Below are 57,671 nucleotides of genomic sequence, written 5' to 3'. Positions count from 1 at the left end.
ATTGGGCAATATTCGCTGCTTTAATTGCCCTTCTTCGTTCACAAATACGGTTCGTAGGCTTTCATGCCGCTGTATTAAGCATGACATGGCACGGCGAAGCTTGGCGACGTCAAAATGTTCTTTGGAAGAAGAATGTTCAACGGAATACATACAGGGGATGTTGCTGGTAGAAGTGGCATTATGCAGGCTTTCAAGTACCCACATATCTTGCTGTAATTCAGAAACCGGAAATGTGTTATCACTACCTTGTCGGTTTAATGCTTCTATGCCATTTCCTGTGCGGCGCTTACGCTGCGCGAGCAACTTTTCCCGTTGCTTTTGGGAAAGCGAAAGCCTTCCCTTTCTTTCACCGTTCATATTCTGCCTACTGTGTTTGCTTCGTTGTATTTATTCTCTAGATGCTTGGGTATAGCGTTACTCTTCCGATGCCATTAATGCTTCGATTTCCTCTTCACTCATCTCTGAGATGATCAAATCTTCAATCAAGCGCGATAGCGACTGAACGGTATTCCCCCGTGTAATGAAGTCTGAAAAGGTCACTTCGATGCCCAGTTCAGCCTCAATCCCACTCAATAGCTGAATGGCAAGCACCGATGTTCCGCCCAAGTCCATAAAGCGCTGGGTGCAGCAAAGTTGGGGACGAGCCAATACTTCGCACCAAATACGATGGATTTCTTCTTCAATGTCGGTTTCTGGTAAGGCGGGCTCTTGCGAAATAGAGGGTTGAGAAATAGAGGATTGCGAAATGACTGCTTGCGAAACACCAGCCGAAACTGCACTTGGTGCCAATTGCGCTAATGCTTGGCGGTCGACTTTGCCATTTTCTGTCATGGGCAATGACTCTACATGCTCAATATGCGCAGGGATCATGTAGCTGGGTAACGAGCAGGAAAGCCGATGCCGAAGGGAATTAGCGTCAAAAGCAGAGCTGACGACAAACGCAGCCAACTGCCCTTGGTAAGACTGTGACGACAACACCACAACACCTACCTGCTGCACATTTGATTGGGCAAGTATGTGACTTTCGATATCACCAAGTTCGACTCGATGACCACTAATTTTCACCTGATGGTCGATTCTGCCAAGACACTGATATGACCCGTCTGGGTTGGCTCTCCCTAAATCTCCTGTTTTGTATACCTTGCCTTGTGCTGACGGATGATCGATAAAGCGTTGCACCGTCAATTCAGTACGGTTCCAATACCCTGCGGTGACCCCCTCCCCTGAGATGCAGATTTCACCCACATTGCCTTGAGGCAATTCTGTGTTGTTGTCATCCAGAATGAGGATCTGAGTATTTAGGATGGGATGACCAATATCGATTTGGTCTTTGTGCGTCACATCTTGTACGGTCGACCAAACCGTGGTTTCGGTTGGTCCGTACATATTGAAAATACGCGCTTGGGTGACCGACTGGAGTTTTCTAAGCAGAGTAACAGGGAATGCTTCACCGCCAACCAATAAGGTACTAAGCCCCGCTAAAGCCGCTTGAATACGAGGTTCATCCATCATGACACTGAGATGAGAAGGGGTGATTTGAAGGACATCTACGTCAGAAAGCGCTTCGGAAAGCCGAGAAATGGATTTGCGCTCATCGTCCGAAATCAAATGAACGGTCAGCCCCTGCAACAGTGCAACCAGAGATTCCAAAACAAAGATGTCGAAACACACCGTTGTTAGAGACGCCATACTACGCAGTTCACTTAAACCAAGGCATTCTTGCATCCCTGCATTAAAATTTGCCACATTACCGTGAGTGACACACACGCCTTTGGGTTTTCCCGTCGAGCCTGACGTGTAAATGAGGTACGCCAAATCGGTTGCTGCGCCTTGGTGACATTCAAACCTTGGATGGAGTGCCAAAGAATTCGCCATCAATGCAACGTCCACTGACAATTTACTTTGTATGGTTCCGAGCATTTTGGTTCCGCTGTCATCGGCGATAACCAAGCGACACATGCTGTCGTTTAGCATGTGTTCTACCCTTGATGATGGGTAATTCAAATCTACAGGTAAATAAGCCGCACCCACCTTAAGCACTGCTAATATGGACACGAGAATGTCTTCTGAGCGCTCCAAAAGAATGGCTACTATGTCGCCTTCTTTTACCTGCTTATCTACCAAAAGGTTGGCAAGTCTATTGGCTCTTGAATTTAGTTCATTAAAGCTGACTTCTTTATTTTTAAAAACGATTGCGCACTTATCACCAGATAAACGAAATCGTTCTTCAAATAAATATTGAAGGCTTACGCCTTGATCAATATCATTTTTCATACTCATTCCATGTAACCTTATTAATTACAGAGCGTATATTTTTATGTGCGACAGAAATACAATATTAAAAATGAATCACTCGTGACTCTTTTGTTTTAACCGACGCATGAGTAGCGCTTTTTTATTAATGCTGGTCTTTGGCTTTGTCTCGTTGGATTTATCTGAGATTTCTGCAACCATGCTGCTAGGGTGAGGTATAAATCCACCACCGGATTCCAGCAATTTCTGTACTCGCTGATGAATCGCTTCGAAAGGCTGATCTTGAGACGTTAACTCCGTTAATGATTGGCAATGCTCTAACACGCTTTTTGAGCCTAACTCCTCCATTGCTTTCATAAGATGGACCGTCGTCCATTCAGCTTGGGGCAAAAAACGGGCGACTTGCTGGGCTTCTAACCTCCTTGCATTATCAGGACCGTCCGTCATATGAGCCATCACCAGTTGTGGCACGCCAGCTCTCACACATTGCGCACTAGAGCCAATTCCACCGTGATGTATCACTAGCGAACAACGTGAAAAAACACGCTCAAATGGAAGCTTTCTCGCTCGAATAACGTGCTTAGGCAACTCGCTAGGCAGCATATGGTCATGTTCCGTCACGACAATGGCGGGACGATTGGCTTGCGCACAAGCGTCGATGGCGGTTTTGTATAAATCTTTTGAAACGAGTTGGCTTGTGCCACCAGTGATCAGCACGGGATTAGGGTTCGCGAGAAAAAAGCGCTCGATCGCTTCAGGCAAAAGGTCGTGAGATTTCTCTATACCCGTCGATTTCTCAGTAGTTAAAGGAAAGCCCACATGCGATATTTCCAACTTAGAATCAAAGACTTCGTTTGAGAACCAACTAGGCCAAAAGCCTAAATTGTGTACGCTGGAAAATTGGTAATCCTGCCAAGTTGTTCGCCCTTCAAGCTGGAGAAGTGCTCTAAAATCATTCACTTCTTTGTCTAGTGTTGCTTTAAACGCCTGATTGATCAGCGCCATATAGCTCAAGTTGCTAGGCGCGAGATAAACGCTAATAAAGGGCAATTGGCGCACTTCGGAAAGGTGCATGGCAGCAATGCTGGATCGGCAACGTCCAATGAGTATGGTCTCGGGTTCGTTTGCGTATTGGGCGAGGATATTGAATTCTTTTAATCGCTTTTCTGGGCTGAGGTATTGCTGCCTGAAATGCTGGAACTGGTCTGGTTGAGAAAAAGGCTGGAGGAAATTAGGCAAGTATTCTTGGAGCTCATGATACGAATCTTCATCTTCCCAAGATGTAAAATTCACCCCAGCATCTTCTGCCCATTGTTGGTATCCATAATGGCTAAAAATACGGACTGAGTGCCCCTGTTCTTTCAAATATTCAGCTAACCGGATAAAAGGAATGACATCCCCACCTACCCAATGAGTCGATATTAATATATTCGCCATATGATGATACCAGCCAGTATTAAATATTATTGAAACTAATAGCTAAGTATTAATTTGATTTATTTTTTACTGCGAAAAATATCATCAATAGAATTTTTGTTACATTAATATTGGATAAATTTTAGACTCAGTTAACAATTATAAATCGCGCTAAAATATATTTATCTAATTTGAGATTTATCTACTGACTTATATTGAATAAAAAGGTAATTAAATAAATAACAGAGATTGAGATCAATATTTAAAAATAAATATTAATGTAATTATAGTTTAATTGACTTAGGTTATTTTATTGTGATTTTTTACTAACAAATAAAACAATAAAACACCTTCTTTCGATGATTTTTAATCTAGGCGTTTGAATATAGCTCTCTATCACCCAGCCAGCGGTCGATGATTGCTTGAGCGTTGTTTGGATATTGCTCATGCAGATGCCTTGCAATACGTTGAACCTCCGGAATCAGCTTTTGATCTCGCACCAAATCAGCAATTTTAAAATCCGCTAAACCGGTTTGTTTGGTGCCAAGCAGTTCACCTGGTCCTCTAATTTCTAAATCTTTCTGTGCAATCACAAACCCATCATTACTTTCACGCAATACACCTAAACGCTTCTGGGCTGTTTTAGAAAGAGGAGAATGGTAAAGCAGGACACAATGACTTGCGACCGATCCTCGCCCTACTCGACCGCGAAGTTGGTGAAGCTGAGCCAAACCCAATCGCTCTGGGTTTTCTATGATCATCAAACTGGAGTTAGGAACATCCACCCCCACTTCAATAACCGTGGTCGCCACCAGCAAATGCAGTTCGTTGTTCTTAAACTGAGCCATGATTTGCTGTTTTTCAGCAGGCTTCATGCGCCCGTGTACCAAACCAATGTTCAACTCAGGTAGTTGAAGTTTAAGCTCCTCTGCCGTATCAGCGGCAGCTTGGGCTTCTAGCACTTCTGATTCATCTATCAGAGTACACACCCAATACGCTTGTTTCCCTTCTAGGCACGCATTTCGAACTCTGTCGACAATGTCCTTTCGACGCGTATCCGGAATCGCGACCGTTTGAATCGGCGTTCTTCCTGGCGGCAGCTCATCAATCACCGAGGTTTCTAAATCGGCATATGCCGTCATTGCGAGTGTACGGGGAATGGGGGTGGCAGTCATGATCAACTGATGCGGGTAATAGCCTTGCTTGGTTCCCTTTTCACGTAGCTCTAACCTTTGATGAACACCAAAACGGTGCTGCTCATCAATGATGACCAAAGAGAGATCTTTAAATTCTACGTGCTCTTGAAATAGTGCATGGGTTCCGACCACCATTTGCGCATCGCCACTGGCAATATCCGCTAATTCCTTTTCTTTGGCTTTGCCTTTCAGCTTGCCGGCCAGCCAGCCAACTTTGATGGGCTTACCATTGAATTCGATTTTCTCGAACCACTCGGTAAAGTTGATTGCATGCTGCTCTGCCAACAGCTCAGTGGGCGCCATTAATGCCACTTGATGACCGTGTTCCAGCGCTCGTACTGCCGCCAAGGCTGCCACCAGCGTTTTTCCGGATCCTACATCGCCTTGTACCAATCGCATCATTGGATGCGGCTTTTCCAAGTCTTGCTCAATCTCGTTAACCACCCTTTGCTGTGCGCCGGTTGGGGTGAATGGCAACAAATCCAGCAATTGCTGTTTCAGCTGATTCACTGCGGGTAAAGGCAGTGCTGCGTCTATTTGTGTTTTACTGCGCACAGCAAGCATGGATAGATTCTGCGCCAGTAATTCTTCTAAAATCAATCGTCTTTGTGCTGGGTGCTCGCCGGCATCAAACGCTTCTAAATCAATTGAAGGAGAAGGTCGATGGATAATGTGAAGTGCTTGCCCCATGGTCATCTGATTGTTATAGAGCCCACTTGGCAGCAATTCAGTAACCGACGCTTTATCTAATAGTTCTAACGCTTGATCGGTCAAGTTACGCAGGGTGATTTGCCTGAGCCCTTCCGTCGTTGGGTAAACTGGGGTTAATGTCGGTTCGGTTTCCGCTTTTTGGTCTGGAGCATAAAAAGTGTAATCAGGATGGATGATCTCCAACCCATGACCGCCACGCTTTATCTCTCCATAAGCATGAACCAATTTTCCGTTGGAGAAGTTATTCTTCATGGCCGCGGTAAAATTAAAAAACCTTAAGGTAACCGTACCATTACCGTCGCTGATCTTTACCGTCAGCATTTTGCGACGTCCAAAAATGGTGTCTACGCCCATCACTTTTCCTTGCACCGCCGCCCATAACCCCGGGTGAACCTTCGCCATAGGATAAACACGGGTGCGGTCTTCATAACGGTAAGGCAGATGAAACAAGAGATCCTGAACGGTGTTCAGCCCGACTTTGGCTAACTTTTCTGCCACTTTTGCGCCGACACCAGATAGCTCTGTAAGTGGAATGGCAGACAGGAGTTGCGACATAAAAAGGTCTCTCTTGATTCTAGAAAAGTGAATGTGGATTCAGAGAGTTAGTTTGACGCCCATTTGAAAGATCTTCAAGAGCAAGGCAAGGAATCAGAAGCATAAACGAAAAACCCCGCAATCGCGGGGCTAATGTACGTATAGAGAATGCTCTTTTTGGAAACAACAGCTCGTATCGTATTTACTGCTTTTTCGCTACAGGGAAGCTGATTTGAACTTTCAGCCCCCCTTCGTTGCGGTTATTCACCACAACGGAGCCGAGATGCTGGCTCATGATACGTTTAACGATCGCCAATCCCAATCCTGTGCCTTCGCTGCCGCGCGCAGTATCGCCCCGAGTAAAAGGTTCAAACAGCTTCGCTACCTGGTCTTTTTCGATTCCGGGTCCGTTATCTTCTACGCATACCCACGTCAGCTTGTTGTCGGCAGTCATACCCGAACTCACTTTGACCCACCCATTGCCATAACGAACGGCATTCACTACCAAGTTACTAACGGCACGTTTGATCGCGATTGGGCTACCTAATACAGGTTTATTGGGTTCTTGTAGGTCCGTTTCGATAGGAATTTCGTAGCCTCCTTCCGATCCGGCCACGTCTTTTGCAATATCGTTAAGATGCACAGGAGTGAATGAATCAGTATTTACGGGTTTCAAATAATCCATAAACTGGCTGATGATTTCATTGCACTCTTCAGTATCACTGATGATCCCTTCCGCTAAATACGCATCTTCAGGAGACATCATTTCCGTCGCCAGTCGAATTCGAGTAAGAGGAGTACGTAAATCGTGACTGATCCCAGCCATGAGAAGTGCTCTGTCCCCTTCTAGCTCTTGAATACCTCGAGACATTTGGTTGAATGCTTTTGTCACCGCTTTGATTTCGGTTGCGCCACGCTCTGGCAGCGGCGGTGGAATTTCACCTCGCCCAACGTTTGCGGCCGCTTTTTCTAATGCCATTAGTGGGCGGTTTTGCAAACGGATAAACAACCAACCACCCGCGATAATCAATAGTGCCCCAATCAGGCTGTTGCGGAAAAAGGGCGCGAAGTCTTCTTCTTGCAGTTCCGACAATGGAATCCGAATCAAATACCCAGATAAAGACTCGATTTTCACCCATAACACGTAGCTTTCTTCCGACAAGATAAGGCGGACGTGCGTTTCTCTGTCGAGGGCGGCGCTCATTTCTTCACTCATCAAATCGATTTCTGTGGCTTTGTCATACTCCTCAACGATGGCTTCATCAAGCGTATGCATGGTTACCCCAAGCTGCTCCAGCAGTTTACGACGCTGAGGCGCTTCGAGCACCACGCCGGATTCTAACTCAACACTTTCATCAAGCATGAGGTTCATCTCGTAGGCAAGAATACGGTTGAACTGCTGCAAGCTGGGTAAGAGCGCGTAATTGAAAACAGCAAAGTAGGAAAAAACCTGACTGGCAATAAGTAAGGTAAGGAATAGAACTATGCTTTGAGTACGGGAGCTGCGTAATCGCATCGAGGGCTCCTTTCGGAAATAGGTGAGAAGTGTTATCGGTTAAAAAAGATAGGGAGTAAAGTGATTATCTTTACTCCCTACTCATGTCAGTTTTGAGCGTTACATTTCTTTGCCGTCTGGGACAAAGACATAACCTAATCCCCAAACCGTTTGAATATAACGTGGGCGGCTAGGATCTTCTTCCAGCATACGGCGTAAACGGGAAATTTGAACGTCAATAGAACGTTCCATGGCCGAGTATTCACGACCACGTGCCATATTCATGAGTTTGTCACGCGACATTGGCTCACGCGCATTGGTCACGAGCGCTTTCAGAACCGCAAACTCACCGGATGTCAGTGGCATAGGTTCTTCACCGCGGAACATTTCACGTGTCCCAAGGTTCAGTATGAATTCACCGAACTCGATAACCTTATCTTCAGCACTTGGGGCGCCCGGTGCTTCAATCGTCTGACGACGTAAAACAGCTCGGATACGAGCAAGCAGCTCACGCGGGTTAAATGGCTTAGGTAGGTAATCGTCAGCGCCGACTTCCAAACCAACAATACGGTCTATCTCATCGCCTTTTGCTGTCAGCATTAAGATAGGCAGCATGTTGTTGGCATTACGCAAACGGCGACAAATGGACAAGCCATCTTCACCAGGTAACATCAAGTCCAATACCATTAGGTGGAAGTTTTCGCGTGTTAGCAGACGATCCATCTGTTCACTGTTGGCGACACTACGCACCTGAAAACCTTGCTCAGATAAATAGCGCTCTAACAAAGAACGTAATCGAGCATCATCATCTACCACTAGTATTTTGTAGTTCTCTTGCATAGATCTTACTTCCGCTAACAACTTAATCGGACTAAAGGTAGCATTGACTGAGCGTTTTTCACTCAATCAATTGTTACACTTTATTTCTTCGCTTCATATATGAAACACAAGTATATACCCTACCTCATTCTGACCGCGAGCGATTATTGACAGAGAAAACTGCTTTGTCGTTGATTTACGCAGCTAAATCACAGTAGATGATTCTATTTTTTCAATTGTCACAGGAATGGATTTCGATATTGGTGTAAAACTGTACTCCCCATGACTGTCGAGAGCCACTAACGGATTAGTTTCTGGAAAATACGCCGCCAAGTTACCCGCAGGTATCTCATAAGCAACCAGTTTAAATGAGGTAACCTGACGCTTAACATCGTCTCCCCAACAGGCCGTAATGGTCACCCGATCCCCTTCTTGGCACCCCAAAAGTTCTATATCGGTTGGATTAATGAACAATACTTTTCGCTCGCCAGATATCCCACGGTATCGGTCATTAAAGCCATAAATGGTGGTGTTGTATTGATCATGAGATCTCATGGTTTGTAACACAAAAACGGGATCGGTACTTTTACGTGGTTTTGCCCATTTGATTATCGATTCAGGTAAAGCATGAGAATGAAACTCTGCTTTTTCACTTTGAGTGGCCCAAACACGCTCTGCTGCTCGGTTTCCCAAGTAAAAGCCACCGGGCTGTTTCAAACGATGATTAAAATCGGTAAATCCAGGGATGGTTTTCTCGATGAGGTCGCGTATTAAACCGTAATCTTTGATGAGTGCCAGCCAATCAACCGGAGTAACACCCAGCGTTGCCTGCGCCATACCTGCCACAATTGCGGGCTCTGAACGCATTTCGCTTGTGTCACTTTTCACGACGCCACCAGACGCGTGCACCATGCTAAAGGAATCCTCGACGGTCACTTTTTGGGGCACACCCTCTTGTAAGTCGATATCGGTTCGACCCAAGCAAGGCAATATCAACGATGCCTTACCAGGCGTGACGTGTGTTCGATTCAACTTAGTGGCAATATTCACCGTGAGATCACAAGAAGAGAGCGCTTGCAGCGTTCTGGCGGAATCCGGTGTGGCTGCTGCAAAATTTCCCCCTAAGGCAATGAAGACTTTGCTGCGCCCCTCTTCCATAGCTTTGATGGTTTGAACGGTGTTGTGCCCTTCATCTTGAGGGGGTTTAAACCCAAATTGTTTTTCTATCGCGTCCAGTAGGGATTGCGGTGGTTTTTCATCAATGCCCATAGTGCGATCACCTTGTACATTACTGTGCCCCCTTACTGGACATAGCCCTGCACCGCGTTTTCCCACTTGCCCACACAACAATTGTAGGTTCGCCATTTCCTGAATGGTTTTCACCGAGTGTAAATGTTGAGTAATGCCCATCGCCCACGTCAGTATTACTTTTTCAGAATGCCGGTAAATTTGTGCGGCGTGCTCGATTTCCGCTTGGCTTAGTCCAGACTGATCTACAATTTGGTGCCACTCCGTGTGTTCCACTTTGTCCAGATACGCCTCAAGCCCAAGTGTGTGATCTTCAATAAAACGCTGGTCAAACACACTCCCTGGTACGGTCTTTTCGCTTTGAAGTAAGGCTTTCACCATCCCACGCACCACCGCCATATCTCCCCCTAATTTGGGGGTAAAATAATGATGCGTAATTTTCGTTCCACCGCCCGTGAGCATTTCGTCCATCGCCTGTGGGTTGGTGAATTTCTGCAGTCCGCGCTCTTTGAGCGTATTGAATGTGACGATATTGGCGCCTCTTAACGATGCAGAGCGTAAGGTGTCCAACATTCTCGGATGGTTTGTTCCGGGGTTCTGCCCGAAGACAAATATAGCGTCGGCATGATCAAAGTCGTCTAAGGTAACGGTACCTTTGCCCACACCAATGGATTGTTTAAGCGCAACACCACTGGCTTCGTGGCACATATTTGAACAATCAGGGAAATTGTTGGTGCCATACGCACGTACAAATAGCTGATACAAGAAGGCGGCTTCATTGCTTGCTCGACCTGATGTATAAAATTCCGCTTGATTAGGATCGGGAAGCGCTTTGAGGTGTTTGGCTATTAGCGCAAAAGCATCGTCCCAACTTATAGGGCGATAATGGTCTGAAGATGGGTCATATTGCATGGGTTCTGCCAGACGACCTTGATCTTCCAGAAAATAATCCGTTTGTTTGGCAAGCCACGACACTGGATAGGTCGCAAAAAAGTCCGCACGAACACGACGGCTCGTTGCTTCCCAGTTCACCGCTTTTGCGCCGTTCTCACAAAACTTAAATCGGCGGTTCTCTTCCAGCTCACCCCAAGCACATCCGGGGCAGTCAAAGCCATCGTGTTGGTTTGTACTCAGCAAGTTGCGAATATTTCGGATAACGCTCTCACTTTTGATCAAGTGCTGAGTGGTGCTCGCTAACGCCCCCCAGCCTCCGGCATTCCCTGTGTATTTTTTTACCGTCATCATTTTTCCTTGATGTTATTTTTTAGGGGCTGAGAACCAAAGGCTAATCTTTGCTCACCGCTATAAATGTTAAACCCCTCTTGCTGACAAAACCCGATCAGCGTGATGCCAAAACGCTGTGCCATTTGCACTGCAAGCTGAGTGGGCGCCCCGACAGATACCGCAACAGGCACACCAGACATCACGACTTTTTGCATCATCTCAATACTTACTCTGCCGCTCAGCCCAATCACTTTGCCCTTTTCCATGTATTCTGGAACGCGTGCTCGCAGGCCAAGTAATTTGTCCAACGCATTGTGCCTGCCTACATCCTCTGCGATAGAAAGAAGGGAGCCGTTAGCATCAAACAACCCGCAACCGTGAGAGGCCCCTGTTTGGACGAATAGATCCTGTTGGGCTTTAAGCGCATCAGGCAACGAAACAACGACTTGTTCAGGAAGCCAACGAGAGGTGTTGTCTAGTTTTGGGACACCTCGAAGTTCAAGTAACCGAATGGCAGACTTGCCACACAACCCGCAACTGGAAAAGGACGCACTGCGCCCTTGCGACGCCCAATCGACCTCTAATTCGGGCACCAGTTCTGCGTAACATTCGTTACTATCCGTGCCTTCACCAAATGTTAAGCTTCTAACTTGAGCTACGCTGTCAATCACCCCTTCCGAAAGCAACATCCCAAGAACGAGTTCGCGATCCCCCCCCGGCGTTCGCATCGTCGAAAACAGGTGCTTTTCTTTCACGCTGGTATCGGGTTGTTGCTGTCGCAGCCAAATCGCTAAAGGTTCCTCAACGATCAATTTATCAGTCTGAGGAATGCACTTACCTTGTTTCACCGCGATTCGATTCAGGCGCTTTGTCGATTTATCCGTCTTATCGAGGTATTGCTCTGGGCTTTGTGCCACCCTATTCTTCACTATAGTCAGACCTGTTAAATGTTTGTTACTTCCAAATGAAACAGTAAATTGTGCACTCCGCCATACCAAAGCATAAAAAATGGGCACTGAATGTCGATTTCGCGACAATCCGTGGCTGAAATTGAAAACTATGTCAAAATTACTCTAATCCCATGAAACACGGCATTCCATTTCTGCTGACTTGTGGTAAAACTGACCCTAATTCCGGATACCGCTCTGAACAGGATGAAAACAAATTTAATTACACGAGAAGGCTTTAATCGCCTTAAAAAAGAGCTCGATTTTCTGTGGAAAGAAGACCGCCCAGAAGTGACGAAAAAAGTCACTTGGGCAGCAAGCCTTGGCGATCGCTCAGAAAATGCGGATTATCAATACAACAAAAAGCGCCTACGTGAAATCGACCGCCGAGTGCGTTACCTAAGAAAGCGCCTAGAGCAAGTGAAAGTGATCGACTACGCTCCTCAACAAGAAGGCAAAGTCTTTTTTGGTGCGTGGGTAGAAGTGGAAAACGAAAGCGGCGAGACCAAATCGTTTCGTATAGTCGGTCCCGATGAAATTTACGGTGGCGTCAAAGACTACATTTCCATCGATTCGCCCATGGCGCGCGCTCTATTGAAAAAAGAAGTGGACGATGAATGCGTCGTTCGCACTCCTGACGGTGAAAAAGAGTGGTTTGTTAACGCCATTCGCTACGATAAATCCTCGTAGACACACCCATTCCCCAAATTTTACTAAGAGTACACACGGATGAGCCAAGCTATCTGTCAAACCATTGCTCAGGAACTGAACGTTCGCACTGAGCAAGTCTTATCAGCCGTTACCCTAATTGATGACGGAAATACCGTCCCATTTATTGCCCGTTACCGTAAAGAGGTAACAGGTGGATTGGATGATACCCAGCTTCGAAACCTGGATTCTCGCCTTTCTTATCTGAGAGAAATGGATGAACGCCGACAAACCATCATCAAGTCTATTCAAGATCAGGGTAAACTGACTCCAGAGCTTGAAGCGGAGATCAACGGCGCAGACAGCAAAACACGCCTTGAGGACTTATACCTACCGTATAAACCGAAGCGCCGAACCAAAGGTCAAATAGCGATTGAAGCTGGTTTAGAGCCTCTTGCCGATACCCTATGGCAACAGCCAGAACATCATCCAGAGTCCGAAGCAGAAAAGTATCTCAATTCAGAAAACGGCATTGGGGATACAAAGGCTGCGTTAGATGGTGCTCGTGCCATCATCATGGAGCGTATTGCTGAAGACGCAAACTTGTTGGAGAAAGTCCGTGTTTACTTGAACAAGCATGCCGAATTGAGTGCTCGCGTTATTGAGGGCAAAGAGCAAGAAGGCGAAAAATTCAAAGATTACTTTGAGCACGATGAAGCCATCAGCAAAGCACCGTCTCACCGTGCATTAGCCATGTTACGTGGGCGAAATGAAGGCTTCCTTCAATTGTCCATGAATGCGGATCCACAGCAGGAAGAGGGGCAGCGAGGTTCGTACTGTGAATCCATCATTGCCGAGCACTATGGTATCCACCTAAGCCAAGCACCCGCCGACAGTTGGCGTAAACAAGTCATCAGCTGGGCATGGCGCATTAAAGTATCGATGCACATGGAAACGGAATTGATGGGTGCATTGAAAGAGCGCGCTGAAATTGAGGCTATTGAAGTATTCGCCACCAACTTGAAAGACCTGCTCATGGCCGCGCCTGCTGGTCCTAGAGCAACATTAGGTCTTGATCCGGGTTTACGTACGGGTTCTAAAATTGCAGTGGTAGATTCAACGGGTAAAGTCCTTGCCACTGACACCATCTACCCTCATCCACCACAAAAGCAATACGACAAATCGGCACACGTGGTCGAGCAGTTGGTTCGTCAGTTCAATGTTGATCTCATCGCTATTGGTAACGGCACGGCTTCACGTGAAACCGATGCCTTTGTTGCCGACGTTATCAAACGCGGTAATCTCAAAGTGCAGAAGATCATCGTCAGTGAAGCAGGTGCATCGGTGTACTCTGCGTCTGAGCTTGCCGCCAATGAATTCCCGAATATGGATGTGTCGCTGCGTGGTGCGGTGTCAATTGCTCGCCGCCTACAAGATCCATTGGCTGAATTGGTGAAAATCGACCCTAAATCGATCGGTGTCGGTCAATATCAGCATGATGTAAGCCAAAGCTTGCTAGCGAAACGTCTTGATGCGGTAGTGGAAGACTGTGTGAACGCCGTGGGTGTAGATGTGAATACGGCATCTTCCGCGCTGCTGACTCGTGTCGCAGGTCTTTCAACGACCATTGCACAAAACATTGTGAACTATCGCGATGAAAATGGGCGCTTTGCGAATAGAACCACATTGAAAAAAGTCGCACGTTTAGGTCCAAAAGCGTTTGAGCAATGTGCTGGTTTCCTACGGATCATGGATGGGAAAAACCCACTGGATGCTTCTTCTGTTCACCCAGAAGCTTACCCCGTGGTGAAATCCATCGCTGAGAAAAACCAGAAAGACATCAAAGTGATGATCGGCGACAGCGGATTCCTGAGCTCACTTAAAGCCGTTGATTACACCAACGATTCATTTGGTCTACCAACCGTTACCGACATCATCAAAGAGCTCGACAAACCCGGTCGCGATCCTCGCCCAGAATTTAAAACCGCCACTTTTGCCGACGGCATTAACAAAGTTTCGGACTTGGAGCCTGGCATGGTACTGGAAGGCGTGGTGTCTAACGTGGCCAACTTCGGGGCTTTCGTGGACATTGGTGTGCATCAAGATGGCTTGGTACACATATCTGCGCTTACCGATCGCTACGTCTCTGACCCACGTGAAGTGGTGAAAGCCGGTGACATCGTGAAAGTGAAAGTCATGGAAGTGGACGTACAACGCAAGCGAATTGGGTTGTCCATGCGATTAAACGATGAACCGGGGCAAGATAGCCGTAGCTCGCGACCTGCAAGCAATCGCCCATCTGGTCAACGTCAAGACAGAGGTAATCAGCGCAACCGCAACCAAGGGCAACGTAACGAGCCTCAAAACGGCGCAATGGGTGGCGCATTCGCAGCTGCCTTTGCTAATGCGAAGAAGAAATAAATCTTCTCACACGCCTCTGCACTTAATAAAAGCTGAATAGCAAAAGGTCGAGCATATGCTCGACCTTCTTTTTCGTTTTTATCATTCCAACCCATAGAGTCAGAAAAACTAGAAATAGTAAATTGCTAACCCAATGGTAATAACCATTCCAACGTAGTTATTGTTGAGGAAGGCTTGGAAGCATGCGTCTCGATCGCGGTGTCGCATTAAGTGTTGCTGATACACAAACAATGCACCTGTCGCCAATACACCCCAATAGTATCCGCTGCCTAATTGAAGCCACATCCCAAGCACAATCAACAGTGCAACGGAAACTAACTGCAGCAATCCAATGATCAGTTTATCGAAGCGACCGAATAAAATGGCCGTCGATTTGATACCAATTTTGAGGTCATCATCGCGGTCAACCATAGCGTACTGGGTGTCGTATGCAATGGTCCACAAAGCGTTGATAGCAAATATTAACCAGACTTGAGGGGGTAACTCTCCTGCTTGCGCAGCCCACGCCATTGGGATAGCCCAACTGAACGCCAAGCCAAGAAACAGTTGAGGTAAATGCGTAAAACGCTTCATAAATGGATAAATGAAGGCGAGCACAATCCCGATAAAGGAGAGCTGGATAGTCAATGTGTTCATGGTAAGAACCAAGACAAATGACGCTAATCCAAGGATTGCAAAAAGCGCTAATGCTTCTTTGCCACTGACTAAGCCAGATGGAAGTGGACGATTTTGGGTTCGCTTAACATGCCCATCAAAATCGCGATCTGCATAATCATTGATCACACAACCAGCAGAGCGCATTAAAAATACACCAGCAATGAAAACGACCAACACATCCCATTGTGGGAAACCTTCTGCAGCTAAGAACAGTGCCCATAACGTCGGCCAAAGAAGCAACAAAGAACCAATTGGACGATCCAGCCGCATAAGTTGGAAGTACGCTTGCGCTTTCGCCTTCAACATTTATACCTTCTCCTTGGTATAGATCGGTGCATCTGGTAGAAACAATTCCGCCACGAGCATGGGTTTGTGATTCATCCAAAGTGTTGAGCGTCTTGCCATTAGATCACCTGTTGGGAGTTTCGCCCACCCAAGCTCTAAACCATCTCGACGTACATCTTCTGCACTAAACACGGTTAACCCTAAAGGAATTGTTCCTTGGCGAGCTAAGTCTGATTGTTGACCTTGCAAAGAGGACACGGGAATCAAAGTTCTGCCTATGACCCAAGGAGAAGCGTCACCGGATAAAACCACTTCACGCAATAAGCATGATTCAGCAGGTAAACGGTTCAGTTCATCTATGGTTAACGCGTCTGACTCAACGGTGCTGTTATTCAATAAATCCACACCTAAGTGACTGCATCTCTGCGCCAATAAGCGTGATAACGAACCGGACTCCAGCAACCAACGTTTTGAATGCTCATCGCGATAAGAAAAGTGCTCAGGTGATTGCCAGGTAACTGATTTCAGTGCGGTTAAGTACAACGATTTCAACTCATCCATACCATTATTCTATTAGACGCATTACAATAAAATGTGATGCCGGAAAAATTTCTTTTAATTTGGTCACTGTTGACCCACTATTGTATCAGACTATCCATACCCAAGTTACCCATAAAAAGAAAAGACACATTATGATTCGAAATCTTATAAAGCCATGTATCTTAGCTTTCGCTCTACTTTTTTCTGCTGCAGGAGCCACAGAGGAAGAAAATACAGGACCTCAGTTCGCTTACTATACGTTGCAACCAGATTTAACGACCAATTTTCACACAAGTGGGAAAAAGCTGGGTTACCTTCAAGTACGTATAGACATTATGGTCGCTGACGCGACATTTGTCCCTTTACTGGAGCAACACACGCCGCTGATTAGAGACGCAGTGATAGATTTGCTTGGTAAACAAGGCGAAGATAAAGTGAAATCCCTGTCGGGAAGAGAAGATTTACGTAAAGAGTTGATGGCGCACTTGAATGAAATTTTGCTGCCAGAAACAGGTAAAACCGTTGTATCCGATCTACTCTTTACCAAATATCTTTATCAGTAATTGATAACTGAAAAGTATCTTGCTCGGAAAAGTATTCCGTTGAAAAAAGAATGTTTAAAAAGAGATACTAAGTATCTCTTTTTTTATGCGCGTCAATTAAGCCAAGAGCGCACCCAGCAATCAACCCCATAACATGAGCGGTATTGGCTATCGCCATAAAAGGTTGTGCGAAGCCGATAACCAACCACACAAGCATAAAGCCCACAATGGGCTTGGCTATCGTAATACCTAGATGCGGTGCTTTCCAACTGAGCATCCAGATGTACCCTAGCAGGGCGTACACCACGCCAGACAATCCACCAAAATTAGGTCCAGCAACCAAGTACTGCCCAAGTCCAGATACCGCCGCTGACACAAAGAACAGCAGTAAGAGTTTCCCACCACCTAATTTACGCTCTATATCACCCCCCAACTGCCACCACCACAACACATTAAATACGATGTGAAGCGCTGAGAAGTGAAGAATGGCATGACTAAACCAACGCCACACTTCAAAGGCTTGCTGTGACGATGCCGGAAAGTGGAAGGTATTTAAAAGTACAGGTTCAAAGCCGATGATTTGCCCAAGGAATACAACAGCACATACGATCATTCCAATGAGCGTGATAGGACCAGCTTTTGCGGTAATCATCGATGCCATGGAAGGAGAGCCATAATGAAATTGGCTCTTGCGACTTTCTGCAACGTTCCAAGAGGCTTCAAGATACTTGGGGTTATCTGGGTGTTGAGTAAAAAGAGTAAATTCGGCTTGTGCTTCATCTACATCCTGATCATTCATCACCCAAAGTGCGAAGCGCCCTTCCCCTTCGGGCATCATTTCAACCAAGATGCCTCTCGTCGCCATATAATCTATGTATGCCTGCCCCAATCTTGGGTTATTCACATCAGCCAGTCTGATCAAAGAGTTAACCTATACCGATTCGATTGAATTTCCACTACGTTGCCATGCCTCGAAGCCACCATCAACGCTGTACACTTCTTCAAAACCTTGATTCACCATATATTGCGCTGCACCTTGGCTGCTCACGCCGTGGTAACACATGACCAAAATGGGTTGTTCAAATTCATGATCGTTCATGAAAGACACAATTGTGTCATTGGTCAGATGAAAAGCACTCGGCGCATGAGCCAAAGCAAATGACTGCGGATCACGAATATCCACCATGACGGCTTCGCCACTCTCCAATTTCAGCTTCGCTTGCTCGACATCAATGTGTTTGAACTGCTCCATTTGATTCCTTATCAGAGTTTTTTTTGAAAATTATTGGTCTGGTGTAAGTGTAACGTATCCAAAGGCAAAGTTAGACCCGTAACCGATAAGGTTATCCACTACTGTGTAATTTTGCACCATTTGTGGAAAACTCTGTGGATTGCGTTGATAAAGTGTCTTTTGGATCTTAGATCCACAATATGTAGTGATGATCTTTGTTTTTCTGTGTGTAAGAGTAAACATATCCCCATAGGTCAAAAGCTCTCTCACCCCAATATACACCCGTATTGACCACTATAATCGAAAGTTATTTTCACAGAGTTATCCACAATTGATTTGTAAAATTGAAGATCAAAAAAGCCGGGTCCTTTCGGATCCCGGCTTTTCAAATTCTTTCGGTGTAAGCTTAGAATTCACCAACTGCTAATTTCAGCTTCTTCATCGCATTCTTTTCTAATTGTCGAATTCGTTCTGCCGACACACCGTATTTATCTGCCAGTTCTTGAAGCGTCGATTTTTGATCATCAAGCCAACGAGAACGAACGATAAATTGGCTTCGTTCATCCAATGTTGCCAAAGCGTGGCTCAGACGATTATTGGTATGCGTTTCCCAGTTATCGGCTTCAACGTTTTCAGCGACATCCGATTGCTTGTCTTCCAAGTACAAAACGGGCGCTGAGTATGCAGCGGCGGAATCATCATCTTCAGCGGGTAATTCAAAAGCCGCATCTTGAGCAGCCAAGCGTGATTCCATCTCACGAACTTCTGAAGGCTCTACACCAAGTTCACGAGCAACGGTTTCTACTTCACCGTTATTAAACCAACCTAAACGCTTTTTAGATTTACGTAAGTTGAAGAATAGCTTGCGCTGCGCCTTGGTTGTGGCAATTTTTACAATTCGCCAGTTACGCAAAACGTATTCGTGAATTTCAGCTTTTATCCAGTGAACAGCAAACGATACCAAACGCACACCCACTTCTGGGTTAAAGCGCTTTACGGCTTTCATTAAGCCAATATTGCCTTCCTGAACTAAGTCTGCCATTGGCAAACCATAACCTGAATAACCGCGAGCAACATGAACGACAAATCGCAGGTGAGAGAGGATGAGACCTTTCGCTGCATCAATTTCACCTTTGTAGTGTAGTCTCTCGGCGAGTCCACGTTCCTCTTCAGCGGTTAGCATTGGGTAGCTATTCACTGAACGGATATAGCTGTCTAGGCTATCTTGTGTTACTAAAGCCATAGAATACGCTTGCTTAGTCATTCAATTCCTCATTCGTCTCTTAATTAGAGCAATGGTTAATCTAACGTCGCCTTCTTGAACTCAAAATGAACAGATTCCAAGAGGGGAAAGTTATTATCCATAGTTCTACGTCACTGGCAAGTCAGAGATCGCCTCTACCGGCCACTTAACCTGAATATATGACTTAAAAATGCTACACAGGTTCAATTTCTTTTAAGTGACGCTGAGCGGATAGTTTAGCGGCTATCAGCCCTAATGCCGTACCAATCATCAGTAAGATAACGGTTTCATCCCAATTCATACCAATCAATCGAAACTGACTGTCGTACAGAATAGCTAAGTCTTCAACGGCACCATTCAATAAAATAGTAATGATTGCGGTTAAAATCCACGCGGTAATTGCGCTGATTCCACCAAACCACATACCAGTGTATAGATAAGGTCTCAGGATAAAGCCATCGGTTGCTCCAATGAGCTTCATCACTTGTATTTCTTCTTTGCGGGCCAGCACATTGAAACGCAATGTATTTCCTACGATAAGGAAAACAGCGCCGAGCATTAAAAAGCCCAATGCTGCAGCCAAAACTAGCGCTAAGTTGCGGATAGCACCTAGCCTCTCTAGCCAGTCTTCATCCATTCGCACATCCGTTACTTCGGTGTAATTCTGAATTTTCACCCTGAGTTTGGATATGTCGCTTTGTTCATCGGTGTTCGGTGTTATTACCAAAACAGCAGGTAATGCATAGTCATCCAGTAAGGATAAGGCTTGCTCCAGCCCAGAATGTTGGCTCATGTCCTCAAGACCCTGTTGAGAAGACACGTATTCGACCGCTTTTATTTCATCCAAGCTTTCGAGCTCATCTTTAAGCACCATAATACGAGCTTCTGGGGTCTGTTCGATCAGAAAGGCATTGATTTGCAGCGACGCATTCATCCCTTGAGCCGCGACACTTAAGTTTTTTCCTACCAAGTAAAGGCAAGCTGGCAACGTTAGCGCCATTGAGATGACGGCGAGAGTGAGCAAATTGCCCAACGGACGCTGCAGCAGTTCCATCAAAGATAGGCGTGCTTGCTTAAAATGCGCTTTTAGGAAGTTGTCCGTTTTAGGACGATTTTTAGCGCCCATAGGAATCGACCTCACTCAAAAAGCCCTGATTTAACTCTAACCGGCGATACTGCGATCTCGTATTCATTAAATCGACGTCGTGCGTTGCAAATAGAATGGAGACGCCTGCGCGGTTAAATTCATCAAACAAGCTCAATACTCTGTTCGACAAATCTGAGTCGAGGTTACCTGTTGGTTCATCGGCCAATAATAGTGTCGGTCGATTAACGACAGCTCGTGCGATACCCACACGTTGCTGCTCCCCTCCAGACAACTGGTTAGGCAAGCATCGCGCTTTATCCAACAAGCCCGTTTTATCTAGCGAAGCAGAAACACGGCGTTTTATCTCATTTTCAGAGACCGATTCAATGCGCATTGGCAGTGCGACATTGTCGTAGACACTTCGGTCCATTAACAAGCAGTGATCTTGGAATACAATGCCGATATTGCGGCGCAGGAAAGGAATGTCGCCATTTTTGATGCGTGTAATATCGTGACCATTGAAGCTTATTTTCCCATCTGTTGGGCGCTCAATTGCACAAATTAGCTTGAGCAGCGTGCTTTTACCCGCTCCTGAATGCCCACCAAGAAAAGCCATTTCTCCACGTCTAAGGTGGAAGTCAACTTTTTGCAGCGCTTGTCTTCCGCCACGATATGCTTTACTGACTTGCTGAAACCTGATCACGCGTGCTGATTCCTATATATGCGCCATATTAATAACTTGTGGCGAACTTACTCTTCTCGACTAAACAATGCATCAATGAATTCTTGCGCTTCAAATGGACGCAAATCATTGATTCCTTCACCCACACCAATATAGCGAATAGGAATCTGAAATTGGTCGGCAATGGAGAAAATTACGCCACCTTTGGCAGTTCCATCAAGTTTTGTTAGCGTTATCCCCGTGACTGGCGCGACCTCACTGAACAATTTAGCTTGGCTGATCGCATTTTGACCGGTACCTGCATCCAAAGTAAGCATAATTTCGTGTGGCGCTGAGTCGTCAATCTTCTTCATTACGCGTACGATTTTGCGTAACTCTTCCATAAGATTACTCTTATTTTGCAAACGACCCGCAGTATCGGCAATAACTACATCCACACCACGTGCTTTGGCTGCTTCAATGGCATCGTAAATCACTGAAGCACTGTCTGCACCAGTGTGCTGCGCGATAACTGGGACATCATTTCGCTGTCCCCAAACTTGCAACTGCTCAACAGCGGCCGCGCGGAAAGTATCTCCCGCTGCCAACATGACTTTCTTGCCTTGAGACTGAAATTGCTTCGCCAGTTTGCCAATGGTCGTGGTTTTACCTACACCATTAACACCTACCATCAAAATCACGTATGGCGTTTTGCTGGTGTCCACTTCAAGAGGTTGTTCAACATGGCTTAAGATATCTGCCATCTCTTCTTTTAGTAAACCGTAAAGCGCCTCACCATCTTTCAAATCGCGATGAGAAGCTTTCTCTGTCAGGCTGTCGATGATCTTAACGGTCGTATTCATACCAACATCGGCAATCAGAAGTTGCTCTTCGAGTTCTTCAAACAAATCGTCATCAATTTTTTTGCCTTTGAACATGCCAAAGAAGCCTGCACCAATGTTCTCTTTGGTTCGGCTTAGGCTACGTTTTAGGCGTGTGAAGAAGCTCTCTGTTGGTTTTTCTTGCTCAACGATTTCAGGCTGAGCAGGCTCAGGTAGGTCAAGCTCTTTGGTAACCGCTTCTTCTGTTTGTTCGCTTACCGTCGGATCAGAAACGCCTTGCGATTCATCAACCGCGCCACCTGTTGGCTCTTCAACAGATGTTTCCTTAACTTCTTCAGCGACAGGAGTTTGTGATGGGGCTTCTGATTGGTCTGATTCTTGTTGAACACCATCTTGAACTTGTTGGTTAGCTTGTTGGTTTTGCTCTTCTTCACCAAAGCCCAGCCAAGACAATAATCCGCGTTTTTTCTTACCTGTCATCGGGGTTCCTAAATAAACTTCAAAAACTTTCTGGTACACTTGACCGCGTATACTATCACTTTATTCGCGGTCAAAAAATCTATGGTAAGACGTCGTCAGTCAAACTCATCACAAAAAAAACAATCGAGCGGTTTTGTACGGATTATCAGTGGGCTTTGGCGAGGTCGCAAGTTGCCAGTTTACGACGCCGAAGGATTACGTCCGACCACCGACCGTGTCAAAGAGACTCTTTTTAATTGGCTAGCTCAAGATGTCCCGAGAGCGAAAGTTCTTGATCTATTTGCAGGGTCTGGAGGATTGGGGTTTGAATCCGCAAGCCGTCAGGCACAGCACGTCACTATGCTTGAAATGAACAAACAGGCTCACAAACAGCTTCAGTCTAATATTCAAACACTTGATGCCAGTAACATCGAAGCCATCCATACCGATACGCTGGCATTTTTGAAGCAAGCAGGTACACCGCACGACGTGGTATTCATCGATCCCCCTTTTCGCAAAGGGCTGTTAGATGACGTGATACATTTGCTTGAACAAAATGGCTGGTTAAGCGCCAATGCGATGATTTATATTGAAGCGGAAAAAGAACTGGCCATCGATGCCGTTCCAACACATTGGCAATTGCATCGGGAGAAAACCGCAGGTCAGGTTTGCTACCGTTTGTTTGAAAGGGAAGAGAAATGAAAGTACTTCTAATTCTTGCGAAAGCCGCCATCGCGTTTGTATGGCTGGTATTGTTGATCAATATTTTTCATCCGTTTCCAGGTAAAGCCGCTATTGCGCTGTACATCATGACGGCATTTTTGTTCTTCATGCACGGGCTTCAAATGTTGATTTTCTTGGGTGCTTTCGGCGACAAGATAAGCATTACTCGCTGGGAAAAGTGGTCGATACTGATATTTGGTATTTTCTCGTTACTGGATATCCGCAGAAAGTACATGAGCTAAGTAAGCCGAATTCAAGATAAATAAAAAACCGCAGTCTTAAAACTGCGGTTTTTCTTTGTTCTTATGAAAGTGAGGCGCTCTTGCTCAAACTAAAAGCTGTCGCTCAAACTAACAGCTCTTATGCCATCTTGAAGTAAGCACTGACACCGTCAAGGAACATCTGGGTTGAGATAATCACCAACAAAAGCCCCATTAAGCGCTCTACGGCTTTCAATCCCCGCTCTCCTAACAACTTATGGAAGAAGTCATAAAACATCAGTATCAAAAAGCTGGCACCCCAAGCAATCATCACTGCACCTGACCACTCCCAAATTCTCGCTGGCTCCTGATTCGATAACAATAACAAAGACGCTATCACCGACGGTCCTGCGATCATTGGAATCGCGATTGGCACAATATAAGGCTCTTCGCCTGCCGCTAATCCAACCACACCTCCAGGCTGGGGAAAGATCATTCTAATCGCAATGATAAACAGAATAATACCACCGGAAATGCTCAACGTTTCTGGCTGCACATGCAGGAAGTTCAGGATTTTCTGACCTGCAAAGAGGAACAGCAACAAAATCATCAGTGCGAAGAAAAGCTCACGAGCGAGCACTTTTCTTCTTCGTTTGGGGTCTAGGTGTTTAAGAATGGACAGTAAAACGGGCAAGTTACCCAACGGATCCATAATCAAAAACAACATGACAGCAGCGGATAAAATATCCATCTAAAATCTCAAGTCGGCATCAAATGCCGACAAGTATATACCCAAGTAACACCAAGATGCAGAGTTCTAGCCTCGAAATCAGTGAGAACAAACTCTCGCCGCGTTCAAGGAGAGCATTTCACCTTCGACAAAGATTTTTTGCCTTTGCACAAAGAATTCGAGCAACTCTTCTATCGTCATGCCTTCACGGCTACAGGTGTGAAATGTCGCATCGTTGCCAAACGACAGCTCAATGCGCTCTAGCAGCTGTTGAAGGTTAAGGTCTTGCTCTGCCAGCAAATGTAAAACTTGATGTGCGTGTACGGACTGAGACATGGCTTTCTCCAATTAGGGAATTGCCATTCAGACTAACGAAAGGGTTAACCAAGCGGTTGATTTAGCGCAATGATGGTTGAGATAGAGATAAAAAAGAGACCAATAAAATAGCTGGCTGAACACCAAGCTTCACCATTTCGGATTGGGCTTTTAAAGTGGTGTAGAACAAAAGTCATCTGAGACATCAGCAAAATAAGACACCCAACAACACCTAATAAGCTCACTAAGCTCATTTGAGTCAGCCATACTTCTCCTGACGCCCATAAGAGCTGCACCAAAACCATTCCCAAGACGCTGATGGGACCAAGCAGTTTATCCAGTTGAGGCAGTAAAAGAAGGAAAACAATCACTCCCGCGGCAAAGAGAAAAGCAGGCAGCCACCATATAATGTCACTTTCGAGTTGGGACCAAAACGTACCACTGATAGACACAATCGCAAACAAATCAATAAGAAAGGAAAGCTTAGATGTTGGCGAGGTGGATGTACGTAGAAGCTCACTCACTCCAAACGCGCCCATACCAACTAGCAGCCACAGCGAGGGTTCTGAAAACGGCACGGTTAGCCATATTGCGGCGCAAAGTAAGAGCGCGGCAATCGGTCTAAAAAAGCTGACTGCCCTGTCGGATGCATTTGAAGTTGCGATGTCTATTAGATTGGATTGCTTCACGCTTCATCGACCTCTTTTACCGTTTCAATCCACCAGTTATGGCTACACTTAAAAAGTAGAGGCTCAGTGTAGAGAGAGATAATTCGAAGTCCAGCAACAAATGTTCATAATTGGATCTAGATTAATCTTCAAACAGTATCTAGAACACCAACACAACATAGTTAAACAATCCATTAACAGTCACCTTGAAAATCCTCTTCTCAGCCATTCTGTACATATTAGATCTTGAAAGTGTAGTTAATCTCTTTGATTAATCGCTTTAAACAAACAAGATAATTGATTATAAATTTACAACAAAACCCTTTAATTTCAATAGTTAATATATACTTAAAAAAACAAATAAGACACCAACCCTTTGCAAGCACCGTACTCCATTCTTATTTCATTTATTAATCTTAAATTTCTCACCAATGATATTAATTCTCATTAATCTACAGAAAAAACACCCATCAAATCAAGAAACAGTGTTTTATTGAAATTAGAGGGATTAGGGGGGATCGAAAAGAGATTTATACAACAAAATATTATGAACAATATCTAACATTAAAAATAACCAATAAAAACAACATATTAAAATCAAAATTTAACCGTTAAATGTTTTTCGCTCAAAATAAAAACAACAAAAACCTGACACTAAAGTGACGTAAATTGGTCGTTTTGAGGCTAGATTAGTTATGTTTTTGAGGCTTAGAGAAATAAATACTTGATCAAAACCCAAAATAAGTGCTATTCTTTTTGTCAACGGATAAATTATATATTTTAGGAGCAGCGTTATGATTACGTCTTCACAAAGACAAGGACTTGTAATGATTGCAGTAGTTGTTGGTTTAATGACGCTGCCAATGCTTTACATTTAAGTTCCAGCAAATCATTTCATGATGGAACAAACAAAAAAGGGTAACGCAATGCGTTACCCTTTTTTGTTCGTTCAAATTCTGTTGTTTAAAGGTGTTTACTGAGTTCTTGCCAGTGCGCGTAATAGAAACTTAGAGCCACTAGTGTAATCACAACCATTAAACTCAGTGCTACCCCCCAAATAAATCGACCACTTCTCGGTGTCAGTTCTTTCTCACATTCATCACACAGCTTCAAAAAGCGAATGGAGTCATCAAGCTCTTCTATATGTTCGTTAACAAGCGAATCCCTTGTTGCCGCTACTGTGCGTAATTTGTCGATCACGTCATGAGGTAATCGTTCTTCGCAGCTTGAAATCAACTGCTCCATCGTCCCACCAGATGCGTGGTATTGCTGCCTAAGCAACTTTTCCAGCCTGCGGGTCTTTGTCACGACTTTTTCAATATCTGACATTACCGTCCCTCCCTACTGGGTAGTTGGCACAACTTTCTGACAACACAACCAGTTTCATAACCTATTGCCCAGCATATACCTAACTCGCTGTTTTATGGCTATCCTCGTTTGAATTTAGCGCATTTACCGCAACAAATTCTCTAGCTAGATCACGATTTGTGTCGCATTCCTATGACGAAGCGTCTGGTAAGAGTAAAATTGAACACCATTGTGTTTCATAGATGATATTTCCTCATGCCTCTTACTCTGTTTGCCCTATTGATCCTTCTCGCGCTTGCTGCGGGTTGGTTTTTTGTTCAATTTCAAAAACGCCATACGTTTGGTGAAGATGCGCCGGAGCAAACAACGGAAGTCACCGTTTTAGACAAACAAATCATTGATGTACCCGATCCTAAAGAAGGTGAAGAATCTCAAGAATATTGGATCTACGTTCAAAAAGGTAAAGTCGGCCCTAAACGTGAATTCCAAATTGGTGTTCACTACTACCACGCTCTAAACCCAGGTGACAAAGGAACACTGACATATAAAGGTCAGAAATTCATGCACTTTGCTTTAAAGCGTTAAGCCTGTTAACACAGTTCGATAGCGAAACTGTTTCTATGGTACCAACCATCTTGTATGGCTTGACTTAGACAGTCCCCAGCTCATCAATAACGCGCCTAAGAATCCAATGCACGTCCACAGTGGGATCACCCATAATGGATGATTGCCTTCGTACCATTGCCACTGGTACAGAGGTAAAAGCATTAATGGGTGCGTAAGATAAATCCCTAAGCTATGACGGCTGACAAACGAAACCAAACGTTTCGACTTGTCACTTAGCTTGGGGGCACAGTATCTCACCAATAAAAACAGCGCCACAGCTTCCATCACGGTGTTAATGGTTTTGTACGACAGCCATCGCCCAACTCGATATTGTTCCGCTTCTAAACTCAATGTAATCACTTGATAGGCATTACAAGCAATCGCTGCTATCGCCACTGTTCCTAGCAGTAAAACGAAAGACAAAGGCACGCTCTCTTGCTTAAACAACAAATAACCTAGAAGTAGGTATCCGGAAAAAAGCCACAAGTCGTTTGACCACAATCCATCAATAAAAAACAGATTCAGCGTTGTGGTCATCATCCAAACCACCAGCAAAGCAATCAGCGGAGGGCGGTCAGCGTGTTGAGCCAAGTGAGTCAGAAATGGGGCAACAAAATACAACGGGATAAAATAATAAAAAAAGCCCAGATGGTAATAGGTTTCGTGATAAAAAAACGCCGAGACTTTTTCTATGAGTACGTTAAGACTCAATCCATCCGTTAGGGAATAAGAGGCAATCACAGCGAAAATAAACGACCAAACCACAAACGGCACAACCACCTTCACCACACGCCTTTGAACGTAATAACGTAAATTAAATGGGCGTTGATCACTGAGCAGCAACGCTCCTGTAATCATGATAAAAATAGGAACTGCCCAACGAATGGCGCTGTTCAAGGTTATCGCACTAAGCCAGTGACCTATCGGAGTCTCCCCGAGCAAGTGACGATACGGACCAAGAACGTGAATTGCGACAACAGCAACCGCCGCAACGCACCGCAATAGGTCAAAATAGAAAATTCTTTGTTGCATAACATACTCCCAACTTCCCCAAATATATCAGTAAAAGCCGGGAGTACTATGTTACCAACCGTCAGAAAAAGGGAACTCACGGTCAGAAACACGTGAGTATTTTCTGTTTGTTAGAACAGCTCACATTACGCTGGCTGACGCGTGGCGGCGATAACGATTTCACGCACACATACATTTTGTGGTTGGTTGTAGGCATAACTGATCGCATTAGCGATATCTTCTGGCACAATCACACCACCCATGCCCTCTTTCCACTCTTCATAGCCCGCTTTGATGTCATCGCTGGTCGTATGGCTCAGCAGCTCAGTTTCAACGGCACCTGGTGCAATGGTGATCATCCGAACGCTATCGTCAGCCACTTCTTCACGAATGTTTTCCGTAATGGCATGCACGGCAAACTTAGTGCCACAGTAAGCAGAATGGCTAGGGAAGGTTTTGCGACCGGCAATGCTACTGATGTTGATGACGGTACCCGTTTTGCGAGCTTTCATTTTCGCCAGTACCACATGGATACCATTCAACAAACCCATCACGTTCACATCGAACATGGTTTTCCACTCTTGTGGATCTTGCTCGTGCGCATTACCCAACAGCATCACACCTGCGTTGTTGATCAAACCATCAACCGGACCAAACGCCTCTTCCGCTTCCACAATTGCGGCTTCAAAGCTTTTCACATCGGTCACATCAACCTTTCGGCACAAAGTGTTAGGCAGGTTTAACGCTTCCAGTTTCTCAATTCGGCGTGCTAGTAAAAGCAGAGAGTAGCCTTCTGCTGACAACTTTTTCGCGGTGGCTTCACCAATACCTGAACTTGCACCAGTAATTACTATTAACTTCGACATTTTCTTTCTCTCTATCTGTTTCACGGGAACGGAGGACACTATATGGATAAGAGAAATAAATGATAAATATCGTTTTCTGAGGTTTATGATAAGTTTAGGTTATAGATAAAAATGAGAAGACCACTATGGATTTGCGTTTACTGAAAAGCTTTGTTGCGGTTTACGAAGAGAAGAACATTACACTCGCGGCAGAGCGTTGCTTCGTCTCACAGCCCTCTATCTCTAATGCTATTAAGCAGTTAGAAGAGGAATTGAATACATCTCTCTTTATTAGGCACAAAAAAGGGGTCAACCTGACCGACGAGGCTCATCACCTTTACCCGCTGGCAATCCGCTTACTTCATGACGTGCAAAAGCTGCCTTCGCTGTTCCAAGAACGCAATCAATGCCTACCAATTAAACTCGCTACTTTTCCAGATATCAGTCAATCAGAGCTGGCAAAACTGCTGGCTAAGCTTGCCAAGCACGCTCCAAGCTTGCTAATTGAACTGGTGGATCATAACGCAGATTATGATGCTCGAATCTCTTTGGATATGTTTCAGCAAGAAGACGAAATCTTCTCGCCACTTTGGGAGGAAGACTACGTCCTTTGCATGCTGCCCGATCACCCTTTAGCCAATCAAGACGCAGTGGATTTAAACCAGTTACATCAACATGATTTCATCGAATGCCCACCGTGTGAAGCCCACCAGCAAACCGTTGGGCTACTTGCCTGCGATGGGCTTGCTGTCAATTTGGTTGCTAAAGCTGAGCATAAAACACAAGTCATGCATTTGGCACAGGCGGGAGTGGGTATATCTTTTCTGCCAACGGGTGTATTAGAAGCGTCTAACATGCTGGTCACCAAGGCATTAAATGGTCCAAGGATGTTTCGTCGGATCGGACTGTGCTATCCAACCAATACCAGCCTTAATCCAGCCCTTCAATTAGTATTGAAAACGCTAAATCGAAACTAGGGGTCATTGAAATCAATAGTTTTTAACTATTGAATAGATAATTACAATCGATTTTATCTAATAATAAAATATAGCTATTCTACTCCCATAGCCAAGAAGAACGTTCAAAACATTGGGAGAGCATTATGAATACGACACTTATCGGTTTAGACCAACAACAATCAGAAGACCTAGCACAAGCTCTGAATCAGCTACTCGCCAATTATCAGGTGCTGTACATGAACAGCCGCGGTTATCACTGGAATATCAAAGGTCACGCGTTTTTCGAATTGCATGAAAAATTTGAAGAAATCTACACTGACTTGCAAACCAAAGTGGATGAAATCGCTGAACGTATCTTAACACTTGGGCACACACCGCTGCATAGCTTCTCGGAATACTTAGAAGTCAGCACGATAGAAGAACACACTCAAGCATTTGATGGCCAGAGCACAATGACTGGGCTTGTGAATGGTTTTGGGAAACTTATCCGCCAGCAACGCGACATTCTTGCAGTAGCAGGCGACGCCGACGATGAAGGCACAGCCGCACAAATGGGCGATTATATCCGTGAACAAGAAAAACTTGTGTGGATGCTGAACGCATGGCTTCAGTAAAGTCTGTAGACCCAAGCCAGAGAACATAATCCTTGCACTATTTGGGTAATTTACCCGCTTTAGAGTTCCCCTCTTTACCCGGCTAAATGCCGGGCTTTTTTGGTTTTAAGCTATCACTGATTTATGTTTGGGCAACTTAATACTGATTACAGCGGTTAACACTAAGAAGCCGAACGACACCCACAAACATGCCGCCAATCCCGCTACCTGAAAGACCCAGCCTGATAATACCGTGCCTATCAACCTTCCCATTGCGTTAGCCATGTAGTAAAAGCCAACATCGAGCGAAACCCCGTCGCCTTTGGCATAGCTCACTATCAGGTAGGAATGCAGAGATGAGTTAACCGCAAATACTGCCCCAAATACCATTAAGCCAATGACGATAACCCACTGTGGATACCACGACATTTGAACGGCATACGCAATCACACCCGTGATGCCTGCCAACAGCAGTGCCCAATACAATGCAGCGGAACCATCGGGGACACGCCCTTGCGCTTTACCGGTAATGTTGGGCGCAAAACCTTGTACCAATCCATAGGCAATAACCCAACTCGCGAGGAACCCGCCTACCCATAGGTGATCCCAACCGAATACGGAACCGAGATACACAGGTAACGCCACGACAAACCAAACATCTCGTGCACCGAACAAAAACATACGGGCTGCAGAAAGGATATTGATGCTTTCAGACTTAGAGAAAATTTGGCTGAATTTCGGTTTGTTCTTCGCCTTCCCCATGTTGCTTTCAAGTGCGATTAGGCTACCAACCAACACCAAAGACAACACACCGGCCATCACCAATACCGACGCTTTAAAGCCGATAAGAGACAGTAATAATCCACCAATAAAGAAACCTGCACCTTTAAGCGCATTCTTAGAGCCAGTGAGGATAGCCACCCATTTGTACAGCCCACCTTGGTCTTCTTCCGGCACCAGCGTTTTAATGGCACTTTTGGCACTCATCTTATTCAGATCTTTAGCAATCCCCGAAAGTGCTTGTGCTGCCATAACCCAAGGAATAGTGAGCCACACCGCTGGTACCGCTAGCATCACCAAGGCGACGATTTGCATTCCCAAACCGATATTCATGGTTCGGTTCAAGCCTAACCTCGCCCCCAGCCAACCCCCGATGAGATTGGTCACGACCCCAAAAAATTCATAGAAAAGAAACAGCGAAGCGATAGCCAACGTGCTGTAACCCAAATCATGGAAATACAACACCACCAGCATTCTGAGTGCGCCATCGGTCAGTGTGAAATTCCAATAGTTGAACGTCACCAACATGTATTGGCGAACACTTTTACTCAAACCTGAAAACATGAAAACTCCCATGCTTGGCAGTAAGGGCTGAGGTCTGCCGACCTAGGTAATTGAGCTTTGAGATCATCATGATCCCAAAGCTTTTAAACGATCAATCTAGCTCTCGAGAGATCGCCTTACTTCGATGTATAGTCGGATGCCACACGCTCAATGTAGTCAACTTGTACGGGTTTGGTAAACGCGCCCGGACGAAGTGCCTGTACTTCCCGGATGATGTCATCCAACGCCCAGCCTTGTTCCAGTAATAGGTGAGCGGCGAACAAACCTGTACGTCCAGAGCCTCCCATGCAGTGCATAGCTACGTTACCGTCTTCTTCTAGAATGGCGTGTAAATCTGGGCTGGCATGTTGCCATTTAATATCGAACGCTTCGCTCGGTGCGCAATCGTCTTCAATTTCAATTTGAAACCACTTCATCCCCAATTGCTCGGTTAATGCTCCAAGCTCTGCAACGTCTTTGCTGGCAAGTTCGGCATCACTCAAAGCAGTGACTATCGCTTGCACACCTTGAGATTGAAGCTGCTTCAGAGAATCCTCTAATGAAACGCCTTTTGTACCTGGGCAAGGCGTTAAAACCAAACCACCGATTTCTAAATTTAAATTCCAAGTAGGGTGAGACATGTCTGTTCCTCTCTATGCCAAACCAACATTACGAACCAGCTCAGCGGTACGAGTCGCATAGCCCATTTCATTGTCATACCACGCATAGATTTTCACCATTCGTGTTCCCACAACCATGGTTGAAAGCGCATCGACAATGGTAGAGCGTTGGTCGCCTTTATAATCGATTGATACCAGTGGACGTTCTTCGAAACCAAGAATACCCTTCAGTTCGCCTTCAGATGCTTCTTTAAGCAAGGCGTTCACTTCTTCTGGAGTGGTGTCCTTTTTCACATCAAAAATGATGTCGGTTAAAGAGGCATTGGCTAAAGGTACGCGCACCGCGTGCCCGTTAATCTTGTCTTTTAGCTCTGGGAAAATTTCCACAATCGCGGTGGCGCTGCCCGTTGTAGTTGGAATCAAGCTCATTCCACATGCGCGTGCGCGGCGAAGGTCTTTATGGGGCGCATCTAAAATGGTTTGAGTGTTGGTTAAGTCGTGAATCGTCGTGAAAGACGCTTGTGCTATCCCAAGCTTCTCATGGATAACTTTCACAACAGGTGCAATGCAGTTAGTAGTGCAAGAAGCTGCGGTAACAATTTTATGCGTCGCAGGGTCAAAGATATGGTCGTTCACACCCACCACGATGTTCGCTATGCCTTCTTCTTTTACTGGCGCTGATACCACAACACGCTTCACACCCTGATCTAAGTACTGGTTCAGGAAAGAGGTTTTGCGATGCACGCCCGTTGCTTCAATCACCACGTCGCAGCCCGACCAATCGGTATCCGCAATGGAAGCATTTTGTGACGTCGAGATTCGCTGATCATTGATAACAATGTCGCCATTATCGACACTCACTTCGTGGTGCCAGCGCCCCTGAACGGAATCAAACTCCAGCAAGTGGCCTAAGGTTTCTGCATTTCCTGCCACATCATTAATGTGAACAAATTCGATTTCGGACCAGTCAAACGCCGCGCGCAATGCTAGGCGACCAATTCTGCCAAAACCGTTAATTCCTACTTTAATCGTCATCGTTTTATCTTCCATTTAGGGAAACTGTTATACCCAAGTAACTTTAAGTGATTGGGAGCTACTGGCATGGTCTGTCAGCGCGATTCAAACGTTCTATATCGGCTTGATACTGCACTTTCAAACTTTCTGAAGTGGCAATACCGTCAATCACATTGCTTAGCCATTCAGGTAATTCTGAAGAGATTTGGTAATACACCCATTGCCCTCGGCGTTCATCCAACAACACACCGGATTGTCTTAATTGCGCAAGGTGGCGTGAGATTTTTGGCTGGCTTTCTTCCAATGCATCCATTAGTTCACATACACAAAGGCTGCCTTCTCGGGCGAGCAGCAGTAAGCATCTCAAACGTGTTTCGTCTGACAGCATCTTGAAAAACAGGTGAGGTAACATAGCCATCTCTTAATATATTCGCATATCCATATATATTAAAAAATAACGAACTTAGGTCAAGAGAGAAAGATCAAATTAATAGAATTGTCATATAACAGGAAGGAGAGGACAGTGAATCAATCAGCTCAATTACCCACCGACGGCTTTGGGCGGCTTCATATTGGTCAGAATCATTGCTTGCATGTGTTCACTCCAGTTCATGGCTTCGTGAAGTTCGTTTCGGACATCGTCCACTTTCAGCTGCAGTGATTGGCACAAACTTTCCACGCCATCCCAATCAGCATTTTCAAAGCGTTCTTCAAGCGTTAACAGCTGACCCAGAGGCCCTTCACGCTGGAGCAAGGCAATGTTGATTTCAGCACATAATGGGAGTTGCTCAAGTAAGCTGTCCATGGAATGGTCGAGAAAGGAATCCAACAATGAAAACAACCCAATGATGAATGCTTGATCACGTTGGCTATCAAAGGGGCGATAGCGAGTCATTAAGTGGCAGAAACGCGCGCGCTGCAACGACAGTTTATGCAATTCCAATGGTTTCTTGTTCGAAACATAAGAAGCAACAACCAAGGAAACAAACTGTTTAAGCTTATCCTGCCCTAGGTAGACCAAGGCCTGCCTAAAAGAGGAAATAGGCACAGAAATCCTTGGCGTCATTCCATTTACAAAACGCAATAATTGATAACTGAGCGTTACATCTTGAGTGACCAACATTTCGACGCGATCGTAGTCGACATCGGCTTGGCAAACTTCTTGAAAGAGCTCAAGGGCAAGCATTTGTTCAGGTTTAACTGCGCGATTACGGATAACTTCAGGCTTACTGAAGAAAAAGCCTTGGAAAAAATCGAAACCCGCCTCACGAGCCGCTTCAAATTCCTGATACGTTTCAACACGCTCAGCTAAAAATTTACATTTTGACCCAGCGGCTATCTTTTGACGAACGTATTCGCACGCTTGCCCGATACCCACTTGCATCAGGTCTATCTTGATGATTTTTGCGTAAGGAACAAATCGCTCCCACTCTGCGCCCAAATCAAAATCGTCCAACGCAATGGCGTAGCCATGGCGATGTAGGTAGCGGATCGCGTGCAGCAAGTCGTCGGTTGGGCGGCATGTTTCTAGCACTTCTACAATGATTTGCTCTTTGGGCAAGGCCATTGGAAGCATTCGAACCAAGCTTTCGTGAGGGAAGTTAATGAAGTAGCGAGAAGCTTTAGAGGTCGCACTACTTCCAAAAGAAAGGAAGTTCTCGACGATCAAGCGGTAGGTCGCTCGATTTGAGTCGACATGAACGGGAAATGCGTTGTGCTCCCCGTCTCTGAACAGCAGTTCATAGCCTATGGTTTGGCATTTATTATTCAGAATAGGTTGCCGTGCAACATAGGTGTACATAGATAATTACCCAAAACCACAAACTAAAGGTATCACTGGTCCGAGAAGATACCGTATTTCCATGCGTATCGGTAGTCCAAATTGTTAATATCCACCAATGCGTTAAGCTCTTGCCGTCGCCAGCAAAGCACCGCAACCGATAAACATAGAGCCAAAAATCCGGTTCATTTTCGACATCATCTTTTCTGATCGGATAAACCGACCTAAATGCGCAGCCATTCCGGTGTAAAAAATCATGACAAAAATATCAATTACAACAGTGGTCACGCCAAGCACAATAAGCTGAGTCATCTGATCTTGAGCCGGATCGATAAACTGTGGAAACAGGGCTACGAGGAAAACAATCGACTTCGGATTGGTCAAATTGATAAAAGTGGCACTCCGCATCAATTGCCATCCCGACACTTGTTTGGGCTCTGTAGAAACGGTTAAGCTCGTGGTTTCTCGCCACTTTTGCATACCAAGTAAAATTAGATAGACCACTCCAACCCACTTGATCACAGTAAATGCTATTGCAGACTGTGCAACCAAGGCGCCTATCCCTGCTCCTACTAAGACAATATGAAAAGTAAGCCCAATTTGTAAACCCAAGATCGCGGGTAACGACTTGCGTATCCCATAATTGATACCATTGCTGATCGAGTTCACAGTTCCTGAGCCCGGTGCGAAACTAAAAATGATAGCAGTGGCGATATAGGTCAACAAAACTTGGGTATCCATTTCTGCAATCCTTTTTACATTCAATCGTCACTTTCGGCGTACAATATACCTATAGTCGACAATCTAACAGAGAAAACCATGAGCGAATTCGCCTCCTCCAACTACACATTCAGTCAGGAAGACTCTTTTTCGCAATATTATGCCCAACAGATTGCGCCTTTTTGGCAACAAAGGCAACACGGTTACTCGCAGGGCACCAATAGCCGCCGCCTTTACTGGATATCTCTGACTTCACCTAAGCACACTAAAGCCATTATGGTCGTGAACGGGCGCATTGAAAGTACGTGGAAATACCAAGAACTCTTCTTCGACTTATTCCAACAAGGTTACGATATCTACTCTTACGATCATCAAGGTCAAGGTTTGTCGGATAGGCTCACCGAAAACCCCGAATTAGGACATGTGATGGACTTTGGCGATTACGTGGACGACATGGCTTTAATGGTTGAACAGTTCGGTTTCTCGCGTTACGAACAATCCTTTCTACTGGGACATTCAATGGGGGGAGCAATCATCACTCGATATTTGCAAACCCACGCCAATCACCCGTTTGTTGCAACAGCACTGAGTGCCCCCATGTTTGGGGTAAACTTATCTTGGTACATGCGCCCAGTTGCGAAGATTCTTAGTGGGCTTATTGATACTTTTTCAAACAAACCCAATTTTGCACCGGGTCAAGGGGCGTATTGGAGTAAACCCTTCGAGAACAACCCTCTTACGTTTAGCAAAACACGCTATACGTGGTTCCGAGATTTATATGAATCCATGCCACAGCTCAAGCTCGGTGGGCCAAGTAGCCGCTGGGTATGGCAGAGCCTGACAGCCGCGCAAACCTGTGTGGATAAAGCCGCCGACATAAAAACACCACTGCTGTTGCTGCAAGCGGGCGATGACATTATCGTGAGTAATCAAGCGCAATCAGAATTTATTCAAAACCTAAAACGAGAGAAACGCGTTACACAAATGGTTAGCTTGCCCGATTCTAGGCATGAATTATTGTTCGAACGAGATCATATACGCAACGCTGCCCTTGAAAGTATTCTCAAGTTCTTTCATGGGAATACATCGAAAGAGTAATCAATTAGCTGAATCAAAAAGAATAGGTTCCTAAAAGAGGAAATACGGAATTACCCTCTTTTTTGTCATGAGACTGAATTAGACTAGGGTGATAATTTCCTTATTAACAACGTCGAGTACCTACACACCCTATGAAGACCACTGCTAGCGATTCCAATCTTAACGGCTCTGACATTGACCATTCCAACTTCAGCATCGTTGCTTCCGACCTTGACGGTACACTCCTTGCGCCTAACCACCAGCTAAGTGAATTCAGTAAATCCACGCTGAACGCCCTACATCAACAAGGTATTCACTTCATTTTCGCAACAGGTAGGCACCACGTCGACGTTGCAGGAATTCGTAGCCAAGTGGGTATTCCTGCTTACATGATTACGTCAAATGGCGCACGTGTACACGACACCAACGATAACTTGGTGTACAGCCAAAATGTGCCTTCAGAGTTGGTGCAACCTGTCATCGATATCATAAAAGAAGACAAAGACATCATCATTCACCTGTATCAAAATGAATCGTGGTTATTGGATCGGGAAGACGAAAAACTCAAAAACTTCCATGAAGAATCCGGCTTTACGTATCAACGCTTTGAGGTAAATAACGCACCAACCGATGGAATAGCCAAATTGTTTTTCACCTACCCTGATCATGAACATTTGGTTCAATTTGAAAGCCAGTTGAATGATGTATTTGGCGACAAACTGAATATCGCATTCTCGACACCGTGGTGCTTAGAAGTCATGGCGGCTGGAGTATCAAAAGGGGAAGCATTGGATGCCGTTGCCAAGCAGTTGGGCTTTGGTCTTGAAAACTGTATTGCTTTTGGTGATGGCATGAACGACGTCGAAATGTTGGCTATGGCGGGCAAAGGATTGGTCATGGAAACATCCCATGAAAAAGTGAAGCTTGCCCTACCAAACAACGACATCATTGGCAGCAACGCGAACGATGCCGTTGCACACTATCTAGAAAATCATTTGATAGGAAAAGGTTAACTCCCTACTCCTGATCCAGAATCGTCTGCCACTCTTGCTCGGACACCGGCATAATGGATAGGCGATTTCCTCTTTTAACCAAAGGTAATTCACTCAACTCGGGCAAAGACTTAAGCTTAGCCAGTGGAATCAGCCTATCGAGTTTACGAACAAATTCGATGTCCACCATAACCCAGCGTGGGTTATCGGGATCAGACTTGGGGTCGAAGTAGTCGCTTTTTGCATCAAACTGGAAATGGTCGGGATACGATTCTTTCGTCACTTTCGCAATTCCAGCTACACCAATATGTTTGCAAGATGAATGGTAGATAAACACCAAATCGCCGACTTTTATCTCATCTCGCATCATGTTACGCGCTTGATAATTGCGTACTCCCTCCCAACACGATACATTTTTCACCCGTAGAGTATCGATAGAAAACTCATCTGGTTCAGTTTTAAATAACCAATATGACATAATATCTCTCACATAATTCGAAGGCTGGCTTGAGGTTAATTTTAATGAAATCCCTGATTTTTTCGACTTTCATCGGTAGCGTGCTGATATTACAGGGCTGTGCACAAACAAACGTGCCAGAAATCGAGCCTGAAAAACCTACTCCTGTCACTATTGATCAGCCTGAAATCGTGCCACAAACGTTTATGTTGCATGGTGAAGTCGTATTAGGGCATGAAACCCGAACCATAGCCCCATGTGGCGGAAAACAGCAATACTGGCTGGATATTACACCAGAAGCATTCCAACGTATTCAGGGGTTAGTGGAGCGTCCATATCAACCGCTTTATGGCGAAGTGATTGGCTACTTAGCCCCGCCACCTCAAGATGGCTTTGCTGCCGATTTTGCAGCGCGCTTCGTCGTAACGGGCATTAATCACGTTAGTGCACAATCTCCGTTGCGTTGTGCATCACCCTTACACTCCACCTATGCCGCAGGTAGCGAACCTTTCTGGAAAGCCACATTTGAGCAAGACCAAATCCAACTGGCTGTATTAGGTAAAGAAAACCAATCCTATACGGTCAGAAAAACAGAAATTTCGCCACTGAAACGCACCTACCAGTTCGATAACGGTAATCTCGTATTCACTCGAGCACATTGTGTTGATACCAGCAGTGGGGACGTATTCAGTTGGTCTGCAACATTAAAGACCAAAAACAGCCAATATCTAGGCTGTGGGGCACTTTCTAATGGTGACTCTAGTCACGACTGGCTTGGAAGCTATCGCGCTACCAGTACAAAGAGCCAAGGGTTTTCAGTGCAATTGGAGCTCAACTCTGATCACAGCGCCAATACGCATTACCACTACAGCAATGGCGATCCGAGCACACAAGAGAAAGGATACTGGCAGCAGCTCAATCCTGACCAAATCAAAGTGACGATGACACACTACCAAAACCAACCTCTGCTTTCCGAGCGCATTTATACACGCTCAGGTTCGAGCCTAAAAGCGGTGAAAGAAAAAGTGAATGGTGTGGTTTACCCCATTCAAGGGAATGGATTGGAACTGTTTGCCGACAGTCAGTCATACACCAGTGAATTGACAGCGCCCGACAATCCCCCTAACCCTCCGCTTAAAAAAGCCACGATCTCATCTTCTTCTGAATTTGATGCCGATGTCGATCAGGCGCTTCGTCAGTATTTCACGCTTCATAAAACCGACCCTGCCAACACGCGCTACCACTGGCTTAAGTACGATCTCAATCAAGATGGAAAACCAGAATTACTCACTTATCTTGATTGGTGTAATAACGCCGGTTGCACTCTTTTAATTTTTGAAGAAAAAGGCAGTCTTTGGCGCTTTCATTCAAGAATGACTCAAGTACAAGCGCCCTTCAAAGTCAGCCAACACAACAAGCTTGGTTGGCATGATCTAGAGATGAACGTTAAAAACGCACAAGGTTCCAGCACACATACGCTGTCTTTCGATGGCATCAGTTACCCAATAAACCCGAGCAGTGCTCCGGAGCTTTGGTCTTCTTCTCAATCCGTTGTCACCCTTTTTGCTGACGGAAAAGCGCCGCAAAGCGGAGTGCAAATGTAGCATGGCGGTAAGGAAGCAAATCATGGAAAGCTGTCGCGGTTGCGGTCTCACATTTAACTGTGTGTGCGACAGCCTACCTAGCCTGGTAGCAGATTGGGATTTGGTGCTTCTGACACACCCGAATGAAACTCGACGTGAAACCAACACAGGTCAATGGCTGCGTAAATCATTGGCACAATGCCAAGTATTTGAGTGGAGCCGTACAAGCATTCCAACCGAGTTGACGGCTATTTTGGAAAACCCAAACCATCAACCCATTTTACTGTTTCCTAATGACAGCAGCCGGTTGTTAACGCCGACCGCTATTCAGGAAAGTTCAAAGCGCATCGTGTTTATTGTATTGGATGGCACATGGCAGGAAGCACAAAAAATGTATAACCGGAGCGATTGGCTTAAGGCGCTGCCTCACTGGCATATTCAAATGTCTGGAGATTCGTGTTATTCCCTTCGCAGAAATCAAACTTCAGGGCATTTTTGCACACTGGAGGTGGGTATCCATTTATTATCTCTATCTCACCGCACCACACTGCCTAACAACAATAGTAGTGAGCAGCTACAACAGTTTTTTGAACATTATCTAAATGTCTATCAAGCCGACAAAAGTGGGCATCAATGGAAAGGAAGCAATCATGACCAATAATCAAAGCAACCCGTTGATTGCACAATTTCACCGACAAAAATTGGCGTTTGAAGGTGAAAAGCATCCGAGTTTGAGTGAACGAAAACAACGACTCACAGCACTAAAAGAAGCGCTTCTTCATCATCAAGACGCGCTCTGCGAAGCGGCAGCAAAAGATTTTGGTGCAAAGCATCACTATGAAACGCTGCTCACCGATATACTCCCGTGTATTCAGCAAATTAAATATTCGCTGAAGCATCTAAAAAGCTGGATGAAGCCAGAAAGGCGTAAAACAGGATTAGTGCTGGCTTTGTCTAGCGTCCGAGTTCACCCCCAGCCTTTAGGCGTCATCGGGGTGATTGCGCCATGGAACTTTCCTGTGTTTATGTCGATAGGTCCATTGATTACTGCGTTGGCGGCGGGCAATCGAGTCATGATAAAAGTGAGCGAGTTTACTCCCAGAACCAACCAAGTCTTGATTAAGCTGCTTAAAAGTGTGTTTTCGTCGGAGCTCGTTCACATCGTGGAAGGGGATGCCACCATCGCTGCGCAATTTTCTTCCTTGCCCTTTGACCACCTACTGTTCACTGGATCCACAGAAGTAGGACGAAAAGTCATGCAGTCCGCAGCATCAAACTTAACACCAGTCACCTTAGAGTTAGGCGGAAAAAGTCCCGTTATTGTCGCTCCAGACATGGACATGAACGACGCGGTTGAGCGATTGGTCTATGGAAAAACGCTCAACTCTGGGCAGATTTGCGTGTCACCCGATTACGTTATGATTCCAGAAGGTAAGGCGAAAGAATTTGTTTTTGCTTATAAACATCACTTTGGTTACCTGTACCCCTCTGGTGTGAATTGCGAAAGCTACACCAGCATCATCAGCCAAGCGCATTTCGACCGATTGCAATCATGGCTCGACGAAGCAGAGCAAGGTGGAGCATGGATTGAACCCGCCAACAAATACTCGGTAGACAGTAATCAACGTAAAATGGTCACTCAGTTAGTGATGGACGCACCGGAAGACAGCCAATTGATGCAAAACGAGATCTTCGGCCCAGTCTTGCCAATTGTGGCGTATAAATCCCTTGATGACGCCATTCAATACGTGAATCAAAGACCAAAACCGTTGGCGCTTTATGTCTTTTCCCACGATAAAAACAGCGTCAGTAAAGTGTTGGAAAAAACACAATCAGGTGGTGCGTGTGTGAACGACACTATATTGCAAGTTGTGGCAGAAGATGCACCGTTTGGCGGCGTCGGGACATCAGGAATGGGCAGCTATCACGGAAAAGAAGGGTTCCTGACGTTCAGCAACCAACGCACTGTCGTGGCTCGAAAAAAACTGTACCCAACTCGAATGATTCACCCACCGTTTCGCAGCATCCACCAGCTAGTGCGTAAGTGGCTTCTTCGCTAACAAACCTTAGCTTTGGATAACAAAGGGGAAGGCTCGGCCAAATAAAACCCTTGCAAGTAATCGACCCCTAGGTCTTCCGCCACGCGGCAGACCTGCTCGTTGTGCACGAACTCCGCAACTGTTTTGGCTTCAAACACATGGCAAAGCTGGACTAGCTGCATGGCGATTTGACGCTGCCTTCGGTCTTTATCAATGTTTCGAATGATACTGCCATCCAATTTTATGGTATCGGGTTCGAGTTTGATGATTTCATCAATATTTGAATAACCGGAGCCAAAATCATCAACAACAATCTTTGCGCCGAGCTGCTTGAAGTGGTTACACACTTCTCTCATTCGGCTGTAGTCTTTGATTTGTTCGGTTTCTAAAACCTCTATCCCAACTCGTGCTGGATTCACCATTTTCTGCAAAGCGCTTTCAAGCAAATACAGAGTTTTGTCACTCATCAAATCCTGTGGAGACAGATTGATGGAGAACGACTCTTCACGATGAGACATCAACTCAAAAACACTCGTTAGCATTTGCCGGCTGAGTCGGGTGTATATGTGCGTCCCCTCAATAATAGGGAGAAATTTCCCCGGGGGAATGATTTGGTTGCCTTCTTGAATGCGAACCAAACACTCTTCAGATACTTTCTTGTGGCTATGGGCGGCAAATATGGGTTGAGAATAGACAACGACCTTATGATTCAATACCGCTCGACTCACCGACGATAGCCAATTCAATTGTTCTTGTCGGTTTTCTTCTTCTTTCTCAAGTAACTTTGCGTTACACATGTGTCGATTGTTTTTCATACCATGGCGACGAGCTTCAATCGATTTAATCAAAAGCTCTTCGACTCTTGCTTGCGGAAAATCACGGCGACTGACCAAACCTCCACATATCGAAACCGATAAACAATCCAATTCAGGTAAACCAAAAGGTTCAAAATTCACATGTTCTATCTCGTCCACCAGCTCGGTAAATAAGTGGCGAATATACAGCCCAGTATGGTGTGATGAAAAAACCGCAGCCCATTCGCCTACCCCTATACTGTACAGTTCAGAGTCTCCACCAAATCGTTGCCAAAGTTGTTCTTTGAAGTATTGACTCAGATCACCGAGTAGCTGGTCACCTACCTTATATCCATATTTTTCATTCACTTGGCTAAAGTTGGCGAGTTTTATCGTTAGAAGGTGTTCATTTGTTTTGATCGACGCCAATCGTTCTTTCAATACAGAGCGATTGGGTAAACCCGTTCGTCTATCGTGGCGGTAACTTTCTGTTAGCCGATGTGCTTGCACCAGTAATTCGTGCTCCATATTTTCCTGCATATCATCGACATCGGCGATGGCATTACGTATCAAGGAAAACAAAGGCGACATTTGATGTTGAAAGCGATCTTGCTGGATGGTGTCTTTTTGCGTTGCAACTTCATGTTCACGCATGGCTAAATACGTCAAACTATGATGCATAATGGTTTGATGGTTAACATCGCGGTACAACTCACCCAAACAATACACGCCACTGACTTTTGCAATCGACGCAAATGGGCTGATTTCATCGAACCCATCCACGAATTCCAGTCTCGATGAACAGTTGTAGATAAACAGGCTTTCTGGTTTATTCACGTCGAGCTGGCGTGCACCTACTCGAACCTGTTCTTCGGTAAGCGAAGGGTGGTTGTAGCAGAATCGAACTTCATCTCCTACACGCCACTGAGTATCAAACTCAATTGCCCCATCATCCAGCTGTCGAACAGGCATTTGCACTTTTTGCTGACTCGCTTCGCCTTTCATTAATGGGAAATCGTAAAGCTGTTCGAAAGGAACAGGGTTGCCATCGGCTAGATATCGGTCATAGATTTGCTGAACAGGAATACCATCCAATTCGTAAAGTGCGCCGTTCTTGGCAGAAGACACTCGAAACTTTCGACCAATTGGATTCCATTCAGCGTAACAGCCACGCCAAACTTGAAGCTTAGGATTATGAAGGGCAACAGCAACGCATGCTTGTCGATGAATTTGGTCGTTCCATAACACCCAACGCCCAAACAAATTAGGCTGCGACAAGCCACCTGCAACAGGCAACTCAAATGTCAGTTCATTAAATGCACCAAACACCTCATAATCTTGAGAGCCAAAAAGTAGGGTGTCTTGATCATTAACTTGCTCTGCAAAGCAGATGACTGCTTTGGTCTCTTCGCTTACATTCAAATGCTCGATAAGCTCTTCACCATCTTGCTGAGCATTTCCGGTGTACTGCACCAGACAAGATGTCAAACGTGTTTCGGCTAGCTCGGTGATCACAACCAATGTGCCGAGATTAATAATACTTCCATCTTTAATGCAATGACTGGTGCTTTGACCCAGAATAGTACTGTGTGGAAAACGCTGTTTCATCACTCGGCTATATTCAACAACAAGCTCAGGGGATTGCGTAGAAAAGATTTGTATTAGATGGTTTGCGTTTGGGTCTGGCGAGTAGCTTAATACCTCAGCCTGTAGCTGACTGAGATCTTGAGCCAAAATCGAATGACATTGCATATTACAAATTATTAACAGAACGTGATTTTTGCCACTATAACGTTAGCATTCCTCTAGAAAACACGCATCGGATCAACTTTTTATCAATTAGCTAATAATATTTCAGTTTTTAGTGATAATGCTCCAATTTTTTTGCGACCAGGTGAAAGGCAAGCACAACAAAACAATAACTCTAGCGTAAGTGTGCACTTACAATCTATCTATGCAAGTAATACCACTATATGTTGAGTAAGTAGCTCAATTGGGTCACTTCAATATCGGGGAGAACTCGCATTTTCTTTGAGGTGATGGTGTTACACGCCTGATCATTGAACCAACATGCGACAAATCCATTTTCTTTTGCACCCAAAACATCACTCACGGGATGATCACCTACATGCAATATTTCACTGGGCTTCAAACCTAAAAACGATACCGCTTTATCGAACATCTCACGATGCGGTTTTGCTTCGCCGTCGGGTCCCGCTTTCAGTACCTGTGAAAAATACTGATCTAACCCAATTCTTTCAGGGTAAACGTTGCCATTGGTAATCGCGACCAAAGGCATACGTTTGGATAGCTGACTTAGGACTTGGTGTGTTTCGTCTGGAATGTCTATCTGATGCCGCCAATAAAGCACCTGTTCCATGATTTGATCGATGATGTCGGGGATATCCGCTTCGTCATATCCAACATGTGCCAAACCCAACGCTAACTGCGCTCGGCGAAGCAACGTCACATCACTAGCCAAATTTGGATTGTTGACTCTGGCAAGATACTTAAACGTCAGCCAGTCGTCTTTGGTTATCAATTGACATTTAGGGTAATGGTGTGCAATCCATTGATAGACTTCTGATTCCAACCTCAGTATGACTGGTCTGTTGTCGTAGAGCGTATCGTCCAAATCAAATGTCATGGCTTTAATAGTGGGAATACTACGGTAAACACGCATCAGTCGTCCTTATTGCTCGAGTCTTTCTTACGTGCCCTTGGGTGTGCCTTATCATAAGCCGTTGCCAAGTGCTGAAAATCAAGGTGAGTATATATTTGAGTGGTAGAGATGTTCTCGTGCCCAAGCAGCTCTTGCACCGCACGTAAATTACCACTGGATTCCAGCATATGAGTGGCAAAAGAGTGTCTGAGTTTGTGTGGGCTGATATGACTCGCAACAGATTGCTTTTGTCCCCACTCCGCCATCCGCTTTTGCACGTTTCGATGAGAAATCCGCACGCCCAGTTTCGATACAAAGAGCGCGGGTTCATCGGAGGATGCCAGTTCTCCTCGCATTTTGAGCCAGTTTTTTACCCACTCTTTCGCCATACCAGAAAAAGGCACTTTTCGTTCTTTGTCACCTTTACCGACAACGCGTAGCTCCCCTTTGGACATCGATATATGTTTAACATCGATACTCACCAATTCGGCTAAACGCAAACCGGCACCATACATCAGCTCCATCATAGCGCGGTCACGCACCGACAGTGGATCGTTCTCATCCACTTCGAGTAGCTGGCCAACTTCATCCACATCTAAGTTCTTCGGCAATGGGCGCTGTTTACGTGGAGCGGACACTCCCTTGGCAGGGTTTGCTTGCATCTCACCCCGTAGTATCAAGAAATCAAAGAACGAACGGAGTGAGGATAATCGAGTTGCGATACTGCTGGCTTTCATGCCATCTCGCATGCCTTTGCTGGCTAGCTGGCGAACCCAGGCGGCATCAACTTGAGACCAATTATTTAGCCCCAAAGAAACAAGATGTTCAGCCATGCTATGAAGTTGAAGTTTGTAATTACGCTGAGTGTGGAGGCTAAGCCCTCGTTCGCTTCTTAAAAATTCAAAGAAACGATCGAGAGGCTTTTGAATATCACTTGGAAGAGGTGCGTTGGACATGGGTTTTCTCATCAGACTGCCATGAAAGGTTTTCTACCAAATGGCTGACCACCAGCGTCAAATGACGTAAAAATAAGGTGTCCATGTTCGGTTGAAAATGACCGCCGTCGTCACTGGAAAAGGCAATGATTCCCAACGGCTTCTTTCTGATTATAGGCAAGACTGCAAATGAACCGAGCTCTGGGACAGAATCATCGGAAAACAGCAATGCACGATCCGTCTGCTTCATGCGCCCCAAAAAGGCGTCTTTCCCATTAAAGTGATTCGTAGCAAAACGCTGGTATTGCTCTTGTTCCAAATGATGATTCTTGTCTGGGCATTCAAAGATTTTCATCCAGCCCTTCAAGCCTAGCTCTTTGGATTTTTGCTCAATGCAATGCGCAACTTGAGTCAAGTTGTCGCAATTAAGCACCTGTTGCTGCAAATCCATAAACTCATGAAACGTGCGATCATTGTTTGCCGCAAGTGACATAAGCTGAGTGATTTCTTCTTCCAATTCTTCAATGCGTTGACGATGGCGATTCAACTGAACTTCGACCAATGAAACCGCACCTTGTTGTTGGTGTGGAATCGATAAGCGACCAACCAGCTCAGAACGGTGCTGGAAAAAATCAGGGGTATCTTGCAGATATTCGGCAACAATTTCAGCCGTGAGTGCATCCGCTTCTGGATAAGACAAAACGTTTCCTTTTTAGAACATTGGGCTCTGTAGACCCTAACAGCTTAATTGACCGTCAAACACGTGGGTTGCAGGTCCGGTCATATACAGTGGCTTGCCAGGTCCCTGCCAGCGAATTTTTAAATCGCCTCCAGGTAAATGTACGGTGACTTCTTCGTCAAGTAAGCCCTGCACAATACCAACGGCAACAGCCCCACAAGCACCACTTCCGCAAGCCTGAGTTTCCCCTGCTCCGCGTTCGTACACTCGCAAATTGACTTCATTGCGGGATACAACCTGCATAAATCCAGCATTTACACGCTCAGGGAAGCGTTCATGTGATTCCAGAAGAGGCCCTAAATTATCGACATCTGCCGTGGATATATCATCAACGACTGTAACCACATGGGGATTACCCATACTTACGGCACCACAAAATAGGGTTTGGTCATCAGCACGCAGAATGTAGGTTTTCTCTTTTTGCTTGGCTTTAAATGGAATTTTAGAAGGTTCAAAAACAGGTTCGCCCATATTGACTGTAACCTGATCGCCATCTTCAATATTGAGCACCATTTTGCCTTTCTTGGTGCTGACGCATATCGCGTGTTTATTGGTTAAGCCTTTCATTCTGACAAAACGAGCAAAACAACGCGCGCCATTACCACATTGCTCCACTTCGCTACCATCCGCATTGAAAATACGGTAATGGAAGTCGGTTTCTGGATCGTAAGGCGCTTCAACCACCAGCAGCTGATCGAACCCAATTCCGGTATAACGATCCGCCAATCGGCGGATCAAATCCGGAGAGAAAAACACATTTTGGGTAATGCAATCCACAACCATGAAGTCGTTACCCAATCCGTGCATTTTAGAAAAATGAAAGTGCATGTGTTTTACATTACTCCGGTAACACTTGTTCCAGTTCCCACAAGCTGCTCAACTCTTCACGTTGACGAACTAAGTGGCTTTGTTTGCCATCAACCATAACTTCCGCTGCTCGTGCACGTGTGTTGTAGTTAGAAGACATCACGAATGCGTAAGCGCCTGCACTGCGAACTGCAAGCAAGTCACCTTGCTCCAGAACCAAAGCTCGGTCTTTACCTAAGAAGTCACCAGTCTCACATATCGGGCCTACCAAATCGTAGTTGGTTGCCTCACCTTCACGCGGTACAACTGGCACAATGTCTTGCCATGCTTGATACAGCGCAGGGCGGATCAAGTCGTTCATTGCAGCATCAATAATCGCAAAGTTTTTGTGTTCGGTATGTTTTAGGAATTCAACCTGCGTCAGCAATACACCAGTATTTGCTGCAATCGCACGACCCGGCTCGAAAATCAGCTCCAAGTCAGAGTGGTTCGTTAGCCTGCCTAACAATGCTTTGGCGTAATCAGAAGGCTCTGGTGGTAATTCATCTTTGTATACCACGCCTAAGCCACCACCTACATCAAGGTGCTTAACTTCTATTCCTTCTGCTTTTAGCTGATCAATCAAGCCAAGCAAACGATCGACTGCGTCGATAAAAGGTTCGATATCCGTTAGCTGGGAACCGATATGACAATCAATACCTTGGATATCTAGGCTATCTAGCGTTTGAGCAAACTTGTAAACGCGCAACGCTTGATCGAAGGCGATACCAAATTTGTTTTCTAGCAAACCTGTAGAAATGTATGGGTGAGTATTAGCGTCTACATCGGGATTAATTCGCAATGAGATTGGTGCCACAACACCCAGCTCTTTCGCTACCTTATTGAGTAGCTCTAGCTCTGGTTCTGACTCGACATTGAAACATTTGATATTCAGTTGCAGCGCACGTCGCATTTCGTCCGCGGTTTTACCCACACCAGAAAAAACAATTTTGGCAGGATCACCACCAGCTGCGATAACACGCTCTAGTTCGCCACGAGATACAATATCAAAACCAGAACCCAGTCTGGCCAATACGTTCAGCACACCTAAGTTGGAGTTTGCTTTCACGGCATAACACACTAGGTGGGGATGATCGCCCACTGATTTATCAAACGCGTTCCAATGGCGTTCCAACGTTGCACGTGAGTATACGTATAATGGCGTTCCATATTGATTCGCCAGTTCAGTTAATGAGACGTCCTCAGCCCAAAGCTGACCATCATCCTGATAATTAAAGTAATCCAATGTTGTATCCCTGTATTCTTTTATTGCTATTGCGTTTGTTCGTTTTGCTCGGAGTCACTTGGTAAGTAAAGCGCTCCAGTCTGTCCACACCCGGCGATACCGAGTACCACAAACATTAAAAGTGCCGTGATTGACTTTTTCATGCTGCAATTCGTGATAAATAATTCAATGCCCCCTATAATCGCACCACACTCAGGAAAAGCAATAGGATATAAGAGATGAACGATACTGAATTTCATCAATTAGTGGATGAGCAGCTGCAAACTATCGAAGAAGCCATAGATGATTCAGGCGCGGACATCGATTATGAAACGTCGGGTAACGTCATGACCCTAGAATTTGAAAACCGCTCTCAGATAATCATTAACCGACAAGAGCCTATGCACGAGATTTGGCTTGCTTCAAAATCGGGTGGTTTCCACTTCAAATTACAAGGTAGTGAATGGATTTGCTCGAAGACAGGTATTGAGCTGATCGCCATGGTAAAAGAAGAGTGTGAAAAGCACGCACAAGAATCGATAGATTGGGTATAAACCCAAATACGAGCAATGCAAAAAAGGAGCGCTAAGCGCTCCTTTTTAAGATCTGGGGAAACTCATTCTTTCATGCATTCACTGCATTATTCGAACGATTCTGTGGTGAAGAGTCGCTGCGATAAGGCACAACGTAAGGGTCACCATCTTCAGGATTGATGATTTGATAATACTGAGGCAAGTTAAAGTTGATAAACTTGGCGCTAATTTCGAGTTCATCCTGATTTGACGTATAGAAGCGGTTAACGTTACTGATCATCTCGTCTTTGTCACCGCTAAACTGGTGATAAACTTCCACTCGGTTCGCTTCATCCAACACATAGATATTAAAACCTTTAACAGTGTCTTCGAAGAAAAACTGAATCAAGCCCTCGCTGGCAAAACTATCGACGACATCTGGCATCTGATAATCCTGCTCTTTGTCGAGCATCATCAACGGCGAACCTTTCAGTTTATTGGTCGAAATACTGCTGTAAAAATCAACAGAATTTTCAAGCTTCTGAACTGAAACACCACGGCGCTCAAAAAACAACCCATACATTTGTTCGCCAATTCGAATAGCTTTAAAGCGACGACGTTTCTCTTGCTCTACAGGCTTCAAACGTAATTCAATGCACTCAGCCAAAAGCTGGTACACCATGTTACGCATAACACCCCGCAAATTTTTGCTATAACAAAATACGTCGACCGATTCTGGAGGCAACGCATCTTGGTGCATTTTGCCTAGGACGGTTTTTAAAGCATCCAATATCGCCGTTTCACCCGTGAAATGTAATGTTCGAACTTCATGCCATGAGTTGCGATACACCAAGTCTACACTGCCGACTAAGCTTCGGTGCTCTTCTCCAAAACTAAAGATATCAATATCTTTCAAGTCAACTTTGAGCGATTTACCCTTCAATTCAACAGTAGGGTCGTTTTCAAAATTGATGAACATGGCGAGCTGACTAATTTCACAGGGGCTACCTAGCGCTTCCATTGTAGGACGACGTTTGTGCAGCGAGAACGTGTTACGCAAGTCACTCACCATTTGGTAAAACTTGTCGATATCCAATTCCGCTTCTCGCACTACGGAGTGCAAACGTGTCGACTCGGTAATCAAGCCATTAAAGAAAGACCACGCGACCAACTTACTCAGGTATTCATTATGTTCTAGGTATTTTTGACCAATGATGGCGCTTGGATCTAAAGGCTGTTTATAAAGATACCAACCCTGTTTATTTGTTCGACCCGGTGATACTTGAATAAAACTCAAATCAGATTCGTGCAAATCAGGAGAAATCTGAGGATTGAGTAAGGTAACCTTGCCAGGTAACACCTCAAAAGCAGCGTAAAGCTTACGCGCAAGTATGCTGATGTCTTGCGGACTGATGGCTGAAGTAATGTCATTTCGACGCGCAAACTGAATTAAGTTGCGATAGCTCAGCATCAGCGCATCCAGCAATTCGTGGTGAACCACTTTCACTTGCTCGACTTTCCAATTGCGGCGATCATCCAGCTCTTCAACCACACTGTCTGACCACTGCCAACGCTTCACCATGTCGCCTAGAGCTTCTCGTCGCCATGCGACCGATCCTACTCCGGGTTCACGTGATAGCTTTTCGTGAGTTTTTAAATAAAAACAGCGACGAACCAAATCTAAACGACGTTGATCATTCACTCGCTCTAAATAGCGCGTGACTTTCTCAAGCATCAGATAATACGCGTCCATTCCGTAGAGATCGGGCTCATGAGAAAAGAATCGCCGCTTAGAATCAATACAAAGGAGGCGAGTTGCTGGGTATTCCCAAGAATAGGCTTCCAGAAGAATCGCTTTTAAAACCGATTTATACGGCGAATCGATACTTTTGTATAACTGCCACAAATTGGAGCCAAAATATTCTTCAGCAGGAATGCGATCGAGCTGACCAAAATCAATCCACTCATTACGATCTATCTCACCATTTTTGACGAGCTTCTCAACGTAATCATCATACGCTTCCTCCATTTCTGGAGGCACAACTTGCCAAAGTAATCTTTGTCCAGCCAGCCTTACGGCAGAACGGTAAAACTCATCAAGCAACAACAAGTGTTGCGAGGAACCACAGTTGTCCCCTGTCATCTCTTCCGAGCGATTGCTTCGAAAACGCTCTTCATCCATCAGAAAAAAGTTGGCTTCTACGCCTAAGTTTTTTGCCCAATCAGTGATCAATAAACACTTATTGGTCAAATTATCTCTGTCGTGTTTGGGCATCGATGGCGATACACACACCCAGACATCCAAATCACTGGATGTACTCTGTCCGATAGAGGAGGTACTGCCCATGGTATAGAGCGCTAGAATTCCAGGATCGTTTGATGTTTTCAACGATTCGCCTAGCGTCAGCTCCGTATCATCAACAAACTGCTGCTGTGTTTGATTTAATGAGAAGCCCAAAATGCCATAGGGAACGTGACTTTCGAGATAACCAGGAATGGACGGATGATTGAAGTGAAGGAGAGCAGGCAGTAAATGGAATACGCGTTGACTTTGCGTATCCATCAGAGCCAATGCTCGATCAATACGCTGCTGATTCAACAAATCCAATCTGTGAACAAGAGTTTCGGTAAATGCCTGCAAGGGGGTGATTCCTTGATATGTAAGTTAAATTGATGTTTTTGTTCAAAGTGCATTCACAATCGCCACAAAAACGTGATCAATTTAACACTTTAATGTTCAAGGGTAAAGAATAAGCGTATATCCTGAACTCCTGCTTTCTTCCTTTTCCTACATATTGCCCTGCCGCATTAAGTGTCATCCCTTCTACCATATAGTAATAATAGACCTAAGAACATTTGAGATCCCGATCACATATATTTTTCTTAATATCGAGATCGATAGCCACACAGACTATAGGTGTGACGAAACAGTAATACTTTACTAAGCACAGTGGTAGGATTAGCGCATCCGATTGACCTATATGGAAACATTATGTCCGAAAGAGCTCCCATTCGCATTGCAACGAGAAAAAGTCCACTTGCCCTTTGGCAGGCACATTTCGTCAAAGATTCTTTGCAAGCGGCACACCCAGGTTTAGACGTTGAGTTGGTAACCATGGTTACCAAGGGAGACATTATCTTGGACACCCCTCTTGCAAAGGTGGGTGGTAAAGGGTTATTCGTCAAAGAGCTCGAAGTGGCGATGCTAGAAGGTCGTGCCGACCTCGCTGTTCACTCGATGAAAGACGTCCCAGTAGATTTTCCTGAAGGCTTGGGGCTGGTAACAATTTGCGAACGAGAAGATCCACGTGATGCTTTCGTATCCAACACATTCGCTTCCATTGACGACCTACCGCAAGGCGCTGTCGTTGGAACTTGCAGTTTGCGCCGTCAATGTCAGTTGAAAGAATACAGACCAGACCTCCATATCAAAGAGCTTCGCGGTAATGTCGGAACTCGATTAGGCAAGCTGGATGCGGGAGAATACGATGCAATCATTCTCGCAGCGGCGGGGTTAAAGCGTCTAAAATTGGAAGAGCGCATACGCAGTGTCATTGAACCAGAACAATCACTTCCGGCGGTTGGGCAGGGAGCTGTGGGTATCGAGTGCCGACTAGACGACGAACACCTCATTAAGTTATTGGAGCCTTTGAATCATCCGGAAACGGCGAATAGAGTTGCTGCAGAGCGTGCAATGAACTTGACTCTCGAAGGTGGGTGTCAGGTACCAATTGGTAGCTACTCTCTTATCAATGGTGATGAGATCTGGCTGAGAGCACTTGTTGGTGAACCCGATGGTTCCAAAGTCGTGCGCGGGGAGATTAAAGGTCCCGTCGTTAAAGCGCATGAGCTGGGTGTCACCCTAGCGAATCAACTTCTTGACCAAGGTGCAAAAGATATTCTGGAGCGCCTATATCAGGATCATGAATAAGTCGGCTTTATGGCGGTATTAGTCACCCGGCCGGGACAAGATGGCATCGAGTTGTGTGAAGCGATACAAGCGCAGCACACTGATGCCATACATCATCCACTCATTCAATTCCAATCTTCTGACGATATCCAATCACTACCTAGTAAGCTTCACAACGCCGATATTGTTATCGCCGTCAGCCAACACGCCGTTCATTACACTCAAAAAATACTCAAAGAACAGCAAGCCAAGTGGCCAGCGAGCGTGTCATACCTTGCCATTGGTCAAAAAACCGCATACAAATTAGGCAAAGTGACCCAACAAAAAGTACACTATCCGACAATCAGCGATAGTGAACACTTTCTGCAATTGCCTCAATTACAAAACGTTTCTCAGCTTTCTATAGTGATTTTGAGAGGGAACAGTGGCAGAGAGTTGATTTTTGAATCGCTGTCGAATAAGAATGCGAGTGTCGAATATGCAGAAGTTTATCAACGACACCCAATTCCTTTTAATTCGGAAGATTCTATTCAATATTGGCGTAGCCGCAATGTTGATACTTTGATTCTCACGAGTAGCGAACAACTCAGCTACCTAGAGCAATCAATGTCGAAAATTCAAAAAGATTGGCTACATACTTTAAGCCTTTTAGTGCCAAGCCAACGGATAGCTATTCTCGCCAGAGAGCTGGGATACCAAAATATCGTGAATACAGGCAGCGCAGCAAATTCGGACTTGCTGAATGCAGTTAGCAAGAAATAAAACAGGACAAGAGCATGGTAAGCAAAAAAAACAACAACGAGCACATTGAACCTGAAGAAACAAAAGAAGAGACAGCAGAACCGACGGAAACGGTAACTGAACCTTCACAAAACAAAGAAGCCGACAAACCTCAAGTCAAAGAACATGAGCCTGTTAAGTTTGAAGAAAAACAGGGTAAAAGAGGCGTCAAGCTTGGTACGATTGCGATCATTCTTTCGCTTATATTTGGAGGTGGTCTTACCTACCTTATTCAGCAAAAGACACAGCAACAAGAACAAGAAATAGCTAAGCTAAAAGCGCAATTTAAAGCAACCCAAACGAACCTAGCTCAAGAGTTAGATTCCGTTAAAGGCGAAACAGCCGCTCTCAACCGTGACACGGTTAACCGTACCAAAGTAGAGCTTGAGCAGCAGCAAAACAGCATCGAAAGCCTTCAACTCGCCTTAGCCGATGTAAAAGGACGTCGTCCAAATGATTGGCTGTTAGCCGAATCCGATTATTTGGTGAAACTGGCGGGTAGAAAATTGTTCTTAGAACACGATATTGTTAGCGCAACCAAACTGATGGAAAGTGCTGACCAGCGCATTGCGGCGCTTAATGACCCTAGCTTGGTTCCTTTAAGAAGAGCAATGGCAAATGACATCACCAATTTACGAGCACTGCCATTAATCGACCGAGACGGCTTGGTCATTGCATTAACTAGTTTGCAACTTCAAGTCGATGGTTTACCTCTCGCTAATGCCATTCTTCCTGAAGCGCCAGTAGTTGAGCAACACGAAGTTTCAACCGATATCAATGACTGGCAGCAAAACTTAAAGACATCCTTAGGCGAGTTTTCTGAGCAATTCATTACCTTCCGTACTCGAGATGGCAATGTTATCCCCCTTCTGTCACCTGAACAGCATTTCTACTTGCGTGAAAATATTAAGGCGAAGCTAGAAACGGCGATGAAAGGTGTATACACAGAACAAGGAGAAGTTTTCTCCACGGCACTTAAAGTCGCTCATGAATGGTCAACGCAATTCTTTAATTTGGATGATCCCGCTGTTCAGAAATTTAACCAACGTATAGCCGCTTTGGGCAAACAAAACATCCAAGTAAATTACCCAGTAAAATTGGAAACACAGGAACTCCTTTCTGACGTTATTTCAGAGCGCTTGCGCCGAGAGATGACCACCATTATTACGGAGGAGGCTAAATGATTCGTGCAATTTTTCTATTCGTAATTCTAGGGATAGGCCTCTACGCCGGTACTCAGTTTTCTGGACAGCAAGGGTATGTCTTAATTTCTATTGCCGACAAAACAATAGAAATGAGTGTGACTACCCTGGTGATTTTTATCATTGGCATTCTTGCTGCGCTATTTGGTTTGGAGTACCTCATTAAGAAACTCCTTTATACCAGCAGCGCAACTTGGAATTGGTTTAGCGTACGCAAGATGAAACGAGCTCGTCGCTATACAAATGAAGGCATCATTATGCTTTTAGAAGGTGATTGGAAAGGAGCCGAGAAAAAAGTCACCCGCTGGGCAAATCATCATGACATGCCAATGCTTTGTTATCTCGTTGCTTCAGAAGCCGCGCAAGGGCTTGGTGACAAGAGTAAACGCGACCACTACTTAGGCTTAGCTTCAAAACAAGAAAACTCAGATCTCGCTGTAGAGCTGACAAGAGCGAAGCAGTTGGTAAGAGACTCTCAGTATGAGTTGGCTTTAGATACCCTGCATTCACTGCGCGATCGCTACACTGGCAATCCCATTGTGGTAGAGCTTCTTAAAACCGTTTATGAAGAACTGGCACTGTGGCAGAACACCATTGATCTATTGCCACAACTAAAGAAAGCCAAGCTCATTGACCCAATAGAACACGACTCTTTGATGTTGAAAGCACAATGCGGGTTACTTGCCGACGTTGCCCAACAAAAAGGCAGCGAAGGCTTACTTGCTTATTGGAATGGGTTACCCAAAAAGGCTCGCCAAGACGAAACGCTTGTCCATTGCCTATTAGAGCAACTGATCGAACGTAAAGCCGATTCACAAGCCTATATCATCGTACGGGATAGATTGAAAAAGCAACCAGACGACAAACTCTATTCACTTATCTCTGAAATGAACTTACCAGACCTACACCCCGCAGTTGTTCTTCTTCAAGGAGCACTGCAAAAGGATGGTGAAAGCGCTATTGTCCACAGCACACTTGCTCAATTACTGATGCGTCAGGAAAACTGGTCTGAGGCACAGCATCACTTCGAGCAAGCACTGAAATTACGACAAGACATTTCAGATTACGCTTATCTGGCAGACGTCTTAGAGAAGCAGCAACTAACGCAAGCGGCTGGAGACGTCTCTCGTAAGGCACTTTCGTTGATAGACAATAAGTCTTAATCTACATATCTGATTCGTATCCTTAAAGCCAGCGATAAGTCGCTGGCTTTGTTTTTTCTAACTATCGTTCTATCCGCCCTCTCATTTTCGAGCCCAAACCCTACTCCTTCCACTATCAAATTCAGCTAATCCAACAACACGCTCTACGAACGCTCTTTATCATTAAGAGCCAGAGACAACCAGTAGTTACAATACATTCGTCCACAGGTCGAATAAACCCCTTCAAACGAAGAAAATCTTAATATTGCTCGTGAGTGCTTTTGAATAGAGGTGAATGGCAAGGTTCGCACACGACCGGGACTCGTTCGACCGTAGGTCGAATATATTTTCCTAAATACAAAAAACCTCAACATTTCTACTGAGGCTTCTTAAATAAATGGCGGAGTGGCTGGGGTCGCACACGAGCGGGGCTCGTTCGACTGTAGGTCGAATACACCTTCCTTAAACGCAAAAAACCTCAACATTTCTGCTGAGGTTTTTCAAATAAATGGCGGAGTGGACGGGACTCGAACCCGCGACCCCCGGCGTGACAGGCCGGTATTCTAACCAACTGAACTACCACTCCGCAGTGGAATACCCGCTTATCATAAGCAGATGTTCAAATTTAAAGCCTGGCGATGTCCTACTCTCACATGGGGAAACCCCACACTACCATCGGCGCTATTGCGTTTCACTTCTGAGTTCGGCATGGAGTCAGGTGGGTCCACAACGCTATGGTCGCCAAGCAAATTCTTTAATTCGGAAAGCTGTTTCTAGTTCTTACACATTCAATCTGTTCTTGCTTTGAGTCCACGACCTACATGGATGTAGGAAGTGCTGATGATTGTCTGGAACAATCTCAGTGCAAAACCCCTTGGGTGTTGTATGGTTAAGCCTCACGC

General features: G+C 45.2%; 55 protein-coding genes, 1 tRNA gene and 1 rRNA gene (1 of these 57 running past the window's edge). 18 read left to right on the top strand and 39 right to left on the bottom strand.

The window, feature by feature from the left end; all coding sequences use genetic code 11:
* The 8 genes from CW749_RS27590 to fdhD form a co-directional block, all read right to left on the bottom strand.
* Positions 1-357: the beginning of a non-ribosomal peptide synthetase gene (locus CW749_RS27590; RefSeq protein WP_101115680.1), read on the bottom strand. The gene continues 8,772 nt to the left of window position 1, outside the view; only the first 357 of its 9,129 coding nucleotides appear in the window; its start codon is at positions 355-357; the stop codon falls past the left edge of the window.
* Positions 358-414: 57 nt separating this feature from the next.
* Entirely contained in the window at positions 415-2,274 is a 1,860-nt protein-coding gene (locus CW749_RS27585) for a non-ribosomal peptide synthetase (RefSeq protein ID WP_180958511.1), read from the bottom strand.
* Positions 2,275-2,349: 75 nt separating this feature from the next.
* Positions 2,350-3,690, bottom strand: coding sequence for a nucleotide disphospho-sugar-binding domain-containing protein (locus tag CW749_RS27580; protein ID WP_101115678.1), 1,341 nt, complete (start codon positions 3,688-3,690; stop codon positions 2,350-2,352).
* 350 nt (positions 3,691-4,040) lie between these two features.
* Complete coding sequence (gene recG, locus CW749_RS27575; protein WP_101115677.1) at positions 4,041-6,131, bottom strand: ATP-dependent DNA helicase RecG; 2,091 nt, start codon at positions 6,129-6,131, stop codon at positions 4,041-4,043.
* A gap of 181 nt (positions 6,132-6,312) precedes the next feature.
* Positions 6,313-7,626, bottom strand: coding sequence for a two-component system sensor histidine kinase EnvZ (envZ, locus tag CW749_RS27570; RefSeq protein WP_101115676.1), 1,314 nt, complete (start codon positions 7,624-7,626; stop codon positions 6,313-6,315).
* Positions 7,627-7,725: 99 nt separating this feature from the next.
* On the bottom strand, positions 7,726-8,445 hold the full coding sequence (ompR, locus tag CW749_RS27565) for a two-component system response regulator OmpR (protein ID WP_101115675.1): 720 nt from the start codon (positions 8,443-8,445) through the stop codon (positions 7,726-7,728).
* A 183-nt stretch (positions 8,446-8,628) separates the two neighbouring features.
* Positions 8,629-10,914, bottom strand: a complete 2,286-nt coding sequence (locus CW749_RS27560) for an FdhF/YdeP family oxidoreductase (protein WP_101115674.1) — start codon at positions 10,912-10,914, stop codon at positions 8,629-8,631.
* Positions 10,914-11,825, bottom strand: coding sequence for a formate dehydrogenase accessory sulfurtransferase FdhD (fdhD, locus tag CW749_RS27555; RefSeq protein WP_180958510.1), 912 nt, complete (start codon positions 11,823-11,825; stop codon positions 10,914-10,916). The genes CW749_RS27560 and fdhD overlap by 1 nt, the downstream gene beginning before the upstream one ends.
* Before the next feature lie 225 nt (positions 11,826-12,050).
* On the opposite strand from fdhD, the gene greB reads away from it, so the two are divergent.
* Positions 12,051-12,533 (top strand): transcription elongation factor GreB, encoded by a 483-nt coding sequence (gene greB, locus CW749_RS27550; protein WP_101115672.1) that lies wholly within the window; start codon positions 12,051-12,053, stop codon positions 12,531-12,533.
* Positions 12,534-12,572: 39 nt separating this feature from the next.
* Complete coding sequence (locus tag CW749_RS27545; RefSeq protein WP_101115671.1) at positions 12,573-14,912, top strand: Tex family protein; 2,340 nt, start codon at positions 12,573-12,575, stop codon at positions 14,910-14,912.
* Between the two features lie 108 nt (positions 14,913-15,020).
* Here CW749_RS27545 and ubiA read toward each other — a convergent pair whose 3' ends face one another.
* Together ubiA and CW749_RS27535 are read right to left on the bottom strand one after the other, a co-directional pair.
* Positions 15,021-15,875, bottom strand: a complete 855-nt coding sequence (gene ubiA / locus CW749_RS27540; RefSeq protein ID WP_101115670.1) for a 4-hydroxybenzoate octaprenyltransferase — start codon at positions 15,873-15,875, stop codon at positions 15,021-15,023.
* A complete protein-coding gene (locus tag CW749_RS27535; RefSeq protein ID WP_101115669.1) occupies positions 15,876-16,415 on the bottom strand; it encodes a chorismate lyase in 540 nt (179 codons plus the stop codon).
* Between the two features lie 131 nt (positions 16,416-16,546).
* Between CW749_RS27535 and CW749_RS27530 the strand changes: the two genes are divergently transcribed.
* Complete coding sequence (locus CW749_RS27530; protein ID WP_101115668.1) at positions 16,547-16,957, top strand: flagellar basal body-associated protein FliL; 411 nt, start codon at positions 16,547-16,549, stop codon at positions 16,955-16,957.
* Positions 16,958-17,024: 67 nt separating this feature from the next.
* Here CW749_RS27530 and glpG read toward each other — a convergent pair whose 3' ends face one another.
* The 6 genes from glpG to ftsY all read right to left on the bottom strand — a co-directional run bounded on the left by glpG (position 17,025) and on the right by ftsY (position 22,480).
* Positions 17,025-17,858, bottom strand: coding sequence for a rhomboid family intramembrane serine protease GlpG (glpG, locus tag CW749_RS27525; RefSeq protein ID WP_101115667.1), 834 nt, complete (start codon positions 17,856-17,858; stop codon positions 17,025-17,027).
* A gap of 9 nt (positions 17,859-17,867) precedes the next feature.
* Positions 17,868-18,188, bottom strand: coding sequence for a thiosulfate sulfurtransferase GlpE (gene glpE / locus CW749_RS27520; protein ID WP_101115666.1), 321 nt, complete (start codon positions 18,186-18,188; stop codon positions 17,868-17,870).
* 385 nt (positions 18,189-18,573) lie between these two features.
* Positions 18,574-19,431, bottom strand: a complete 858-nt coding sequence (gene rpoH, locus CW749_RS27515) for an RNA polymerase sigma factor RpoH (protein WP_101115665.1) — start codon at positions 19,429-19,431, stop codon at positions 18,574-18,576.
* Between the two features lie 172 nt (positions 19,432-19,603).
* Positions 19,604-20,536, bottom strand: a complete 933-nt coding sequence (gene ftsX / locus CW749_RS27510) for a permease-like cell division protein FtsX (protein ID WP_101115664.1) — start codon at positions 20,534-20,536, stop codon at positions 19,604-19,606.
* The gene (gene ftsE, locus CW749_RS27505; RefSeq protein WP_101115663.1) at positions 20,526-21,200 is read right to left on the bottom strand and encodes a cell division ATP-binding protein FtsE; all 675 of its coding nucleotides are present in this window, start codon (positions 21,198-21,200) and stop codon (positions 20,526-20,528) included. Before ftsE ends, ftsX begins: the two co-directional genes overlap by 11 nt.
* Before the next feature lie 47 nt (positions 21,201-21,247).
* Positions 21,248-22,480: a signal recognition particle-docking protein FtsY gene (gene ftsY, locus CW749_RS27500; protein ID WP_101115662.1), complete on the bottom strand. Its 1,233-nt coding sequence runs from the start codon at positions 22,478-22,480 to the stop codon at positions 21,248-21,250.
* Positions 22,481-22,561: 81 nt separating this feature from the next.
* Between ftsY and rsmD the strand changes: the two genes are divergently transcribed.
* On the top strand, positions 22,562-23,161 hold the full coding sequence (rsmD, locus tag CW749_RS27495) for a 16S rRNA (guanine(966)-N(2))-methyltransferase RsmD (RefSeq protein WP_101115683.1): 600 nt from the start codon (positions 22,562-22,564) through the stop codon (positions 23,159-23,161).
* Positions 23,158-23,424 (top strand): DUF1145 domain-containing protein, encoded by a 267-nt coding sequence (locus CW749_RS27490; protein ID WP_101115661.1) that lies wholly within the window; start codon positions 23,158-23,160, stop codon positions 23,422-23,424. The genes rsmD and CW749_RS27490 overlap by 4 nt, the downstream gene beginning before the upstream one ends.
* 118 nt (positions 23,425-23,542) lie before the next feature.
* On the opposite strand, the gene CW749_RS27485 is transcribed toward CW749_RS27490, so the two are convergent.
* The 4 genes from CW749_RS27485 to CW749_RS27465 form a co-directional block, all read right to left on the bottom strand.
* Entirely contained in the window at positions 23,543-24,133 is a 591-nt protein-coding gene (locus CW749_RS27485; protein WP_101115660.1) for a YhgN family NAAT transporter, read from the bottom strand.
* Positions 24,134-24,211: 78 nt separating this feature from the next.
* Positions 24,212-24,448, bottom strand: coding sequence for a YecH family metal-binding protein (locus CW749_RS27480; RefSeq protein WP_101115659.1), 237 nt, complete (start codon positions 24,446-24,448; stop codon positions 24,212-24,214).
* A gap of 44 nt (positions 24,449-24,492) precedes the next feature.
* Positions 24,493-25,116 (bottom strand): lysoplasmalogenase family protein, encoded by a 624-nt coding sequence (locus tag CW749_RS27475; RefSeq protein WP_101115658.1) that lies wholly within the window; start codon positions 25,114-25,116, stop codon positions 24,493-24,495.
* A 942-nt stretch (positions 25,117-26,058) separates the two neighbouring features.
* Positions 26,059-26,424, bottom strand: a complete 366-nt coding sequence (locus tag CW749_RS27465) for a DUF4145 domain-containing protein (RefSeq protein WP_101115656.1) — start codon at positions 26,422-26,424, stop codon at positions 26,059-26,061.
* 234 nt (positions 26,425-26,658) lie between these two features.
* Here CW749_RS27465 and CW749_RS27460 point away from each other — a divergent pair, with 234 nt between their 5' ends.
* The gene (locus CW749_RS27460; RefSeq protein ID WP_101115655.1) at positions 26,659-26,988 is read left to right on the top strand and encodes a DUF2500 domain-containing protein; all 330 of its coding nucleotides are present in this window, start codon (positions 26,659-26,661) and stop codon (positions 26,986-26,988) included.
* Between the two features lie 33 nt (positions 26,989-27,021).
* Here CW749_RS27460 and CW749_RS27455 read toward each other — a convergent pair whose 3' ends face one another.
* Together CW749_RS27455 and CW749_RS27450 are read right to left on the bottom strand one after the other, a co-directional pair.
* On the bottom strand, positions 27,022-28,041 hold the full coding sequence (locus CW749_RS27455) for an acyltransferase family protein (RefSeq protein ID WP_101115654.1): 1,020 nt from the start codon (positions 28,039-28,041) through the stop codon (positions 27,022-27,024).
* Positions 28,042-28,166: 125 nt separating this feature from the next.
* On the bottom strand, positions 28,167-28,886 hold the full coding sequence (locus CW749_RS27450; protein WP_101115653.1) for an SDR family oxidoreductase: 720 nt from the start codon (positions 28,884-28,886) through the stop codon (positions 28,167-28,169).
* Positions 28,887-29,011: 125 nt separating this feature from the next.
* Between CW749_RS27450 and CW749_RS27445 the strand changes: the two genes are divergently transcribed.
* Positions 29,012-29,842 carry a LysR family transcriptional regulator gene (locus CW749_RS27445; protein WP_101115652.1) on the top strand — a complete coding sequence of 277 codons (831 nt, stop codon included), beginning with the start codon at positions 29,012-29,014 and terminating at the stop codon, positions 29,840-29,842.
* A gap of 125 nt (positions 29,843-29,967) precedes the next feature.
* Positions 29,968-30,438 carry a Dps family protein gene (locus CW749_RS27440; protein WP_101115651.1) on the top strand — a complete coding sequence of 157 codons (471 nt, stop codon included), beginning with the start codon at positions 29,968-29,970 and terminating at the stop codon, positions 30,436-30,438.
* 105 nt (positions 30,439-30,543) lie between these two features.
* Here CW749_RS27440 and arsJ read toward each other — a convergent pair whose 3' ends face one another.
* The 6 genes from arsJ to rhtB all read right to left on the bottom strand — a co-directional run bounded on the left by arsJ (position 30,544) and on the right by rhtB (position 35,895).
* Entirely contained in the window at positions 30,544-31,761 is a 1,218-nt protein-coding gene (gene arsJ, locus CW749_RS27435) for an organoarsenical effux MFS transporter ArsJ (RefSeq protein WP_101115650.1), read from the bottom strand.
* Positions 31,762-31,877: 116 nt separating this feature from the next.
* The gene (locus CW749_RS27430) at positions 31,878-32,381 is read right to left on the bottom strand and encodes a cyclin-dependent kinase inhibitor 3 family protein (RefSeq protein ID WP_101115649.1); all 504 of its coding nucleotides are present in this window, start codon (positions 32,379-32,381) and stop codon (positions 31,878-31,880) included.
* Positions 32,382-32,393: 12 nt separating this feature from the next.
* Entirely contained in the window at positions 32,394-33,395 is a 1,002-nt protein-coding gene (locus CW749_RS27425; protein ID WP_101115648.1) for an ArsJ-associated glyceraldehyde-3-phosphate dehydrogenase, read from the bottom strand.
* Positions 33,396-33,453: 58 nt separating this feature from the next.
* Positions 33,454-33,786: a metalloregulator ArsR/SmtB family transcription factor gene (locus CW749_RS27420; RefSeq protein WP_101115647.1), complete on the bottom strand. Its 333-nt coding sequence runs from the start codon at positions 33,784-33,786 to the stop codon at positions 33,454-33,456.
* A 129-nt stretch (positions 33,787-33,915) separates the two neighbouring features.
* On the bottom strand, positions 33,916-35,175 hold the full coding sequence (locus tag CW749_RS27415) for an EAL domain-containing protein (RefSeq protein ID WP_101115646.1): 1,260 nt from the start codon (positions 35,173-35,175) through the stop codon (positions 33,916-33,918).
* Positions 35,176-35,277: 102 nt separating this feature from the next.
* Positions 35,278-35,895 (bottom strand): homoserine/homoserine lactone efflux protein, encoded by a 618-nt coding sequence (gene rhtB / locus CW749_RS27410; protein WP_101115645.1) that lies wholly within the window; start codon positions 35,893-35,895, stop codon positions 35,278-35,280.
* Between the two features lie 78 nt (positions 35,896-35,973).
* Between rhtB and CW749_RS27405 the strand changes: the two genes are divergently transcribed.
* Together CW749_RS27405 and CW749_RS27400 are read left to right on the top strand one after the other, a co-directional pair.
* Positions 35,974-36,972 (top strand): alpha/beta fold hydrolase, encoded by a 999-nt coding sequence (locus CW749_RS27405; protein WP_101115644.1) that lies wholly within the window; start codon positions 35,974-35,976, stop codon positions 36,970-36,972.
* Between the two features lie 131 nt (positions 36,973-37,103).
* Positions 37,104-37,964, top strand: coding sequence for a Cof-type HAD-IIB family hydrolase (locus CW749_RS27400; protein WP_101115643.1), 861 nt, complete (start codon positions 37,104-37,106; stop codon positions 37,962-37,964).
* Between the two features lie 4 nt (positions 37,965-37,968).
* Here CW749_RS27400 and CW749_RS27395 read toward each other — a convergent pair whose 3' ends face one another.
* Positions 37,969-38,421 carry an EVE domain-containing protein gene (locus CW749_RS27395; RefSeq protein ID WP_101115642.1) on the bottom strand — a complete coding sequence of 151 codons (453 nt, stop codon included), beginning with the start codon at positions 38,419-38,421 and terminating at the stop codon, positions 37,969-37,971.
* 44 nt (positions 38,422-38,465) lie between these two features.
* On the opposite strand from CW749_RS27395, the gene CW749_RS27390 reads away from it, so the two are divergent.
* From CW749_RS27390 to CW749_RS27380, 3 genes are read left to right on the top strand one after another with little or no spacing between them, the layout of a single operon-like run.
* Entirely contained in the window at positions 38,466-40,004 is a 1,539-nt protein-coding gene (locus tag CW749_RS27390; protein ID WP_101115641.1) for a hypothetical protein, read from the top strand.
* A gap of 22 nt (positions 40,005-40,026) precedes the next feature.
* A complete protein-coding gene (locus CW749_RS27385) occupies positions 40,027-40,644 on the top strand; it encodes a DTW domain-containing protein (RefSeq protein WP_180958509.1) in 618 nt (205 codons plus the stop codon).
* Positions 40,634-42,043 carry a coniferyl aldehyde dehydrogenase gene (locus tag CW749_RS27380; protein ID WP_101115639.1) on the top strand — a complete coding sequence of 470 codons (1,410 nt, stop codon included), beginning with the start codon at positions 40,634-40,636 and terminating at the stop codon, positions 42,041-42,043. The genes CW749_RS27385 and CW749_RS27380 overlap by 11 nt, the downstream gene beginning before the upstream one ends.
* Here the strand turns inward: CW749_RS27380 and CW749_RS27375 are convergent.
* From CW749_RS27375 to CW749_RS27345, 7 genes are all read right to left on the bottom strand, one after another.
* Positions 42,040-44,568: an EAL domain-containing protein gene (locus CW749_RS27375; protein WP_101115638.1), complete on the bottom strand. Its 2,529-nt coding sequence runs from the start codon at positions 44,566-44,568 to the stop codon at positions 42,040-42,042. The two genes, CW749_RS27380 and CW749_RS27375, sit on opposite strands and share 4 nt — an antisense overlap.
* 217 nt (positions 44,569-44,785) lie before the next feature.
* The gene (yigB, locus tag CW749_RS27370) at positions 44,786-45,499 is read right to left on the bottom strand and encodes a 5-amino-6-(5-phospho-D-ribitylamino)uracil phosphatase YigB (protein WP_101115637.1); all 714 of its coding nucleotides are present in this window, start codon (positions 45,497-45,499) and stop codon (positions 44,786-44,788) included.
* Positions 45,499-46,434: a tyrosine recombinase XerC gene (xerC, locus tag CW749_RS27365; RefSeq protein WP_101115636.1), complete on the bottom strand. Its 936-nt coding sequence runs from the start codon at positions 46,432-46,434 to the stop codon at positions 45,499-45,501. Before xerC ends, yigB begins: the two co-directional genes overlap by 1 nt.
* Positions 46,409-47,113: a DUF484 family protein gene (locus CW749_RS27360; RefSeq protein WP_101115635.1), complete on the bottom strand. Its 705-nt coding sequence runs from the start codon at positions 47,111-47,113 to the stop codon at positions 46,409-46,411. Before CW749_RS27360 ends, xerC begins: the two co-directional genes overlap by 26 nt.
* 36 nt (positions 47,114-47,149) lie before the next feature.
* Positions 47,150-47,980: a diaminopimelate epimerase gene (dapF, locus tag CW749_RS27355; RefSeq protein ID WP_101115634.1), complete on the bottom strand. Its 831-nt coding sequence runs from the start codon at positions 47,978-47,980 to the stop codon at positions 47,150-47,152.
* A gap of 10 nt (positions 47,981-47,990) precedes the next feature.
* Positions 47,991-49,244 carry a diaminopimelate decarboxylase gene (lysA, locus tag CW749_RS27350; protein ID WP_101115633.1) on the bottom strand — a complete coding sequence of 418 codons (1,254 nt, stop codon included), beginning with the start codon at positions 49,242-49,244 and terminating at the stop codon, positions 47,991-47,993.
* A 26-nt stretch (positions 49,245-49,270) separates the two neighbouring features.
* Positions 49,271-49,483 (bottom strand): lipoprotein, encoded by a 213-nt coding sequence (locus CW749_RS27345; RefSeq protein WP_101115632.1) that lies wholly within the window; start codon positions 49,481-49,483, stop codon positions 49,271-49,273.
* Between CW749_RS27345 and cyaY the strand changes: the two genes are divergently transcribed.
* Positions 49,463-49,777, top strand: coding sequence for an iron donor protein CyaY (cyaY, locus tag CW749_RS27340; RefSeq protein WP_101115631.1), 315 nt, complete (start codon positions 49,463-49,465; stop codon positions 49,775-49,777). The two genes, CW749_RS27345 and cyaY, sit on opposite strands and share 21 nt — an antisense overlap.
* Before the next feature lie 70 nt (positions 49,778-49,847).
* On the opposite strand, the gene CW749_RS27335 is transcribed toward cyaY, so the two are convergent.
* Complete coding sequence (locus CW749_RS27335; RefSeq protein WP_101115630.1) at positions 49,848-52,376, bottom strand: class I adenylate cyclase; 2,529 nt, start codon at positions 52,374-52,376, stop codon at positions 49,848-49,850.
* 351 nt (positions 52,377-52,727) lie between these two features.
* Between CW749_RS27335 and hemC the strand changes: the two genes are divergently transcribed.
* From hemC to CW749_RS27315, 4 genes are read left to right on the top strand one after another with little or no spacing between them, the layout of a single operon-like run.
* The gene (hemC, locus tag CW749_RS27330) at positions 52,728-53,666 is read left to right on the top strand and encodes a hydroxymethylbilane synthase (protein WP_101115629.1); all 939 of its coding nucleotides are present in this window, start codon (positions 52,728-52,730) and stop codon (positions 53,664-53,666) included.
* Between the two features lie 9 nt (positions 53,667-53,675).
* On the top strand, positions 53,676-54,407 hold the full coding sequence (locus CW749_RS27325) for a uroporphyrinogen-III synthase (RefSeq protein WP_101115628.1): 732 nt from the start codon (positions 53,676-53,678) through the stop codon (positions 54,405-54,407).
* A gap of 14 nt (positions 54,408-54,421) precedes the next feature.
* A complete protein-coding gene (locus CW749_RS27320; RefSeq protein ID WP_101115627.1) occupies positions 54,422-55,609 on the top strand; it encodes a uroporphyrinogen-III C-methyltransferase in 1,188 nt (395 codons plus the stop codon).
* Positions 55,606-56,790: a heme biosynthesis HemY N-terminal domain-containing protein gene (locus CW749_RS27315; protein ID WP_101115626.1), complete on the top strand. Its 1,185-nt coding sequence runs from the start codon at positions 55,606-55,608 to the stop codon at positions 56,788-56,790. The genes CW749_RS27320 and CW749_RS27315 overlap by 4 nt, the downstream gene beginning before the upstream one ends.
* Before the next feature lie 488 nt (positions 56,791-57,278).
* Here CW749_RS27315 and CW749_RS27310 read toward each other — a convergent pair.
* A tRNA-Asp gene (locus tag CW749_RS27310) sits at positions 57,279-57,355 on the bottom strand.
* Between the two features lie 44 nt (positions 57,356-57,399).
* Positions 57,400-57,515 (bottom strand): 5S ribosomal RNA (gene rrf, locus CW749_RS27305).
* Positions 57,516-57,671: the final 156 nt, after the last annotated feature.

Source organism: Vibrio sp. vnigr-6D03 (genome assembly GCF_002835515.1).
Taxonomy (GTDB): domain Bacteria; phylum Pseudomonadota; class Gammaproteobacteria; order Enterobacterales; family Vibrionaceae; genus Vibrio; species Vibrio penaeicida.
This window is presented reverse-complemented; position numbering and strand designations above follow the sequence as displayed.

Bases quoted from the DNA above. Each gene is read 5' to 3' on its own strand.
- CW749_RS27375 (WP_101115638.1), bottom strand. From the start codon at position 44,568: ATGCAATGTCATTCGATTTTGGCTCAAGATCTCAGTCAGCTACAGGCT.
- CW749_RS27535 (WP_101115669.1), bottom strand. From the start codon at position 16,415: ATGGATGAGTTGAAATCGTTGTACTTAACCGCACTGAAATCAGTTACC.
- CW749_RS27480 (WP_101115659.1), bottom strand. From the start codon at position 24,448: ATGTCTCAGTCCGTACACGCACATCAAGTTTTACATTTGCTGGCAGAG.
- CW749_RS27345 (WP_101115632.1), bottom strand. From the start codon at position 49,483: ATGAAATTCAGTATCGTTCATCTCTTATATCCTATTGCTTTTCCTGAG.
- CW749_RS27560 (WP_101115674.1), bottom strand. From the start codon at position 10,914: ATGACGGTAAAAAAATACACAGGGAATGCCGGAGGCTGGGGGGCGTTA.
- CW749_RS27545 (WP_101115671.1), top strand. From the start codon at position 12,573: ATGAGCCAAGCTATCTGTCAAACCATTGCTCAGGAACTGAACGTTCGC.
- rpoH (WP_101115665.1), bottom strand. From the start codon at position 19,431: ATGACTAAGCAAGCGTATTCTATGGCTTTAGTAACACAAGATAGCCTA.
- CW749_RS27380 (WP_101115639.1), top strand. From the start codon at position 40,634: ATGACCAATAATCAAAGCAACCCGTTGATTGCACAATTTCACCGACAA.
- CW749_RS27530 (WP_101115668.1), top strand. From the start codon at position 16,547: ATGATTCGAAATCTTATAAAGCCATGTATCTTAGCTTTCGCTCTACTT.
- CW749_RS27400 (WP_101115643.1), top strand. From the start codon at position 37,104: ATGAAGACCACTGCTAGCGATTCCAATCTTAACGGCTCTGACATTGAC.
- ftsY (WP_101115662.1), bottom strand. From the start codon at position 22,480: ATGACAGGTAAGAAAAAACGCGGATTATTGTCTTGGCTGGGCTTTGGT.
- CW749_RS27385 (WP_180958509.1), top strand. From the start codon at position 40,027: ATGGAAAGCTGTCGCGGTTGCGGTCTCACATTTAACTGTGTGTGCGAC.
- dapF (WP_101115634.1), bottom strand. From the start codon at position 47,980: ATGCACTTTCATTTTTCTAAAATGCACGGATTGGGTAACGACTTCATG.
- CW749_RS27580 (WP_101115678.1), bottom strand. From the start codon at position 3,690: ATGGCGAATATATTAATATCGACTCATTGGGTAGGTGGGGATGTCATT.
- greB (WP_101115672.1), top strand. From the start codon at position 12,051: ATGAAAACAAATTTAATTACACGAGAAGGCTTTAATCGCCTTAAAAAA.
- CW749_RS27490 (WP_101115661.1), top strand. From the start codon at position 23,158: ATGAAAGTACTTCTAATTCTTGCGAAAGCCGCCATCGCGTTTGTATGG.
- rsmD (WP_101115683.1), top strand. From the start codon at position 22,562: ATGGTAAGACGTCGTCAGTCAAACTCATCACAAAAAAAACAATCGAGC.
- CW749_RS27585 (WP_180958511.1), bottom strand. From the start codon at position 2,274: ATGAAAAATGATATTGATCAAGGCGTAAGCCTTCAATATTTATTTGAA.
- CW749_RS27420 (WP_101115647.1), bottom strand. From the start codon at position 33,786: ATGTTACCTCACCTGTTTTTCAAGATGCTGTCAGACGAAACACGTTTG.
- CW749_RS27415 (WP_101115646.1), bottom strand. From the start codon at position 35,175: ATGTACACCTATGTTGCACGGCAACCTATTCTGAATAATAAATGCCAA.
- CW749_RS27390 (WP_101115641.1), top strand. From the start codon at position 38,466: ATGAAATCCCTGATTTTTTCGACTTTCATCGGTAGCGTGCTGATATTA.
- CW749_RS27325 (WP_101115628.1), top strand. From the start codon at position 53,676: ATGGCGGTATTAGTCACCCGGCCGGGACAAGATGGCATCGAGTTGTGT.
- CW749_RS27425 (WP_101115648.1), bottom strand. From the start codon at position 33,395: ATGACGATTAAAGTAGGAATTAACGGTTTTGGCAGAATTGGTCGCCTA.
- cyaY (WP_101115631.1), top strand. From the start codon at position 49,463: ATGAACGATACTGAATTTCATCAATTAGTGGATGAGCAGCTGCAAACT.
- recG (WP_101115677.1), bottom strand. From the start codon at position 6,131: ATGTCGCAACTCCTGTCTGCCATTCCACTTACAGAGCTATCTGGTGTC.
- CW749_RS27430 (WP_101115649.1), bottom strand. From the start codon at position 32,381: ATGTCTCACCCTACTTGGAATTTAAATTTAGAAATCGGTGGTTTGGTT.
- glpE (WP_101115666.1), bottom strand. From the start codon at position 18,188: ATGGAGCAGTTCAAACACATTGATGTCGAGCAAGCGAAGCTGAAATTG.
- CW749_RS27440 (WP_101115651.1), top strand. From the start codon at position 29,968: ATGAATACGACACTTATCGGTTTAGACCAACAACAATCAGAAGACCTA.
- CW749_RS27485 (WP_101115660.1), bottom strand. From the start codon at position 24,133: ATGGATATTTTATCCGCTGCTGTCATGTTGTTTTTGATTATGGATCCG.
- yigB (WP_101115637.1), bottom strand. From the start codon at position 45,499: ATGCGTGTTTACCGTAGTATTCCCACTATTAAAGCCATGACATTTGAT.
- envZ (WP_101115676.1), bottom strand. From the start codon at position 7,626: ATGCGATTACGCAGCTCCCGTACTCAAAGCATAGTTCTATTCCTTACC.
- hemC (WP_101115629.1), top strand. From the start codon at position 52,728: ATGTCCGAAAGAGCTCCCATTCGCATTGCAACGAGAAAAAGTCCACTT.
- CW749_RS27405 (WP_101115644.1), top strand. From the start codon at position 35,974: ATGAGCGAATTCGCCTCCTCCAACTACACATTCAGTCAGGAAGACTCT.
- CW749_RS27320 (WP_101115627.1), top strand. From the start codon at position 54,422: ATGGTAAGCAAAAAAAACAACAACGAGCACATTGAACCTGAAGAAACA.
- CW749_RS27445 (WP_101115652.1), top strand. From the start codon at position 29,012: ATGGATTTGCGTTTACTGAAAAGCTTTGTTGCGGTTTACGAAGAGAAG.
- xerC (WP_101115636.1), bottom strand. From the start codon at position 46,434: ATGTCCAACGCACCTCTTCCAAGTGATATTCAAAAGCCTCTCGATCGT.
- ompR (WP_101115675.1), bottom strand. From the start codon at position 8,445: ATGCAAGAGAACTACAAAATACTAGTGGTAGATGATGATGCTCGATTA.
- arsJ (WP_101115650.1), bottom strand. From the start codon at position 31,761: ATGTTTTCAGGTTTGAGTAAAAGTGTTCGCCAATACATGTTGGTGACG.
- rhtB (WP_101115645.1), bottom strand. From the start codon at position 35,895: ATGGATACCCAAGTTTTGTTGACCTATATCGCCACTGCTATCATTTTT.
- CW749_RS27395 (WP_101115642.1), bottom strand. From the start codon at position 38,421: ATGTCATATTGGTTATTTAAAACTGAACCAGATGAGTTTTCTATCGAT.
- CW749_RS27455 (WP_101115654.1), bottom strand. From the start codon at position 28,041: ATGCAACAAAGAATTTTCTATTTTGACCTATTGCGGTGCGTTGCGGCG.
- ftsX (WP_101115664.1), bottom strand. From the start codon at position 20,536: ATGGGCGCTAAAAATCGTCCTAAAACGGACAACTTCCTAAAAGCGCAT.
- CW749_RS27465 (WP_101115656.1), bottom strand. From the start codon at position 26,424: ATGTCAGATATTGAAAAAGTCGTGACAAAGACCCGCAGGCTGGAAAAG.
- CW749_RS27315 (WP_101115626.1), top strand. From the start codon at position 55,606: ATGATTCGTGCAATTTTTCTATTCGTAATTCTAGGGATAGGCCTCTAC.
- ubiA (WP_101115670.1), bottom strand. From the start codon at position 15,875: ATGTTGAAGGCGAAAGCGCAAGCGTACTTCCAACTTATGCGGCTGGAT.
- CW749_RS27460 (WP_101115655.1), top strand. From the start codon at position 26,659: ATGCCTCTTACTCTGTTTGCCCTATTGATCCTTCTCGCGCTTGCTGCG.
- CW749_RS27450 (WP_101115653.1), bottom strand. From the start codon at position 28,886: ATGTCGAAGTTAATAGTAATTACTGGTGCAAGTTCAGGTATTGGTGAA.